The 57,671-nt window shown below is 33.4% G+C and carries 54 protein-coding genes, 5 tRNA genes and 1 pseudogene (1 of these 60 running past the window's edge); 43 read left to right on the top strand and 17 right to left on the bottom strand.

Going from position 1 to position 57,671, the window contains the following annotated elements; genetic code table 11:
- From tuf to BKH42_RS05315, 5 genes are all read right to left on the bottom strand, one after another.
- Window positions 1-181: the beginning of an elongation factor Tu gene (gene tuf, locus BKH42_RS05335; protein ID WP_095295590.1), read on the bottom strand. The gene continues 1,019 nt to the left of window position 1, outside the view; the window shows 181 of its 1,200 coding nt (coding positions 1-181); its start codon is at window positions 179-181; its stop codon lies off the left edge, out of view.
- A gap of 104 nt (window positions 182-285) precedes the next feature.
- Window positions 286-360 (bottom strand) — tRNA-Thr (locus BKH42_RS05330).
- Between the two features lie 55 nt (window positions 361-415).
- A tRNA-Gly gene (locus BKH42_RS05325) sits at window positions 416-492 on the bottom strand.
- Between the two features lie 34 nt (window positions 493-526).
- A tRNA-Tyr gene (locus BKH42_RS05320) sits at window positions 527-611 on the bottom strand.
- 70 nt (window positions 612-681) lie between these two features.
- Window positions 682-757, bottom strand: a tRNA-Thr gene (locus tag BKH42_RS05315).
- A 232-nt stretch (window positions 758-989) separates the two neighbouring features.
- Between BKH42_RS05315 and BKH42_RS05310 the strand changes: the two genes are divergently transcribed.
- The 3 genes from BKH42_RS05310 (at window position 990) to BKH42_RS05300 (ending at window position 4,710) form a co-directional block, all read left to right on the top strand.
- A complete protein-coding gene (locus tag BKH42_RS05310) occupies window positions 990-2,387 on the top strand; it encodes a mannose-1-phosphate guanylyltransferase/mannose-6-phosphate isomerase (protein WP_095295589.1) in 1,398 nt (465 codons plus the stop codon).
- 206 nt (window positions 2,388-2,593) lie between these two features.
- Window positions 2,594-3,706 (top strand): GDP-mannose 4,6-dehydratase, encoded by a 1,113-nt coding sequence (gene gmd, locus BKH42_RS05305; RefSeq protein ID WP_095295588.1) that lies wholly within the window; start codon window positions 2,594-2,596, stop codon window positions 3,704-3,706.
- A 44-nt stretch (window positions 3,707-3,750) separates the two neighbouring features.
- Window positions 3,751-4,710, top strand: coding sequence for a GDP-L-fucose synthase (locus BKH42_RS05300; RefSeq protein WP_095295587.1), 960 nt, complete (start codon window positions 3,751-3,753; stop codon window positions 4,708-4,710).
- Window positions 4,711-4,779: 69 nt separating this feature from the next.
- Here BKH42_RS05300 and BKH42_RS05295 read toward each other — a convergent pair whose 3' ends face one another.
- From BKH42_RS05295 to BKH42_RS05285, 3 genes are all read right to left on the bottom strand, one after another.
- Window positions 4,780-6,003: a hypothetical protein gene (locus BKH42_RS05295; protein ID WP_095295586.1), complete on the bottom strand. Its 1,224-nt coding sequence runs from the start codon at window positions 6,001-6,003 to the stop codon at window positions 4,780-4,782.
- A gap of 75 nt (window positions 6,004-6,078) precedes the next feature.
- A complete protein-coding gene (locus tag BKH42_RS05290) occupies window positions 6,079-7,275 on the bottom strand; it encodes a hypothetical protein (RefSeq protein WP_095295585.1) in 1,197 nt (398 codons plus the stop codon).
- A 49-nt stretch (window positions 7,276-7,324) separates the two neighbouring features.
- On the bottom strand, window positions 7,325-8,452 hold the full coding sequence (locus tag BKH42_RS05285) for an outer membrane family protein (RefSeq protein ID WP_095295584.1): 1,128 nt from the start codon (window positions 8,450-8,452) through the stop codon (window positions 7,325-7,327).
- Between the two features lie 173 nt (window positions 8,453-8,625).
- Here BKH42_RS05285 and BKH42_RS05280 point away from each other — a divergent pair, with 173 nt between their 5' ends.
- The 13 genes from BKH42_RS05280 to hemB all read left to right on the top strand — a co-directional run bounded on the left by BKH42_RS05280 (window position 8,626) and on the right by hemB (window position 19,794).
- Complete coding sequence (locus BKH42_RS05280; protein ID WP_095295583.1) at window positions 8,626-9,504, top strand: DnaJ C-terminal domain-containing protein; 879 nt, start codon at window positions 8,626-8,628, stop codon at window positions 9,502-9,504.
- 2 nt (window positions 9,505-9,506) lie between these two features.
- Entirely contained in the window at window positions 9,507-9,869 is a 363-nt protein-coding gene (locus tag BKH42_RS05275; protein WP_095295582.1) for a helix-turn-helix transcriptional regulator, read from the top strand.
- A 13-nt stretch (window positions 9,870-9,882) separates the two neighbouring features.
- A complete protein-coding gene (locus BKH42_RS05270) occupies window positions 9,883-11,061 on the top strand; it encodes a replication-associated recombination protein A (RefSeq protein ID WP_095295581.1) in 1,179 nt (392 codons plus the stop codon).
- A 3-nt stretch (window positions 11,062-11,064) separates the two neighbouring features.
- On the top strand, window positions 11,065-11,985 hold the full coding sequence (locus BKH42_RS05265; protein WP_095295580.1) for a hypothetical protein: 921 nt from the start codon (window positions 11,065-11,067) through the stop codon (window positions 11,983-11,985).
- A 66-nt stretch (window positions 11,986-12,051) separates the two neighbouring features.
- Window positions 12,052-12,567, top strand: a complete 516-nt coding sequence (locus BKH42_RS05260; RefSeq protein WP_095295579.1) for a 3-isopropylmalate dehydratase small subunit — start codon at window positions 12,052-12,054, stop codon at window positions 12,565-12,567.
- The gene (gene leuB / locus BKH42_RS05255) at window positions 12,564-13,637 is read left to right on the top strand and encodes a 3-isopropylmalate dehydrogenase (RefSeq protein ID WP_095295578.1); all 1,074 of its coding nucleotides are present in this window, start codon (window positions 12,564-12,566) and stop codon (window positions 13,635-13,637) included. Before BKH42_RS05260 ends, leuB begins: the two co-directional genes overlap by 4 nt.
- Window positions 13,637-13,888, top strand: a complete 252-nt coding sequence (locus BKH42_RS05250; RefSeq protein ID WP_095295577.1) for a tetratricopeptide repeat protein — start codon at window positions 13,637-13,639, stop codon at window positions 13,886-13,888. Before leuB ends, BKH42_RS05250 begins: the two co-directional genes overlap by 1 nt.
- On the top strand, window positions 13,879-14,145 hold the full coding sequence (locus BKH42_RS05245) for a hypothetical protein (RefSeq protein WP_095295576.1): 267 nt from the start codon (window positions 13,879-13,881) through the stop codon (window positions 14,143-14,145). Before BKH42_RS05250 ends, BKH42_RS05245 begins: the two co-directional genes overlap by 10 nt.
- A gap of 296 nt (window positions 14,146-14,441) precedes the next feature.
- Window positions 14,442-15,122, top strand: coding sequence for a response regulator transcription factor (locus tag BKH42_RS05240; RefSeq protein ID WP_095295575.1), 681 nt, complete (start codon window positions 14,442-14,444; stop codon window positions 15,120-15,122).
- A 1-nt stretch (window position 15,123) separates the two neighbouring features.
- Window positions 15,124-16,380: an ArsS family sensor histidine kinase gene (locus tag BKH42_RS05235; protein WP_095295574.1), complete on the top strand. Its 1,257-nt coding sequence runs from the start codon at window positions 15,124-15,126 to the stop codon at window positions 16,378-16,380.
- Window positions 16,381-16,442: 62 nt separating this feature from the next.
- Entirely contained in the window at window positions 16,443-17,846 is a 1,404-nt protein-coding gene (gene purF / locus BKH42_RS05230; protein ID WP_095295573.1) for an amidophosphoribosyltransferase, read from the top strand.
- Window positions 17,843-18,808 (top strand): TIGR01212 family radical SAM protein, encoded by a 966-nt coding sequence (locus tag BKH42_RS05225; RefSeq protein WP_095295572.1) that lies wholly within the window; start codon window positions 17,843-17,845, stop codon window positions 18,806-18,808. The genes purF and BKH42_RS05225 overlap by 4 nt, the downstream gene beginning before the upstream one ends.
- 11 nt (window positions 18,809-18,819) lie before the next feature.
- Complete coding sequence (gene hemB / locus BKH42_RS05220) at window positions 18,820-19,794, top strand: porphobilinogen synthase (RefSeq protein ID WP_095295571.1); 975 nt, start codon at window positions 18,820-18,822, stop codon at window positions 19,792-19,794.
- Here the strand turns inward: hemB and BKH42_RS05215 are convergent.
- Window positions 19,791-20,417 carry a hypothetical protein gene (locus BKH42_RS05215; protein ID WP_095295570.1) on the bottom strand — a complete coding sequence of 209 codons (627 nt, stop codon included), beginning with the start codon at window positions 20,415-20,417 and terminating at the stop codon, window positions 19,791-19,793. The two genes, hemB and BKH42_RS05215, sit on opposite strands and share 4 nt — an antisense overlap.
- A gap of 126 nt (window positions 20,418-20,543) precedes the next feature.
- Between BKH42_RS05215 and BKH42_RS05210 the strand changes: the two genes are divergently transcribed.
- The 9 genes from BKH42_RS05210 (at window position 20,544) to BKH42_RS05170 (ending at window position 30,014) form a co-directional block, all read left to right on the top strand.
- Window positions 20,544-21,278 carry a YebC/PmpR family DNA-binding transcriptional regulator gene (locus BKH42_RS05210; protein WP_095295569.1) on the top strand — a complete coding sequence of 245 codons (735 nt, stop codon included), beginning with the start codon at window positions 20,544-20,546 and terminating at the stop codon, window positions 21,276-21,278.
- 20 nt (window positions 21,279-21,298) lie between these two features.
- Window positions 21,299-22,366, top strand: a complete 1,068-nt coding sequence (gene wecB, locus BKH42_RS05205) for a UDP-N-acetylglucosamine 2-epimerase (non-hydrolyzing) (RefSeq protein ID WP_095295568.1) — start codon at window positions 21,299-21,301, stop codon at window positions 22,364-22,366.
- A complete protein-coding gene (locus BKH42_RS05200; protein WP_095295567.1) occupies window positions 22,363-23,298 on the top strand; it encodes a Gfo/Idh/MocA family oxidoreductase in 936 nt (311 codons plus the stop codon). The genes wecB and BKH42_RS05200 overlap by 4 nt, the downstream gene beginning before the upstream one ends.
- A complete protein-coding gene (locus BKH42_RS05195; RefSeq protein WP_095295606.1) occupies window positions 23,298-23,864 on the top strand; it encodes an acyltransferase in 567 nt (188 codons plus the stop codon). Before BKH42_RS05200 ends, BKH42_RS05195 begins: the two co-directional genes overlap by 1 nt.
- Window positions 23,861-24,949 (top strand): DegT/DnrJ/EryC1/StrS family aminotransferase, encoded by a 1,089-nt coding sequence (locus BKH42_RS05190; RefSeq protein WP_095295566.1) that lies wholly within the window; start codon window positions 23,861-23,863, stop codon window positions 24,947-24,949. The genes BKH42_RS05195 and BKH42_RS05190 overlap by 4 nt, the downstream gene beginning before the upstream one ends.
- Window positions 24,946-26,238: a nucleotide sugar dehydrogenase gene (locus tag BKH42_RS05185; protein WP_095295565.1), complete on the top strand. Its 1,293-nt coding sequence runs from the start codon at window positions 24,946-24,948 to the stop codon at window positions 26,236-26,238. The genes BKH42_RS05190 and BKH42_RS05185 overlap by 4 nt, the downstream gene beginning before the upstream one ends.
- Before the next feature lie 90 nt (window positions 26,239-26,328).
- Window positions 26,329-26,403: transfer RNA gene (locus BKH42_RS05180), tRNA-Asn, on the top strand.
- Between the two features lie 276 nt (window positions 26,404-26,679).
- Window positions 26,680-28,578 (top strand): DUF1561 family protein, encoded by a 1,899-nt coding sequence (locus BKH42_RS05175; protein WP_095295564.1) that lies wholly within the window; start codon window positions 26,680-26,682, stop codon window positions 28,576-28,578.
- A gap of 299 nt (window positions 28,579-28,877) precedes the next feature.
- Window positions 28,878-30,014, top strand: coding sequence for a type I restriction endonuclease (locus tag BKH42_RS05170; protein ID WP_095295563.1), 1,137 nt, complete (start codon window positions 28,878-28,880; stop codon window positions 30,012-30,014).
- 8 nt (window positions 30,015-30,022) lie between these two features.
- Here the strand turns inward: BKH42_RS05170 and BKH42_RS05165 are convergent, their stop codons facing one another.
- The 3 genes from BKH42_RS05165 to BKH42_RS09765 form a co-directional block, all read right to left on the bottom strand.
- The gene (locus BKH42_RS05165; protein WP_095295562.1) at window positions 30,023-30,253 is read right to left on the bottom strand and encodes a hypothetical protein; all 231 of its coding nucleotides are present in this window, start codon (window positions 30,251-30,253) and stop codon (window positions 30,023-30,025) included.
- 234 nt (window positions 30,254-30,487) lie between these two features.
- Window positions 30,488-31,546 carry a DNA adenine methylase gene (locus BKH42_RS05160; protein WP_095295561.1) on the bottom strand — a complete coding sequence of 353 codons (1,059 nt, stop codon included), beginning with the start codon at window positions 31,544-31,546 and terminating at the stop codon, window positions 30,488-30,490.
- A complete protein-coding gene (locus BKH42_RS09765; protein ID WP_219349835.1) occupies window positions 31,543-31,944 on the bottom strand; it encodes a hypothetical protein in 402 nt (133 codons plus the stop codon). Before BKH42_RS09765 ends, BKH42_RS05160 begins: the two co-directional genes overlap by 4 nt.
- An 840-nt stretch (window positions 31,945-32,784) precedes the next feature.
- Between BKH42_RS09765 and BKH42_RS05150 the strand changes: the two genes are divergently transcribed.
- From BKH42_RS05150 to BKH42_RS05080, 15 genes are all read left to right on the top strand, one after another.
- Entirely contained in the window at window positions 32,785-33,138 is a 354-nt protein-coding gene (locus BKH42_RS05150) for a cupin domain-containing protein (protein WP_095295560.1), read from the top strand.
- A gap of 76 nt (window positions 33,139-33,214) precedes the next feature.
- Window positions 33,215-34,288, top strand: a complete 1,074-nt coding sequence (locus tag BKH42_RS05145) for an NAD(P)-dependent alcohol dehydrogenase (RefSeq protein WP_095295559.1) — start codon at window positions 33,215-33,217, stop codon at window positions 34,286-34,288.
- Between the two features lie 200 nt (window positions 34,289-34,488).
- The gene (locus BKH42_RS05140; RefSeq protein WP_180673990.1) at window positions 34,489-34,731 is read left to right on the top strand and encodes a Flp family type IVb pilin; all 243 of its coding nucleotides are present in this window, start codon (window positions 34,489-34,491) and stop codon (window positions 34,729-34,731) included.
- Between the two features lie 8 nt (window positions 34,732-34,739).
- Entirely contained in the window at window positions 34,740-35,156 is a 417-nt protein-coding gene (locus tag BKH42_RS05135; protein ID WP_180673989.1) for a prepilin peptidase, read from the top strand.
- Between the two features lie 22 nt (window positions 35,157-35,178).
- A complete protein-coding gene (locus BKH42_RS05130) occupies window positions 35,179-36,021 on the top strand; it encodes an SAF domain-containing protein (RefSeq protein ID WP_095295556.1) in 843 nt (280 codons plus the stop codon).
- Window positions 35,999-37,387: a pilus assembly protein N-terminal domain-containing protein gene (locus BKH42_RS05125; protein WP_095295555.1), complete on the top strand. Its 1,389-nt coding sequence runs from the start codon at window positions 35,999-36,001 to the stop codon at window positions 37,385-37,387. Before BKH42_RS05130 ends, BKH42_RS05125 begins: the two co-directional genes overlap by 23 nt.
- Before the next feature lie 8 nt (window positions 37,388-37,395).
- Complete coding sequence (locus BKH42_RS05120; protein WP_095295554.1) at window positions 37,396-38,469, top strand: hypothetical protein; 1,074 nt, start codon at window positions 37,396-37,398, stop codon at window positions 38,467-38,469.
- On the top strand, window positions 38,460-39,776 hold the full coding sequence (locus tag BKH42_RS05115; RefSeq protein WP_219349833.1) for a CpaF family protein: 1,317 nt from the start codon (window positions 38,460-38,462) through the stop codon (window positions 39,774-39,776). Before BKH42_RS05120 ends, BKH42_RS05115 begins: the two co-directional genes overlap by 10 nt.
- Window positions 39,776-40,684, top strand: a complete 909-nt coding sequence (locus tag BKH42_RS05110; RefSeq protein ID WP_180673988.1) for a type II secretion system F family protein — start codon at window positions 39,776-39,778, stop codon at window positions 40,682-40,684. Before BKH42_RS05115 ends, BKH42_RS05110 begins: the two co-directional genes overlap by 1 nt.
- Window positions 40,684-41,529, top strand: a complete 846-nt coding sequence (locus tag BKH42_RS05105; RefSeq protein ID WP_095295552.1) for a type II secretion system F family protein — start codon at window positions 40,684-40,686, stop codon at window positions 41,527-41,529. Before BKH42_RS05110 ends, BKH42_RS05105 begins: the two co-directional genes overlap by 1 nt.
- A complete protein-coding gene (locus BKH42_RS05100) occupies window positions 41,529-42,251 on the top strand; it encodes a CDC27 family protein (protein WP_095295551.1) in 723 nt (240 codons plus the stop codon). The genes BKH42_RS05105 and BKH42_RS05100 overlap by 1 nt, the downstream gene beginning before the upstream one ends.
- Entirely contained in the window at window positions 42,248-42,787 is a 540-nt protein-coding gene (locus tag BKH42_RS05095) for a hypothetical protein (RefSeq protein WP_095295550.1), read from the top strand. The genes BKH42_RS05100 and BKH42_RS05095 overlap by 4 nt, the downstream gene beginning before the upstream one ends.
- Window positions 42,768-43,322: a tight adherence pilus pseudopilin TadF gene (tadF, locus tag BKH42_RS05090; protein WP_180673986.1), complete on the top strand. Its 555-nt coding sequence runs from the start codon at window positions 42,768-42,770 to the stop codon at window positions 43,320-43,322. The genes BKH42_RS05095 and tadF overlap by 20 nt, the downstream gene beginning before the upstream one ends.
- Window position 43,323: 1 nt before the next feature.
- Window positions 43,324-44,988 (top strand): TadE/TadG family type IV pilus assembly protein, encoded by a 1,665-nt coding sequence (locus BKH42_RS05085; protein ID WP_095295548.1) that lies wholly within the window; start codon window positions 43,324-43,326, stop codon window positions 44,986-44,988.
- Between the two features lie 66 nt (window positions 44,989-45,054).
- Window positions 45,055-49,191, top strand: coding sequence for an autotransporter domain-containing protein (locus BKH42_RS05080; protein ID WP_095295547.1), 4,137 nt, complete (start codon window positions 45,055-45,057; stop codon window positions 49,189-49,191).
- 50 nt (window positions 49,192-49,241) lie between these two features.
- Here BKH42_RS05080 and lepA read toward each other — a convergent pair whose 3' ends face one another.
- Window positions 49,242-51,032 carry a translation elongation factor 4 gene (lepA, locus tag BKH42_RS05075; RefSeq protein ID WP_095295604.1) on the bottom strand — a complete coding sequence of 597 codons (1,791 nt, stop codon included), beginning with the start codon at window positions 51,030-51,032 and terminating at the stop codon, window positions 49,242-49,244.
- A gap of 171 nt (window positions 51,033-51,203) precedes the next feature.
- Between lepA and BKH42_RS05070 the strand changes: the two genes are divergently transcribed.
- The 3 genes from BKH42_RS05070 to BKH42_RS05060 all read left to right on the top strand — a co-directional run bounded on the left by BKH42_RS05070 (window position 51,204) and on the right by BKH42_RS05060 (window position 53,286).
- On the top strand, window positions 51,204-51,839 hold the full coding sequence (locus BKH42_RS05070; protein ID WP_095295603.1) for an amino acid ABC transporter permease: 636 nt from the start codon (window positions 51,204-51,206) through the stop codon (window positions 51,837-51,839).
- Between the two features lie 15 nt (window positions 51,840-51,854).
- Window positions 51,855-52,514 (top strand): amino acid ABC transporter permease, encoded by a 660-nt coding sequence (locus BKH42_RS05065; protein ID WP_095295602.1) that lies wholly within the window; start codon window positions 51,855-51,857, stop codon window positions 52,512-52,514.
- 88 nt (window positions 52,515-52,602) lie between these two features.
- On the top strand, window positions 52,603-53,286 hold the full coding sequence (locus BKH42_RS05060; RefSeq protein WP_095295546.1) for an MqnA/MqnD/SBP family protein: 684 nt from the start codon (window positions 52,603-52,605) through the stop codon (window positions 53,284-53,286).
- A 3-nt stretch (window positions 53,287-53,289) separates the two neighbouring features.
- On the opposite strand, the gene BKH42_RS05055 is transcribed toward BKH42_RS05060, so the two are convergent.
- From BKH42_RS05055 to tyrS, 4 genes and pseudogenes are all read right to left on the bottom strand, one after another.
- Window positions 53,290-54,150: a hypothetical protein gene (locus BKH42_RS05055; RefSeq protein WP_095295545.1), complete on the bottom strand. Its 861-nt coding sequence runs from the start codon at window positions 54,148-54,150 to the stop codon at window positions 53,290-53,292.
- A gap of 8 nt (window positions 54,151-54,158) precedes the next feature.
- Complete coding sequence (locus tag BKH42_RS05050) at window positions 54,159-55,379, bottom strand: N-acetylmuramoyl-L-alanine amidase (RefSeq protein ID WP_095295544.1); 1,221 nt, start codon at window positions 55,377-55,379, stop codon at window positions 54,159-54,161.
- A 5-nt stretch (window positions 55,380-55,384) separates the two neighbouring features.
- Window positions 55,385-56,476, bottom strand: a complete 1,092-nt coding sequence (locus BKH42_RS05045) for a nitronate monooxygenase (RefSeq protein ID WP_095295543.1) — start codon at window positions 56,474-56,476, stop codon at window positions 55,385-55,387.
- Window positions 56,477-56,492: 16 nt separating this feature from the next.
- Window positions 56,493-57,542 (bottom strand): annotated as a pseudogene (gene tyrS, locus BKH42_RS05040) (tyrosine--tRNA ligase); the annotation flags it as partial.
- Window positions 57,543-57,671: the final 129 nt, after the last annotated feature.

Here is a 57,671-nt window from a genome sequence, read left to right as displayed (position 1 = left end):
TACCTCTTTCTTTTTCTTCTGGGGCATTGTCTATATTATCATAGTCTTTCATTTCTGCAAGACCTTTTAGAGACAAAACAGCAGAAATAGCGGCACTTAGAGTAGTTTTACCATGATCTACGTGTCCAATTGTCCCAATATTGACATGGGGTTTATTCTTGACAAATTTTTCCTTCGCCATTGTTTTCTCCTAAAATAAATTTGAGTTTTGATTTTAATAAAAGTGTCCTTATAGTAATGTTAAACAATACTTTAAAAATACAAATATCAAAATCCTAGAAAAACTGGAGCCCATAAGCGGAATTGAACCGCCGACCTCTTCCTTACCAAGGAAGTGCTCTACCCCTGAGCTATATGGGCAAGTTTGGAGCTATAAAAACATTTTAGTTTTAAGAAGTTCAGCTCCCAGTTAAAATGGAGCGGGAAACGGGGCTCGAACCCGCGACCCTCAGCTTGGAAGGCTGATGCTCTAGCCAACTGAGCTATTCCCGCATCTTGCAAACTATAAAGCAGCACTAGATACTAGTGGTGGTGAGACGTGGATTCGAACCACGGAAGACATAGTCAGCAGATTTACAGTCTGCCCTCGTTGGCCACTTGAGTATCTCACCCAATAGCTGAATTATAGTTAATTAACACTGGTCAAACACTGAAATCAGAGAATTCTGTTTAAGGTTTGAATGGAGCTGGTTAAGGGACTTGAACCCCCGACCTGCTGCTTACAAGGCAGCTGCTCTACCAACTGAGCTAAACCAGCGACTTAAATTAAACAACTTGCGATTTATTAAAGCAAGGGCGGAATTATATTAAAATTCCACTCGCTTTGTCAAGTGCTTCATAAAAAATGGGGAAATTAGAAAAGAACTTGATTTGATTATTTTGTTGATAAATTTTCCTGAATTTTAATATATAATTCATAGTTATTTAGATTCAAGCTAATGTTTTAGGACATTTGTAATTATAAATTTAAAATTTAGGATACTGTATTTATGACAATAGCAATACTTTGTGGTGGTTCAGGTACTAGGCTTTGGCCTTTATCTCGATCTTTATTACCAAAACAGTTCGCCCCACTCTTAGAGAATGGTTCGTTTTTTATACAAACCCTCCTTAGGAATCGTCCATTTATTAAATCTCACAATGCGCATTTTCAAATTATAGCAAATGAGACAAATTATTTCCTTGCACAAGATCAATCCAAAGAAGCCGATATTGAAATACAAAATTATATTTTAGAAACACTCGGGAAAAACACCGCTCCAGCTCTTTGCTTGAGTGCATTAGATGTAATATCAAAATACGGAGAAGATGAAATTATTTTAGCTCTACCAAGTGATCATCTCATCAAGGATTTCAAAGCCTATCAACAAGCTATAGAAAAAGCGATAGAATATGCTAAAAATGGTTATCTAGTGACATTTGGAATCAAACCCTCAAACCCCCATACTGGTTATGGCTATATAGAGTGTGAGAAAAATAACAATGTCAGAAACTTTACTGAAAAGCCTGATTTAAAACTTGCTCAGAAATATCTTGAAGATGGTAAGCATTTTTGGAATAGTGGAATGTTTTGTTTTAAGGTCTCTGTATTTTTGAATGAACTCCAAAAGTATTCAAAAGAGGTTTATGACTCTTGTGTTATGGCATATGAAAATTCAGATCACAATGAAATATATACTCGCATAAACCCTAAGCTTTCTGAAAATATTCCTGAAATCAGCATTGATTATGCCCTGATGGAAAAAAGTAAAAAAATCAAATGCGTTGTTGGAGATTTTGCTTGGAATGATGTAGGGAGTTTTGAATCTTTAAATGATGAATGGGTAAAAGATTCTCAAGGAAATGCTTCAAGAAATCAAATTATTGCAAAAGATAGCCAAAATAATTTTATTCTTTCAGATAAATTTGTGGCAACTATTGGCTTAAAAGATATAATTGTGGTAGATACAAACGACTCATTGCTTTTAGCAAAAAAAGGGCAGTCTCAAGCCATAAAAGAAATCGTTGCAGAACTCAAAAAAACTCGGCCTGAATTAACTCAAATCCATACCACAGCTTACAGACCTTGGGGAAACTATAGTGTTCTATTAGAGTCATCTTATTATAAAATCAAACAAATTGTTGTCAAACCTAAATGTCGTCTGAGTTTGCAAAAACATTTTCATCGAAATGAACACTGGATTGTGGTGAGCGGAAGTGCGAACGTTAGAAGTGGGGATAAAGAAATTTTTCTTAAAGCAAACGAATCTACCTATATCCCGATGGGGCAATTGCATCGATTAGAAAATAGAGGAAAAATTGATCTTGTTGTTATTGAAGTGCAAGTTGGTGAATATCTGGGTGAAGATGACATTCTGAGAGTTGAAGATGATTTTCAAAGATGCTAAACCTCAACTAGCAATATTATAGTGGGTGCAGGAGTTTTCAAAAATGCTAGGCTTCAATTAGCAATAGTTTAATTTAATACACAGATATTAAAAGATGGTTTTTCAAAGATCTTAAAGTCCAATTATTAAAAGCATAACAAGTTGGAAGTCTCAAATTTTAAAGTTTGTTGTGTTAAAATTACCCAAACAATCTAGCAAGGATATAGATGAAAGTTGCATTAATTACGGGTATAACAGGACAAGATGGGGCATATTTAGCAGAATTTTTGCTTAAGAAAGGTTATTTAGTTCACGGTATTAAACGTAGAAGCTCATTGTTTAATACCGATAGGATAGATCATCTTTATCAAGATCCCCATATTAAAAATCGTGATTTTATCTTGCATTATGGAGATATGACAGATTCAATGAATCTAACTCGCATTATTCAGGAAGTCCAACCTGATGAAATTTATAATTTAGCTGCTATGAGCCACGTAGCGGTTTCATTTGAAACTCCTGAATACACAGCAAATGCAGATGGTATAGGCACTTTAAGAATACTTGAAGCAGTGAGACTTTTAGGTCTAAAAGAAAAAACAAAAATATACCAAGCTTCTACAAGCGAATTATTTGGCAAAGTTCAAGAGATTCCTCAAAAAGAAAGTACACCATTTTATCCACGTTCTCCCTATGCTTGTGCAAAACTATATGCTTATTGGATCACTGTGAATTATCGAGAAGCTTACAACATATTTGCTAGTAATGGCATTTTATTTAATCACGAAAGCCCCATAAGAGGAGAAACTTTTGTAACTCGAAAAATAACTCGAGGAGTAGCAAAAATAGCACTTGGTCTTCAAGATAAACTTTATCTTGGGAATTTATCTGCAAAAAGAGATTGGGGACATGCCAAAGATTATATAAGAATGATGTGGATGATTCTCCAATCCAAAGAAGCTGAGGACTGGGTTATAGCCACAGGTATCACAACCGAAGTTAGAGAATTCGTAAAATTGGCATTTCAAGAAGTTGGTATTGGTATTGAGTTTCAAGGTGAAGGCATCAATGAAAAAGGTTATGTCACAAAATGTGAAGATAAGGATTTTCAACTCCCTATAGGCAAAGAAGTTATAAACGTGGATGAACGCTATTTTCGCCCAACAGAAGTCGAACTTCTCATAGGGGATGCAAGTAAAGCAAAAAGTAAGCTAGGGTGGATTCCAGAATATGAACTAAAAGATCTCATAAAAGATATGATGTACTCAGATGTCAAACTCGTTCAAAAAGACAAGTATCTCCAACAAGGTGGCTATGAAATTTTAAGCTATTTTGAATAATTTGATACTCTAAGCTCTAAAAAATACTTATATCAAGGATAAAAATGGAATTGGATTCTAAAATTTTTGTAGCAGGTCACAATGGACTAGTTGGATCAGCTATCACAAAAACTCTTTTGTCAAAGGGTTATAATAATCTTGTGTTAAAAACACGATCTGATCTTGATCTGATTGATGCAATAAAAGTAGAAGAATTTTTCAAAAAAGAAAAACCTGAATATGTTTTTTTGGCAGCGGCAAAAGTAGGAGGTATCGTTGCAAATAACACTTATCGTGCAGATTTTATCTATCAGAACCTAATGATTCAAAATAACATTCTTTACAGTGCGCATAAGAACAAAGTGAAAAAGCTACTTTTCTTGGGGTCAAGCTGCATTTATCCCAAGAATGCCACCCAGCCCATGAAAGAAGAATATTTACTCACAGATGCACTTGAGTACACAAACGAACCATATGCTATTGCCAAAATTGCTGGACTTAAAATGTGCGAGGCCTTTAACCTGCAGTATGGTTGTAATTTTATTTCCGTAATGCCAACAAACCTTTATGGTCAAAACGATAATTTTGATCTCAATAATTCTCACGTACTCCCTGCCCTGATAAGAAAATTTTATGAAGCCAAGCTGAATCAATCAAATTCGGTAACCGTATGGGGTAGTGGAAAACCTAGGAGGGAATTTTTACATAGTTCTGATATGGCAGAAGCCTGTATTCATATTATGGAAAATATCGATTTTGCCGATCTGATAGACAACTCTAAAGAAATCCGCAATACACATATCAATATAGGATATGGAAATGATGTGAGTATCTCTGAACTAGCAAATTTGATAAAAGATATTGTGGGTTTTGAAGGACAAATAATTTATGATACTTCTAAACCAGATGGAACCTATCAAAAACTTTTAGATACCTCTAAGCTCAATTTAATGGGTTGGAAACCAAAAATAACACTTAAACAAGGAATCAAAGAAGTATACGAGTGGTACATCAATTATAAATAAAAACACAAAGGAAAACAAAAGATAAAATCCTATCAAGCACTCTTATTAGAGGCTTGATAAGTTAAATTACTAAAAAGATAATTTGGCAAATACAACAGCGTTATTTTGTTGAGCGGTTTTTGATTGGAATCCATTACTCACATAACCTCCACCAATCTGGAGAGCTAGGTTATTTTTTGCTTTGAAAACATTCCAAGAAACAATGGCAGAAAACTCGTTGTAATCGCCATTTGCATAAAGTAAATCAAAATTGATAACCTCACTCTCAAACCCGGCAAAAACATACCAACTACTAGCATCTTGACCAAAATAACTATAGGTGCCAGGAGTCAAGTAAGTTACTCCGTAAAATCGACTTCTGTCATTGATGGTATAGATGCCATTTTTTTTGCCCACAGAATACCATCCAGCACCTACTTTAACCATATCTTTAAATCTAACTTCTTCATCTGCCCAGAATAAAAAAGTATCATCGTTGTTCACACCCAATATATTCTGCCACAAAATCCTACCAGAAGTGATAGATTTGATACTAGCGTCATCTCCAAATTCTAGAGCAACCTTTGTACCTGCTTGAATCATAGAATGGGTATTTGTATTAGTCTCATCATTATTATAATAACCATATCCACCGAGCCAATAATGCACAAATGGATCAATTTTCAAGAAACCTAAATCAACATTAATCCCACCAGCAAGTAAATCATTTTTTCCAATATTAAAATGACTGAAGCTAGAAGAGTATCGATCAAAACTATTTATTTCAGAACCAAATCTATTTGGTTGATAACCGTAAGTAGCATAATCATTTACCCAAGTTACCCAAATACCAAAATACTTACTATCCCACTTAGCAGCCACCCCTTGAGTGTGTCCAGCTATCCAGTCGGATTGTAAAAACTCTGTATCAAAACGACCTACAGCTAACTGTATTTCACCATCATATTTCACATACAAATCAGATAGGTCGCCGTATTTTTTGGTATATCTTGCTTCTGCATATGTGTAACCATCTTCATAATTTTTTGGGCTTCCATAAAACCCATATCCACCCCAACCAGCTGCACCGATATGAAGATTTCCAAATCCCACATCTAAACCTAGTTGAGCTGTCAATCCAGAGTAATCAGCATTTTTATATTCACCATTTGAGTAATCAAATGCTTGATTGCCATTTGAAAAACCTTTGTTAAAAGTCGCCCCAATATGACCAAATGGTTTAAAATCGACCGCGTTGGCACTACTTAAAAGAGCTCCTGCTAACACAAATGAACTAAAAACTTTATTCCTCATTTCATATCCTTCAAATCGAATTTTTTATTTTAGAAGACACTACCTAAATCGTCAAGACAAGATCTTTTTTTAGCCCTAGTAAGAAAACTTTCCAAAAAATATCAATGAGCTATTCCCGATAGTATTAGCAACTTTTGAAGAATATGCATACACATATCCAGCACCAGCATTAAATTTCATATTTTTATGTTGCCAAACTTTATAGTCTGCCACTAGTGAATATTCCTGATAGTTTCCAAATGCTACCATTGCATCTAATCTCACCCTATTGACCTCTAAACCACCAAAAATGTAACCTGTCAAAGTATTGTAAGCAAAATAATTTGCTGGAACACCTGGAGAGTTAATACCTCTACCATAAAATCTTGTTCTATCGCTGAAGGTATAAAGAGAGCCTTTTTTGTCCGCTCCTATAACGGCATAAAAACCTGCTCCGAAATTAAACATCTTGTATTTAAGAGCTTCATCAATCCAAATAAGTCCAGATGCATCATCTCCAGCTAGTCCATCTGTATCTCCATATTGAAACATGCCTCTTAGAAGTGTCGTAGAGTAAAAGCCACTACCTATACTTGTAGCATAACCAGCCTTAGCACCGACTTGAACAAGTACGCCCTTTGTTTTTGTTGGTAATTGAGTGTCAATGAGTACAAAAGGAGAAATTCTGAATGCCTTATAAGTATAATCCACTCCAGCGGCAATGACTTCACCACCAACATAGCTATTTTTTTTACCCCCTGTGTTGTAGGCCGCAAGAGAGTTCAGTTCTGTAGCGATTCTGGCACCTTGCTGTCCGCTATATTGGTAACCATTATAAAGCATTGAATCCATAAAAATTCCCCAATAATTCATTCCTTTATCGTGAATTTTTATTGAAGCACCTTGAATATTTCCTGCTATCCAATCAAACTCAGCAAAATCTGTATTGTATCTTCCAAGTGCAAATTTTAATTTATCTGTGTTATACTTGATGAAAGCATCTGAAATGTCACCTGTATTGACATATGGCTTATTTGAACCTGGAGTTAAATCATTGTTAAATACGCTCCATGCTCCAATTGCACCAAGGCCTAAACTCCAATTATTATCTAGTAAAAAATTTGCTCCAGCTCTCGCACTCAATCCAATATAACTACTAGGACTAGACTCAATACCTTGATTATATAGAGCACCTAGATATCCATAAGGATCAACTGTAACTTCTAATGCATTTAACTGACTTGCACCAAAAAAAGCACAAGAAAGTACCGAACCTAAAATAAACTTTTTCATAAAACTCTCCTACAATATTTAAAATATATAGCAATTATAATACACGAAACTAAAATTTATACTGAATAAAGCCCCTGCCCATAATATAGTTTTTACTCTCATTAAAATACCCTATGGCCTCAGTTTGATTAGATACGCCCAATAAACTTATTCCCAAATCAACTCCTTTTAGAGGATTAAAATTGACTTTTGCCTCCCAATTCAGAATATTTTTTCCATTGATAAAAGTCCCCCTCAATGCTCCATAAACTTTTGCATAATCTGTGATATTTGCACTAGCAAATCCATAAAAAGTAGTCGAATTTCCATAGAACATACCAACTGTGCGTTCAAATGGGGTATGTTCTCCAAAAGCATCTATTCTATTCGCACCTTCTCCTCCTCCAACCGTACTAAGCCCAAGACCAACTTGTGTTTTTCCTAATCCTATAAGTCCTTCTAGCCACACCAAACCACTTGATCCTGAAGTTCCATAATATTTTTTATCAGCAACATAAGATAACAAATAGATATGACTGTCAAAATAAATGCCCGATTTGAGTGGTAAATGCAAATCTACATCAATTCCAGGGGAAATAAATACACCAGGTGCAAAATATAGATAAGGTTTGATTTTCACAGGAGCATTAGGAACTTGAATATCTGCTTGAAATAAAATCGACCCAGCCCAATCGTACATTTTTCTAAAACCACTCAAATAATAATTTTCAACATACGCATTCCGAAATGCCCACACAAATCGCAATGAAATATTATCTAGCTTATCATAACTCATACTCAAACCCTCGGTATTATGGGTTATCCATTGTTCGTTTATTTGATATCGACCTATTGTTAATTTGAATTTCTCGTATTGATTGTAAAAATCCCCATAAATTTTCGTGAATACAAATAGTTCCTGTGCTCTATCAAAATCTCCAGTTGCACCCTGATAAAGACGAGGAACAAGCCAAGTCTCAGCTCCAATTTCATAACCCATAAATCTTTGAGTTTTATAAGACAAGGACATATTTATATCCCCATATGTAGGGTCTTTTTTGCTTGATTGCTGAAAAAAAGCTCCTATATGCCCGTTTATAACACCTTTCATCAGAGCATCTTGGGGGCTCTTTGCATTATCTGCAAGTGCAACACCTCCATATATAAACGAACAGCACAAAACAAGCTTCCTTAGCATCTGTATCCTTTTTCAATTCTTCAGCGAGTTCATATATTTAATTTGGCTTATTCTAGCAAAAATAGTTCCAAATAATTTTGATATAGTTTAAATGAATTAAAGTTGATTGACTTATACTAAACTTTTATGATACAATAGAACTTAAGATTTCAAGAAAGATTTTGGAGGATAAAATGAGTAAAAGTCTTTATGCAACACTTGGAGTAAGCGAAAATGCAAGTGCTGATGAGATTAAAAAATCCTATAGAAAATTAGCGAGAAAATATCATCCTGATATCAACAAGGAGAAAGAAGCTGAAGAAAAATTTAAGGAAATCAATGCTGCTTACGAAATTTTGAGTGATGAAAAAAAACGAGCTCAATACGATCAATTTGGAGACAATATATTTGGTGGGCAAAATTTTAGTGATTTTGCACGAAATCAAGGTAGTGAGGGTATCAATCTAGATGATATTCTTTCGCAAATCTTTGGAAGCTCTGGAGGATTTGGATCAGGGGCAAATAGCTTTGGTTTTGGAGGAGGTTTTGGATTTGAAACTGATTTGAATATTCAGGCAAATCTCACAATTCCTTTTTCTACAGCCGTGCTTGGTGGAAAACAACATATAAACATACAAAATGATAGTTTTGATATTAAAATTCCAGCAGGAATAGCAAATAATGAAACCATTCGCATAAAAGGGAAAGGGAAAAATGGAAGAAATGGTAGGGGAGATTTATTGCTAAAAATCTTTATTAGCGAGGATGATCAATATAAGAGAGAAAATGACAATCTTACAAAAACATTTGATTTGCCTTTAAAAACTGCATTATTTGGAGGAAAGATCACCATTCCCACGCTTTATAAAGAAGTGATTTTAAAGATCCCTGCAAACACAAAAAACTCTCAAAGATTTCGGATAAAAGAACTTGGGGTAAAAAATAGAAAATCTGGGCATATGGGAGATTTGTTCTTGAAAGCAAATATAGTTTTACCTCATACAGATTCTCTTTCTGATGAGCTCAAAAAAAATCTGCAAGAATATTTACCAGATGAAAATACAAAAGGATAACAATGTATAGCTATGATGAACCTGTCTATCTTATTAGTGTAGTGGCAAAGATTTTAGAAATCCATCCACAAACACTAAGGCAATACGAAAAAGAAGGACTTATAGAGCCAGGTAGAACCGATGGAAAGATGCGTCTTTATTCTCAAAGAGATATAGATAAAATCAAAACTATTTTAAGACTCACACGAGATATGGGTGTTAATCTTGCTGGGGTTGATATTATTTTAAGACTTAAAGAAAAATTAGACGAATTAGATAACATCAACGAAGAACTCCGTGATAATTTGCAAAAAAAGACTCAAAATTCAGGCACTAGAGTAAGTGTGAAGCAAAGTTCTTATGAATTGATTTTGTTTAAAAAATAAGTCAAGGTTATAATTGAGAAATTTAGCCAATCTTTTTCGTCCCAAAACCTTAGAAGATTTTGTTGGACAAGAGCATATTCTCGGAGACAAATCTCCTCTAAAACACGCTCTTTTATCAGGAAATTTTCCTCATTGTTTTTTTTATGGAACTCCTGGAAGTGGCAAAACAACGTTAGCAAGAGTCATTGCAAATAAGCTAGATAAGCCTTTTTTACAGCTCAATGCAACCGATTTTAAACTTGAAGAATTAAGATCTTCACTTAAACAATACAAAAATACACTTGTGAAACCTCTTGTATTTATTGATGAAGTTCATCGTCTCAATAAAGCACAACAGGAGTTTTTACTCCCCATTATGGAAAATCAAGAGGCTATTATAATGGGTGCGAGTACTGAAAATCCATACTATACTCTTACTAATGCGATAAGATCACGATCTTTATTGTTTGAATTTTTTCCACTAAATAAAACTCAACTCAATAGTATTCTTGAAAAAGTACTTCAGAGTTGTCCTCACATTATCACTCAGGAAGCCAAAGAATACTTAGTGAATTCTAGTGGTGGAGACGCAAGAGCGATGCTTAACCTATTGGATGTAGCGATGGAAGTGGAGGAAATAAATTTACAAACCTTAAAGATGCTTCGTCCTACTAGTCTAAAAGATGGTAGCAGCGAAGATGATACTCACTACAACCTCATCAGTGCAATGATAAAATCTATTCGTGGAAGCGATGAAAATGCCGCTATTTATTACCTTGCTAGACTTATTTGTGCAGGAGAAAATCCTGAATTTATAGCACGAAGGCTCGTAATTTTAGCTAGTGAAGACATCGGAAATGCAAACCCTAATGCACTCAATCTAGCTACATCTACAATGTTAGCAGTTTCCAAAATAGGCTATCCAGAATCAAGAATCATTCTCTCTGAATGTGTTATCTATCTCGCCTGTTCACCTAAATCAAATACCGCATATAATGCAATTAATGAAGCTATTAAGGCTATCAATGATGGAGAAATTTTATCTATTCCTAAAAATATCCTTCCTCATTCTAAAGATTACCTTTATCCTCATCAATATGGTGGCTGGATAAAACAAAAATACCTACAAAAACCACTAGAATTTGTTAGACATACCCAAAAAGGGTTTGAAAAAACACTATTTGAATGGATACAAAAGATCAAGGGCACGTAAATAATGTACTCAAAAAACCACTCTATTTATTTCGTTGCTTTAAATATATTTTTCTTGTATTTGTTTTTATCTATCCGACTTTATGCAAAAGATATCCCCGCCTTAGATGTCGATGCAAATAAAGATGGGTGGAATTTAGAGCTCAAAAAAATATCTTTGAATTTTACTTCAGCATCATTAAAAAATCAGACAATTTACAAAGATTTCTCAAACAATCGTATCAAAGGAGATTCTCAAATCGTTGGACAAGCATTTGGAAATTTCGAGGCCAACTATTACGCAAAGAATTTTGTCATCTTTAACTCACTCATTGCTGAATATGGGCGAAATATCATCTATCCACAAAATTCTGAAAAAATTGATAACAAAACTCTTGATAGAATATTGATAGGCACTGACTACACACAAAGAATTTGGAAAATTGAAAAAATTTTAGGAGGATTTGAGATTGGCCCTTATGTTCAACTAGGATATCAAACTGAATTTACCCCTCAAGCAGGTCTTGATAGAAGAAAGATTTTACGCTTCAACACTGGTTTTAAGATATTTGATGGACAATACATCAAAAATCTGCATTTAAATATTTTTGGAGAAGAAGATTTTACCTATAAAGCCCCCATAGAGAGTTTTGGTATTGAGACTGGTTTGAATGTAGAGCATAAAATTGAAGATAATATCACTTTTGAATATCAGTTTAATTTTCGTAGCTACCTACTCAACAACTATCCCGCTTCGCATAATCCAGAGTATGAGTTAGAGTTGAATGCAAAACTAGATACAAAAGTTTATAAAAATTTTTCAGTAGCCCCCTTTATTAGTTTTTATATGCTCAAGGGAAGGTATTTTAAAGAAGTTGGAACAAATGTGTTCATAGGTGTTTCAATCTCCTATAGTCAAATTTTCATTGATGCTAAACAAAAATAAAGTAGTTTTTAAATCAAACTTGCTAAAATGGAAAAATACGAAATCAAGCTATTTGGAGACCTAAAAATGAAAGATACAAGCAAGAATTTTGGCAAAGCCTGGAAGTTTGGCAAAAATATTGATACAGATATTATTATAGCCGCAAGATATCTCAATACAAGCGATGGCAAAGAGCTTGCAAAGCATATTATGGAGGATTCTAAAGGAGATTTTTACAATATGATTTCAAAAGGAGACTTTATTGTCGCAGATGAAAACTTTGGTTGTGGGAGTAGTAGAGAACACGCACCTTTAGCATTGAAGGAAGCAGGAATTTCTGCGGTTTTAGCCTCATCTTTTGCACGAATTTTTTACCGCAATGCCTTTAATACAGGTCTTTTAATTCTAGAGCTTGAAGGAAGTGATATTGATAAAATTTCAGAAGGCGATGAACTACAGGTTGATCTTGCGGCCAATATCGTCATTAACCACACTAAAAAAGAAAACTATAGTTATGCAAAAATCCCTCCTTTTATGCTTGAATTGCTCAATGCAGGAGGATTGATACCATATGCCCAAAAACAACTCAAGGAACAGATTTGAAACAATACAAAATAGCCCTTATAAAGGGGGATGGAATTGGACCTGAAGTCATTAATGAAGCTAAAAAAGTGCTTGAAACACTTACCGAAAAGCAAGATCTTTCATTTGAGTTCAATGAATATTTAATGGGTGGATGTGCTTATGAAAAATACCAAAATCCATTACCAGAAGAAACAATAGAAGGATGCTTAAAGGCGGATGCTGTTTTGTTTGGGGCTATTGGAGGAAACAAATGGGATAACCTCCCTAGAGAGCTTCGCCCTGAAAGCGGACTTTTAAAATTAAGAAAAAAACTTGAAGTATTTGCAAATATACGCCCTGCAATGGTTTTTGATGAACTTATAGAAGCAAGTACCCTTAAAAGCGAGGTGATTTCAGGGGTGGATTTGGTGGTTGTAAGAGAGCTCATCGGAGGAATTTATTTTGGAGAGCCTAAAGGAAGAGAAAAAGACAAAGCCTACAACACAATGATCTATACCGTAGATGAAATCAAGAGAATTGCCAAAGTTGGATTTGAACTAGCAAGAACTCGAAGAAAAAAATTATGCTCTGTGGATAAAGCGAATGTTTTAGATGTAAGTGCGCTATGGAGAGAGGTCGTCATTGAAGTTGCAAAAGAATATCCAGATGTTGAGCTAACCCATCAATATGTTGATAATGCAAGTATGCAACTTATTTTGAATCCAAAACAGTTTGATATTATTCTAACGAGTAATTTATTTGGCGATATACTCAGCGATGAAGCGAGTATGCTCACGGGCTCTATTGGCCTTTTGCCCTCTAGTAGCATAGGAGAGAAAGCTGCCCTATACGAACCCATTCACGGATCTGCCCCCGATATTGCTGGACTTGGGATTGCTAATCCAATAGCTACAATTTTGAGTGCCTCAATGATGTTAAAAAATACCCTCAAAGAAACATTAGCTGCTGATAAAATCCAAAAAGCTATCTCTAAAGTACTCAAAGAAGGCTACCGAACTAAAGATATTGCCTCTTTTGGTGCCAAAGAAATCTGTAGCACATCCAAAATGGGAACCTTAATTGCAGAATATGTAAAAAGGGAAGAATAATGAATTTTAGAACTATCACACTAGCAAGTATTTATGAACTTCAGGGGTTTAAAAATGAAGCTTTAGAAATCTACAAGGATATTCTCAAAAAAGATCCAAACAACAAAGAAGCTCAAGATGCCTACAATCGCTTGAGTGAAAAACCTAAAACATTTGAAGGAGTGAACCTAAAAGCCAAAGATTTTTTTATCAAAGCCTCCACGCACCAAGAATTGAAGACATTTGAAAGGTGGTTAATGCAATGGAATTAAAAGATATGATTCTTCAAACCCTTACTGAAATAGAAGAAAGTCCGATCAACACAGAACTTCAAAAATCTGAGGTCAAAAATGATGTCTGCATATCTGCAGAGGAGTCAAGCATTTTATATGCTTTACGTGAAAAGGCATTGGTCTTATTTGAAGGCTTGCAATCCACTCAAGATAAAGATCTAGAAGCAAAACTTGATTTGGTTGTGAATTATCTACAATATCAATTATCTATCATCGATCAAAAACTAGGAATTTAATTAGAAAATTATTTACTAAATCAGATTAAAATCACACTGCCTATCAAAAATGAAGGTAGATAACATGAGTTGTCTTTGAGCTGACAGGGAATCAAACCCAATCCCCTAATTCCTTGTTAGTTTGATTATTTTAAAACCCGATAAGGACACCATTTCATTACCCCCTCCCTAATGATGGTGGTCTTTATCTATAAGCTTATTTTTCTAATACGACTTTTCAAACTTCCAACGTTATTTATTTATCAAATTTAAGTATCATACTGCATTGAAATTAAATATTCCTCCAGAGGTTAAGTATGCTAGAAATACTAATGATAGAAGATGATATAGAGCTTGCAGAAATCTTGAGTGAATATCTCAAACAATACGACATTAATGTTACAAATTATGATGAACCATACACAGGTATGAGTGCGGTAGCAACACAGCATTACGACCTGTTGTTGCTGGATTTGACCTTGCCAAATTTAGATGGGCTTGAGGTGTGTAAGAGGGTAGCAAAACAAAAAAATATTCCCATTATAATATCCTCTGCTAGGAGCGATCTTGATGATAAAGTCAAAGCCCTTGAATATGGTGCAGATGATTATATTCCTAAGCCCTATGATCCCAAAGAACTCTTAGCAAGGATTCAGTCTCTTTTGAGACGCTACAACAAAAAGGGAGTCAAGGACGATCAAAAAAATAAAGATTTAACCTTTAGAATTGACAAAGATAGCAGGGAAGTTTATTTTAGAGAGAAGAAACTTGAACTCACTAGAGCAGAATACGAAATACTTACTTTATTGATAAGCAAAAAAGGGCATGTATTTTCTCGTGAAGCTATTGCTATAGAATCAGAATCTATCAACCCTGAGAGTTCTAACAAAAGTATTGATGTAATTATCGGTCGCTTGAGGGCAAAAATAGAAGAAGATCCAAAGAAACCTAAACATATCATTTCAGTTCGGGGCGTGGGTTACAAACTAGAATCTTAAGATGATAAAGAGTTCTATATTTTTCAAAATAACTATTTTGTTTCTTTTTGCTTTGTTTAGTTTTTTTGCCTTTTCATTTTATTTTGTAAAATCTCAAATTGATCGTGAAGAGCAAATATCTCAAATCAAGTATAGTCAATTCACTACAACCATAAACCAAATTATGGCAAACAATGGTAGTATTGAACTGATAGAGCGCTATCTTAAAGAACTTGGATTTGAAGTAACTTCTGAACCAGGCATCAAAAAAGCACTACTTAACTACAACAAACTTCCCACGAATTTTAATGGTGTGTTTGCCAAAACCATTAAATTAAATAATGAGGTTTTTATTCTTTTGGAAACTCACAACCAAGCAACACTGTATAAAGATACCTTTAGTGTATCCTATCACAGTTACTATCTGATTGCTTTTGCTGGAATGCTACTTATATTTTTGTTCATACTTGTTATCAAAAGTTTATTGCCTCTAAAAAGTTTGCGTAGGCAAATTCGCTACTTTTCAAATGGAAAACTCAACATTAATTGTAAAACAGACCAACAAGACGAAATTGGGGAACTTGCCAATGAATTTGATAATGCTATTAAAAAAATTGTAGCACTCAATGAATCTCGTACGCTTTTTTTAAGATCAATTATGCACGAACTCAAAACCCCCATCACAAAGGGTAGAATCATAGCTGAAATGGTAGAAAACCCTTTACAAAAGGAACGATTGACTTCCGCTTTTGGACGTCTAAACACTCTTATTAATCAGTTTGCAAAAATTGAACAACTCTCATCAAAAAGCTACAATCTAAATAAGAGAGAGTTTTTAGTAGATGAACTTATTGAATACACTAAAAAAATGTTACTTATTGATAAAATAAGTATTGATCCTATTGTCCTGCTATCTCCAAATGACCTCATCAAAGCAGATTTTGATCTCTTTGCAATGTCTGTAAAAAACCTCTTAGACAATGCAATAAAATATGGATCTGATGGAAAAGTAACGGTTACTACAGACAAATACAATCTCATCATTGCCAATAAAGGCGAACCCTTAAAAATGGATTTTAAAGAATATTTTAAACCTTACTTTAAGGATTTTTCAAAGAATTCTCACGGTTTTGGACTAGGTATGTATATCATTAAAAATACATTGGATGCACAAGGTTTTAATCTCTCCTATGAATACAAAGAAGACACAAACTATTTTATCATCAATGGATGTGTTGTTGAAAACTACTGTGTGATTCCAAAAAATACAAAAGCATAAGTAATTATGAATTTATTATCAACATTATGGAATAATACAAGACACACACTAAAGGGATAGCAATGAAAGAATGGAATGAAGAATGTGCGGTGGTTGGTGTATATAACGCTCATAATGCTTCTATGCTAAGCTATTACTCTCTCTTTTCTATGCAACACAGAGGACAAGAGGCCAGTGGCATTAGTGCGTCAAATGGGAAAAAAATCTCTACCTATAAAAACAATGGACTCGTAACCAAAGTCTTCAACAAAACAATACTTGAAAAACTCCAGGGAAAATCAAGCATTGGTCATAATCGCTACTCTACCGCTGGGGAAGATTCTATAAATGATTGTCAACCTATTTTTGCAAAATATGGACTAGGGGAAATAGCCATTGCACATAATGGAAACCTTACCAATGCCAAAGAGATAAGAAAATCTCTGATCTCAGAAGGGGCAATCTTCCAAAGTCACCTTGACACAGAAAATCTTGTCCATCTCATTGCTAGAAGTCAAAAAAATCATCTTGTTGATAGAATCAAAGATGCAATTGTAAAAATAAAGGGTGCTTATGCTTTGGTATTTCTATCACGGACAAAAATGTTTGTAGTTCGAGATAAATATGGACTAAGGCCTCTAAGTTTAGGGAAAGTCAAAAATTTTGATGGCACAATAGGCTATATTGTTGCTAGCGAAAGCTGTGCTTTTGATCTCATAGATGCTGAATACGTTAGGGATGTAGAACCTGGAGAGATGCTCGTTTTTGAAGGTGCTTATACTGATGGTAATGTCACAGTACAATCAATAAAAATCTTTCCTCCTACCCTTAGTCCGTGTGTATTTGAATACGTGTATTTTGCAAGACCTGATAGCAAGGTATTTGGTAAAAATGTCTATGAAATTCGCAAACAAATGGGTGTTGAACTTGCAAAAGAACATAAAATCCAAGCAGATATGGTTATACCCGTACCAGATAGTGGAGTTGCTGCAGCCATAGGGTATTGCAGAGAAAGCGGTATTCCATTTGAACTTGGAATCATTAGGAACCACTATGTAGGAAGAACTTTTATTGAGCCCACACAATCAATGCGTGAACTTAAAGTAAAACTAAAACTAAATCCGATAGCAGAACTTATAGCAGGAAAAGATCTTATAGTCATTGATGATTCTATTGTTAGGGGAACTACAAGCAAACAAATCATTAAGATTCTCAAACAAGCTGGAGCAAGAAAAATACATTTATTTATTAGCTCTCCACCAACCATTTCTCCTTGCTTTTATGGTGTGGATACGCCTGATAAATCACAACTTATCTGTGCAAATCATAGCCTTGAAGAAGTCAGAGATTTTATTGGTGCGGATTCACTTTTTTTCCTCTCTCTTGATGGATTAAAAAGAAGCATTCATTCTAAAAAAAATGAAGCATTCTGTCAGGCTTGTTTTGATGGTCATTATATTGAAGAACTTACAGGGAGAGAAGATTGAAAAAAATACTCACGATCGGGAGATATTTCAAGTCAAAATTTGGGCAAAGGGTGAGAAAAATTCCTATTTCTCTAGAAGGTTTTACTTGTCCAAATATCGATGGAACTCTAGCAAAAGGTGGTTGCATATATTGCAGAAATGAAAGTTTTTCTCCTTCTATTGTTAAAATTTCTTCGGATAAATCACCCATCACGATGAATTTTAAAATGGCAACCAACCCGCTTTTAGACAAACAGCTCACTCAACTAACAGAACAATTCAAATGGCACTCAGAATTCCATAAAGATAAATTTGAGATCAGAAAGTATCTTATTTATTTTCAGTCCTATACCAATACATATGCTCCTTTTGATACTCTCAAGCAACTATATGAAAGAGCACTTTCTTTTCCTAGTGTTGTAGGCATGAGTATTGGAACAAGAGTAGATTGCGTAGAGGATAAATTGCTTGACTTGCTTGCTGAATATGTAAAAAATGGTAAAGAGATATGGCTAGAGTATGGTATTCAATCTGTGTATGATGAAACTCTCAAAGCGACCAATAGAGGACATCTAACAGATGGGATGAAAGAGTTATTTATAAAAACAAGAGATCGTGGTATCAAGGTTTGTGCTCATCTCATATATGGACTTCCAAATGAAACTTCAGAAATGATGCTGCATTCTTTAAAAACCGTTTTAGAGTGGGGTATTGATGGCATAAAAATCCATCCCCTGTATGTAGTAGAAGATACCCATTTAGCCAAGATATACCAATCGGGAAAATATACACCTATTGAACTTGAACATTACGCTGATTTAATTGTGCATTCTTTGCAAATTATCCCTACAGATGTGGTTGTCCAAAGAATCAGTGCTGGAGCCCACGATGAAACGCTTATAGCCCCTAAGTGGTGTTTTGATAAAAACATTCAAATGAGATACCTCCGAGATAGGCTAAAAGCAGTGGGTATAGAATATTAAAGGAAGTTAAAATGTTTAGAAGATTAAGACGCTTGAGATTAAAAGAAGGATTAAGAGAGTTAATAAAAGAGAATAGACTTGATATAAGAGATTTTATCTATCCTCTTTTTGTGGTTGAAGGTGAAAAAATAAAAAATGAAATCTCTTCTATGCCAAATGTTTATCAAATGAGCTGTGATAACATTCTTGAAGAATGTGAAGAGTTGTTAAAACTAGGTATTTATCATATTCTTTTATTTGGAATTCCTAATCACAAAGACGCTTGCGGGAGTGAGGCTTTAAGCGATCAAGGTATTGTGGCAAAAACCATTCGTGCTATCAAGTCAAAATATGAACAAATGATTATCACAGCTGATTTATGTTTTTGCGAATATACAGATCACGGGCATTGTGGCATTATTGATCCTCATCTTAAGACGGTGGATAATGATGCTACGTTGGAAATTCTAGTTCAACAAGCCATAGTTCTTTGTAATAGTGGGGCTGACATCATTGCTCCAAGCACAATGATGGATGGAATGGTTCTTCATATCCGTGAAGGTCTAGATAAAACAGGATTTTCACATATTCCTATTATGAGCTATTCTACAAAGTTTGCAAGTGCTTATTATGGTCCTTTCAGAGATGTAGCACAATCTGCTCCAAGCTTTGGGGATAGAAAAAGCTATCAAGAAGATCCTGCCAACAGGAGAGAGGCTATTCTTGAAAGCTTGAATGATGAAGCTGAAGGAGCAGATATTTTAATGGTAAAACCCGCTTTGGCCTATCTGGATATTATTAGGGATGTAAGAGAAAGAACCCTCTTGCCTCTAGCTATTTATAATGTAAGCGGGGAATATGCCGTATTAAAAGCCGCACAAAAAGCAGGGGTTATTGACTATGAAAGAACAATGATAGAAACAATGCTCGCTTTTAAACGTGCGGGGGCAGATATCATCATCTCTTATCATACTAAAGAGGTTGCAAATTATCTCAATAGAAACTAAAGATTAAACAGATACATATAAGAAATTCCATAATAAATATTCTTGAAACGCCTCGTTACAAGAATATTTTTATACATATCGTTATTGTACCTACCCATTGAATAAACCGGAACTCCAGCATTTAACTCTAAACGGTGTTTAGAGTTGATAGTAATATTCAAGCCTAAAATCCCAAATATCTCATTAGCGATAATATATTCAGCAGATCTTTTGTAATAGGCATTAAAATAACTAGCTCCTACCACAAAGCCAAAGTTAAATTTTTCACTTTCATAATAATTGAATAAATACTGTACTCCAACCTGCGTCCCCACCCCCGAATACAAATCAAATGAATCAGATTTATTTAGTAATTTGATATTTGTATATCCTATCCCTAGAAATCCCAAAATAGCATTTCTTTTGGTCACAAAATACTCTATCCCTAACCTACCGCCTATATATCCTTCATAGCCATAACGTTTCGTATCTATCGTCTTTGTACCATCTGCATATTTTGAATCATAAATGCTATCTGTCCCTCTTGTGTCTATCCCTAACAACAAATTCATACTATTATCAGCCCCATATCCAGTGGAAATAGCAAAAAATACGACAAACAAAACTTGCTTGAATATCTTCATATGTTTCCTTAACTTTATATTGCTTTTATTATAACAAAAAGACCCACTATTAGATTAGAATTTTTAAAAGCAAAAATTAGATGTGCTTTTGAATTTGATATAATTAGCCAAAAAATAGGAGACTATATGGGAAGAGCGTTTGAATATCGTCGTGCAGCAAAAGAAAAACGGTGGGACAAAATGAGTAGGGTTTTTCCTAAACTTGCCAAAACAATCACCGTAGCAGCAAAAGAAGGTGGAAGCGATCCAGAGATGAATGCCAAGCTAAGAACTGCGATAATCAATGCCAAAGCTCAAAATATGCCAAAAGACAATATTGATGCTGCAATAAAAAGAGCTAGTGGCAAAGATGGCATATTCTCTGAAGTCACTTATGAGGGGAAGGCAAGTTATGGAGTATTGATCTTTATTGAATGTACAACCGATAACACAACCCGAACAATTGCCAATATTAAAAGCTATTTCAACAAAACTCCTGGTGCTAGCATATTGACTAATGGTTCTTTGGAATTCATGTTTTCGCGAAAAAGTGTATTTGAGTTTGATAAAAAAAGTATTGATAATCTCAAAATAGGATTGGAAGATTTAGAGCTAAGTTTGATAGATTACGGATTAGAAGAACTTGAAAGTATTCAAACAGATGAAGGTGAAATATTGATTGCTTATGCTGATTATGTAGATTTTGGGAGATTGAACGAAGGTTTTGAGCTTTTGAAAATCCCTATCAAAAAAGCTTCCTTAAAAAGAGTAGCAAATACTCCTATCAATCTTGATGCTGAACAATTAAGTGAAATTGAAAAACTACTTGATAAAATTGAAGAAGACGATGATGTCCAAGCTGTCTATACGAATATCAACTAAATATTTAGTATAATCTTTATATGAGAATACTGACAATACTTGGGGCAAGACCGCAATTCATAAAAGCTTCTGTTCAAAGCAAAGCATTCAAGAAGTATCCACAGATTGAAGAAATCATCGTTCATACAGGTCAACATTATGATTTCAAAATGAGTGAAATTTTTTTTTCAGATTTAAACATTCCCAAACCAAAGTTTTTCCTCGAAGCTGGAGGAACAACTCACTCAAAAATGACTGGAAAAATAATGGAGGGTATCGAAAAAATAATCTTCAAAACAAAACCTGATAGAGTGCTAGTGTATGGAGATACTAACTCTACCCTTGCAGGAGCACTTAGTGGTGCTAAATTAAATATCCCTATCATTCATATTGAAGCAGGATTGCGGAGTTTTAATCTCAAAATGCCCGAAGAAATCAATCGTATCCTTACAGATAGAATTTCAAGCCTACTTTTTTGTCCCACTCAAAACGCATATGAAAACCTCAAAAAAGAAGGATTCTTAAACTTTCCGTGCAAAATCCATGTCAGTGGAGATGTGATGTTTGATTGCGTAAAGCAATATTCACAATATGCAAAAAAACCAAATATCCCTATATCCAGTAATTTTACTCTAGCTAGTATTCACAGAGCTGAAAATACTGATGATATAGATAAATTAAAATCTATTTTTGAAGCCATTGAATTCATTGCAAAAAAACATCAGGTTATTCTTCCTCTCCATCCAAGAGTAGCAAAAATACTCTCTGATCAAAAAATAAAATTTTCAAACATCACCATCACGGAACCTTTGGGTTATCTTGAAATGATTTGGTTACTTCAAAATTCTAAATGTGTTCTCACAGATAGTGGAGGTTTGCAAAAAGAAGCATATTTCTTTTGCAAACCCTCTCTTATATTGCGTAATGAAAGTGAATGGATAGAACTCACGCAAAATAATTGTAATATACTAGTAGGAGCAGATAAAGAAAGAATTATCGACTCTTTTGCTAACATATCCAAACTATTTAATAGTCCCTTTCCTAAACATTTATTTGGTAATGGATTTGCGAGCGAACTGATAGCAGAAAATATTTTGGAGCAAATATGAAATTCGGAATCATAGGAGTGGGCGGATATGTCGCCCCTCGTCATCTTAAAGCTATCAAAGATACAGGAAATACACTGATGTGTGCCTTAGATCCTAGAGATTCTGTAGGCATTTTGGATAGTTATTTTCCACAAGCTGATTTTTTCACAGAGTTTGAGCGTTTTGATCGCCATATTGATAAACTCAAGAGAAAAAATGAAGGGCTTGATTATATCTGTATTTGTTCTCCGAACTATCTACATGATAGTCACATTCGTTTTGCTCTTAGAAGCTCGAGCAATGCCATTTGTGAAAAACCCTTGGTTTTAAATACTTGGAATATTGATGGTCTTGAAGAATTAGAAAAAGAGAGCGGAAAGAAAGTCTATAATATCCTTCAACTAAGGTTACATCCTAGTATCATTGCCTTAAAAGAAAAAATTCAAAAAGAACTTCATCAAAATCCAGATAAAATTTATGACATCACTCTTACCTATATCACTAGCAGGGGAAAATGGTATTTTGCATCCTGGAAGGGAGATGTGAGTAAAAGTGGAGGAATCGCTACCAATATTGGTGTGCATTTCTTTGATATGGTTTCTTATGTATTTGGAAATCCTCAAAAAAATATCGTTCATATTTCGAGACCTGATTGTATGAGTGGGTATTTAGAACTAAAAAATGCTCGTGTTAAATGGTTTTTATCTATCAATCAAGATCATTTGGAAAAAAAAGACAAAAGAACTCACCGCTCTATGCTTATTAATAATCAGGAAATTGAATTTAGCGAGGGTTTCACCGATCTGCATACATTGAGCTATAAGCATATTTTAAATGGCAAAGGTTTTGCACTAGAAGATGCAAGGAGATCCATACAAATTGTTCATGATATTAGAAATACCAATCCTATAGGAACTATAGGCGAGTATCATCCACTATGCAAAATCATATAATGAATCATTTTATACATCCTAGTAGCTTTATAGATGAAAATGTTCAGATTGGGAAAAACTCTAAGATATGGCATTTTTGCCATATCTTAAATGGTTCAATTATAGGTGAAAATTGCTCTTTTGGGCAAAATTGTGTCATCGGACCAAATGTAATCATAGGCAATGACTGTAAAATCCAAAACAATGTCAGTATCTATGAAGGTGTACAATGCGAAGAAAAGGTATTTTTAGGGCCTTCGGTTGTTTTTACAAATGTTTATAATCCTAGAGCCTTTATCAATCGTAAAAATGAATTTAAAAAAACCCTCCTAAAAAAAGGATGTTCAATTGGAGCTAATGCTACTATTGTGTGTGGAGTGAAGATTGGCGAATATGCTTTTATAGGAGCAGGGGCACTTATCAGAGAAGATGTGAAGGCGTTTGCCCTAATGGTCGGAGTTCCTGCTAGACAGATTGGTTGGGTAGATAAGGGTGGGAAAAAAATGATTTTTGTAAATGACACTGCCATAGATAGCTATGATGGAAGTTCATATATACTCAAGAACAACGAGGTATTCCAAAAATGAAAATTGACTTTGCCAATTTAACTTTAGCACACAATGAATATGCCGAAGAAATCAATGCAGCGATACAAAAAGTCATTCATAAATCTGATTTTATTATGGGCGAAGAAGTTGAACTTCTTGAAAATGAACTCAAAAACTTCGTTCAATCAAAACACGTCATTACTTGCTCAAGTGGAACTTCTGCACTATTGCTTGCACTTAAGGCAGCTGGGATTAAAAACAATGATGAAGTCATCACTACTCCATTTAGCTTTGTTGCTGCAGCAGAGATGATTGCACTTTTGGGAGCAAAACCTGTATTTGTGGATATAGATCCCTTCACTTATCAAATAAATCCATCACTTGTTCCAAGTGCTATAACCCATAAAACCAAGGCTATTATATGCGTGAGTCTTTTTGGTCATGCTTGTGAAATTGACACCATCAACGAAATTGCAAAAAAATATAATCTGATTGTCATAGAAGATGGAGCACAGAGTTTTGGATCAATTTACAAAGATAAAAAAAGTTGTAATCTCACCCCAATAGCTACAACAAGCTTCTTCCCAGCTAAGCCTCTAGGATGTTATGGGGATGGCGGAGCAGTATTTTGTAACGATGAGAATATTGCCAAAAAAATTAAAAGTCTCAGGGTTCATGGACAAACAAAACGTTATGAACACTCTTTCATAGGAATAGGTGCAAGACTTGATACGATTCAAGCTTCCATTTTGAGGGTAAAACTCAAACACTATCCCATTCAGATTGATAAAAGAGTAAAGGTTGCTAGACTTTATGAAAAATATCTCAAAAACAAATCCATACAGCTTCCCACTATAGCAGATCATATTCAAAGTGTTTATGCACAATACAGTATCTTATCCACTCATAGAGATTTATTAGAACAAAAACTCAAACACAAAAATATACCTTATAGTATTCATTATCCTTTGCCCCTACATCTTCAGCCTTGTTTTTCTTATCTGGGTTATCAAAAAGGAGACTTTCATATTGCAGAAAAAATATGTCAACAAATCTTAAGTTTACCCATGAATCCATATCTGACCGAAGATGAAATCAAATATATAGCAGGAGCAATTACTTGAAATCAAAATCAAATAAAACAATAGCAATTATCGGTCTAGGATATGTTGGACTTCCTCTTGCTATTGAATTTGGAAAACTTTATCCAACGATCGGTTTTGATATAGATGCAAGAAGAATAGAAGAGCTCTGTGAGCATAAAGATAAAAATGAGCAAGTTTTATCATCAGATTTTACGGCCTCTATTCATTTATCTTTTAGTAATAATCCAATCAAGATAAAAAAAGCAAATATCTACATCATAACTGTCCCAACGCCTGTGGATGAATATAAAACTCCAGACATATCAGCACTTTTAATGGCTTCAAAAATAGTTGGGAGAGGATTAAAGAAAGGGGATATTGTTATTTATGAATCTACTACCTACCCCACATGTACTGAAAATGAATGTGTTCCTGTTTTGGAAGATACAAGCAAACTTATTTACAATCAAGATTTTTTTGTAGGTTACTCACCTGAACGCATCAATCCTGGTGATAAACAACATGCCCTCACAAATATTAAAAAAATTACTTCTGGAAGTACGGAAAAAATTGCCAAAGAAATAGATTCTCTTTATTCTTCTATCATTAAAGCAGGAACTCATCTAGCCCCTTCCATACAAGTAGCCGAAGCAGCAAAGGCGATAGAAAATGCCCAAAGAGATCTCAATATAGCCTTTGTAAATGAACTTGCTATCATATTTGATAAGCTTGGAATCAATACTTATGAAGTGCTAGAGGCTGCAAGCAGCAAATGGAATTTTCTAAAATTCACACCTGGTCTTGTAGGAGGTCATTGCATTGGTGTGGATCCATATTATCTCACTTATATTGCTTCAAAGATGGGTTATCACCCCAAAATCATCTCTGCAGGAAGACAAATCAATGATACAATGCCCACTTTTATTGCTCAAAAAATGATCAAATTATTGGCAAAAAATGGCCTAGAGATATTAGGGGCTAGAATTCTCTTGTTAGGCATTACATTCAAAGAAAACTGCAAAGACATTCGAAATTCAAAAGTTCCTCAAGTAGCAAAAGAATTGCTAGATTTTGGTTGTGACGTTGATATATGTGACCCTTTGGCTGATGAATCTGAAGTTCTCAAGGTATATGGGATTGATATTTTTAATCTATCTCAATCTATTAAAAATGCTCAAGAAAAAAAATACGATGGGATGATTTTATGCGTTTCTCATCAAGAATTTAAAAACCTCTCTCTCTCGTTATTTACACACAAAAATAGTGTGATATATGATTTGAAAGGATTTTTAAACACTGCATCAACACAAACAATCACAAAACTTTGATAAAGATTTTCTTCTAGAGGACTTGACTTATATAGTAAAATACTTTATAATCACGACTCTGAAAAATTTAGTGCAAACTTTTCATGATATTCCAGATTAGCTCAGCGGTAGAGTAGGCGGCTGTTAACCGCTTGGTCGTAGGTTCGAATCCTACATCTGGAGCCATAGTTCGGTCATTCACTAGTTAAATCCTTCGTAACATTCTTATAAAATACCTTGCTGGTAACAAATCACGCTATCGACTTTTCCTTTCAATAAATTCTGTTTTTAGATCTCATTGCCATTTTTATTTATTATAATAATTTCAAAATACGATTCAATGTGCTTCAAACAGAAAAAATAAGTCTATAGAAATAATTATTTTTATTAATTTAAAATTAATATCTAATTATTATCAAAAATATTATATTATACAAATAAATATAAATAAGGAAAAATTAAATGAATAAAAATAAAAAAATAATTTTAACTATATTGACGTTTATATGCTTTTTATGCAATCTTTCATCTGCTCAAGGTATTGAACCCATCTCAATAATTCAAAAACCTACAGATAAACCCAAAGACAAACCAATTATGTTAAACACTTCAGGAGCGAAAACTTGCTATATCCCTACCTTTAGACCTGATGGGGGTTATATTGCAATATTAAACTGCGATGATCAAGGAAACAAACCAGCTAGATATGACGTATTCCAACGAATCAGCTACAATATCAACAACGTTTGGGTATGCCTAACAGCTCCTGAAGATGTAACAAATGGTAAAGTGACATGGGATTACATTTATTTATCCCCTTGTAGCATCAATGATAAAAATCAACGTTGGATTTTCAAGGATAATGCTTTTTACACTGGAGATGGTCAATTTCGCATCAAAAATACTGATTGGCTCTACATCACTAAAGACAAAACAGACAAAAATAACCACACGCTTGATTCTTCAATGAAGGATTGGATTAATACAATAGCCACACCTGGCAATCTAAGTATGATAACATCCATAGCTTGGGATTTAGTGACACCAAGTTCTATGAATCGCTACTACATAGGAGATAATCAATCTTGGGATTATTACGTTAACCTTTATTATAATCCTGAGAATGGTCACATTGCTACTTATGATAGTGGTAGCGGGAGTCTTTACTGCATGTATTCAGAGATCAACGGCTATGATTGGAATTGGGTGAGCTGGAAAGAATGCGCAGACGCCTTAACAAAAAAAGATAATCCTGCTTATTGGGATGTTTCTTTTACAAATAAAGGGGGAGGTATCATAAAAGATTATCAAGGCAATCTTTTGCGCGTTACAAGATATGGAAGCAATTGGGGTGTCCCCTATACAGCAAAACCTAGTTTTTTAAAAAATGATACCAATCATAGTCCAACTTCTCTCTTTGTTGTGAGTAAAGATTTACAAGATTGGGTCTTATATACCAATGGAAATTTAGGAGAGACATTAGAGTACTGCCCTGCCCCAGGAGGAAAAAAGAATCTTTTAGAGAAAAAAATAAAACGTTCTTTGCCTCCAAGTTTTGTGCTTAATGATGCATGGATAAAAAGATTATGGGAAATAGCAACAAGTGCAGATGGATCTGAAGAAGCCATATTTATATGTGGTTTTTGTTTGCTTCATAGCTATCAGATGATAGCTGAATTACAAGAATATCATATTCAAGGACCACTAGGTGCTGGAGGATATTTTTTTGATACAGCACAAGACGTGAATGCATTCATATCATTTAGCAATAGATTTCCTTTATTAAGAGAACGACTTGAGGCATTATTTCATATTGAGGAAATGCCTCTACTTCCTGGGGAAAGCAGACAAACAAGAACGCGACGTTTAGCATGGATGGCCTCTACTTTGATGCTCCCTCAATATAACTGGTCACCCTCATCTATAAGAACAACCGATCAAGAAATACGCAACCTTATTCAAGAGCTTTTTGATGCTCCAATAGGAACCCTTTGGCTTGGATTATCAGAACTCACAAATCAACATGGTCTTGGTACGCAATATCACGCACAACCATTATTGCGTTATGGAAATGGAATTGTTATCTTACCCACAAATGTACCAGGATTTTCCCTAGAGCAATATCAAACTTTTATAGATCCATATACAAATGTGCAAGAAGTTTTTCACGCTCTTTCAGATCTTCGAACTTTACTAACTTTTACCGCTGTAGAGATAGGAAATCTTTATGAAAACCCAGTTACACGAGGAATTTCTCAAAGAAATTGCACAGGATCAGGCGAGGATCGAAGAGGAAGTCGAATGTTCCCTAGTAGTTCGCTTATAAATCAATGCACTGGAGGAAGATGTGCGTTGCAATAATCAATAGGGCAAATGTGATCATAATGCTGTTTATGATCACTTAAACTCACAAAAATAACACCACAAGTAAATATAATCAAATAAATAACTTCAATAAATTCTACTCCTAAACCAAATCTTTTAATTTTTCAATCTTTCTTATAAATAAAATAATTATCAACTATTCATAATCAATATTAAGAATATCTTAAGGGGGGGGGGGCATATAATAGCCAAACACTTTTTCACAATGATTTTTTCGATTTTCTAATACAAAATAAAAAATCATAGTATCTCAAAAATTACAAAAAGGTGTTTTTATGCAGGAAAACGAAGATTTTATGAATCAAATCAAAAGATTCAGAAAAAATAGAGTATTACAAGAAGGAATCAGAGAGCTTATAAAAAACGAGGAAGAGACGAAGCTAAAACTTGTCAATCCATTTTTAAAAATACTAGGCTATGATGTCGAAGAAGTAGGAGTTTTGGTATCTGAAGGTATCGCTGATTTTAGAAACAAAAAAGGTAAAAAAGTAGATTACATAGCCTACAAAGAAAATAAACCCATTATGCTCATAGAAGCAAAATACCATAAGAAAGATTTACAACATTCCACTGAACAGCTTGAATTTTATTTTGACACCAAGGTGAAGGATGGATGCCATTTGGCAATGCTAACTAATGGTATTGAATATAGATTTTTTTCTGATTTAGATAATATAAATAAAATAGATGAAGAACCATTTTTTATTTTTGATTTTAGAGATTTTAAGGAAAAAGATTTAGAAATACTTCAAAAATTTACCTACAATCAAATTGATGTGGCCCAGATACAAGAACTAGGAAAAAGACTAAAAAACTATGGTCAGGTTTTAGAAATACTCACACAAGAGATGGAAAATCCGAGCACTGATCTTGTAAGGTTTTTTGCCACAAAGGTCTCAAAAGCCCAAAGAACTACTGCAAGTATCATAGAAGAGTTTAGCAAATATCTCAAAGAAGCTTTTAATGAAGTGAGTCATTCAAAACATAAAACTCTACCAACAGAAAATGTTATTTCTCAAAAAACACCCACAGTGCCTACTCAACCAAAAATAACTCATTCATACACAGAAGATGATCATTTGAAAAATATTCCAGAAAATACTATAAGACTCTATGAAATAATTAAGAAAGAAATTTTAAAATTAGAAGGTATTTCTCTAGAACCCAAAAAACAATCTATATCTTTTATTGTCGGAAAGAAAAGTATTGTTAGTTTTGTTATTTTACAAGGTAAAATAAAGGTCTATTTTAATTTAAAATATTCAGAAATAAATGATTACAAAAACAGGATCAGAGACGTGAGCAAGATTGCTACTTGGGGAGTTGGAGATTGTGAATTTATTTATGAAAATATTGAAGACATAGTTTATATGATTCCTTTCATCAAACAGTCCTATAACAAAAATAGATAAGATATTGCTTATGACCACTTGTTGCATATTTGGCATTGTGGAATGACATTGCCAATCACAAAACCTTTTTTTACATCTATGCGTCCTTGTCTTAATTCTACCATGACATTATGTCTCAAAAAATGATACTCGTTTTCTTTTGAACCACACGTAACGCACCTATAGTCGTGTTCCTTTTTGATTTTTTCAAACTCCTCTGCACTAATAAATCCTAGTTTGTTATCAGATTTTGTATCCATAAAATACATTCCTAATTCAATTTCAATTCTCATTCTAAATTTTAATCTAAAAGAATTGGATTATACCAATAAAATCTCAACTTATAAATATTTATTTTTTAAATACTTCTCTATGATAAAAAAATAATCTACTCTATTTTTGTTTGAAATACCAATTAATATACATAATTTTATTATCATTGTAAATTCATTTCATTTCATTTCAATTCACTGTGCTTTGGCATTTAAACCACCCTAATCTTTCCTCAAAATATGTAAATACTCAATCGTAGAATTCTGCTTATGTGTTCGTGAAGAATCAGCTTTGAACCGTTGATAGGGTTGTGAAACCATCGTATATTTCCCATATCTTTCGAAGATAGTTTCTATCTGTTTTAAATCTAGCAAACCCTCATCATTGTAACTCAGAAAAACATAATTGAATTTCGCATTCTTAATCAATTCTTCTAAAGCATTAGCCACTTGAGTCTTTTTGCAAAAGGAACTTTTTTTATAAGATCTAAGTCCCGTCTTTCCTTTAGGAATAAAATCATCATACAAAGCGATGGTATTAAGCAAATGATAATTCGCCCCATACTCTCTAGCATTATAAGGAGGATCCAGATATAAAATATCGCCTTTGATCTTTTTTATCAACTCATTACAATCTTCATTAAACACTAAAGCAGAAGTATCTGTGATCTCAAATACAGCAGGAGATAAAAAGATATTTTTTAAAGCTGACTTTTTGAAATATTTCAGATAGGCTCCATAAACTGAGGCGGTATTAGCAACCTTATCTGCACTTTCTAATAATGAAGCAAGAAGATGATAATAATCTTGTGTGCCTATGAGATTGTTATTTTTCCAATCAATGATCTTAGAAATGATTGCATCAATTTTTGCACCATTATAATCAGTGAAATACTGACGTGAATAAGTATCTAAAACTTGTTTTTGATATTGAGTTCTTTTAAATCTCTGCTCTTTTAAGCAGTAGTTTTGATATATTTTTCCTTCAATAGGCGGAGTGAGTTCATCACATTGCAACTCAAAAAACATATCTTTAAGATTGTCACTGATTTTTTGATTGGCAATATAGTTTTGATTCAATACAAAACTATAATACTCTTTGTCATTTGCTAAAACTTGCTTGACTTTATTTTTAAAATATCTCCCAACCACCCCTGTTCCTGCAAACATATCACAAAATATGCATTCATTCAATGATTTATAATCATCTTCTTGCAATACACGATATATGTGTGTGTATAAAAACTCACGAAGTTTAAATTTTGAACCGATATAATTCATAGCTTGGCAAATAAAACTACAAATGCTTGAGTTTTATATGTTCTCTCTCCTGTATTTTTATGTTTGAAAGCAAAGGTTATCTCCAAAAGCTCATCTAAATCCATTCTCTTAATGCTATTTTTTATAACTATAGCAGAAATATCCTCATCTAGATAGACTATACATAATCTAGGACTACTTCCAAAACGACCCTCATCTTGTTGTTCGTAAAGATATTTAGCGACAAGTCCTAGATTTTTAAAAGCTTTAATTTTCCAATTATCTCTAAAGTCTTTTTTAAATTTATCACTCACACTTCGTGATACTTTTTGATCAAAGGAAATTCCATTAATAAAAAAATCTACTCCCCCAATATGAGATAAGGTAGGGATAATATTTTTATTTTTTTCAAAAATCAAGCTTTCAGGGAAATCATTTCTTTCTGTATTAATTTCTTTAGCCCTCCTGTATCTAACTGCAACATTTCTTGCCTCCTCATCTTTATAAAAATGCTAGAAATATCTTGCGAATTAATCCTATGCACAAAATCTTGAAAAGCACCTTATAAAAAGGTTATTTAATTTCACTAAATCCAAACTCTTCGATTCATTCAAAAGAATTTCTATTGTATATTCACTCTGATCCTCTTTGAAATTTTTTTATTTCTTTGAAGATCTTTCTTATACTTGGAAGTGCTACTTCATAATTCCGCTTTTGAACAATTAAATTATAAATTTCTTCAGATTTTAAATTCTTTAATGAAAAAAAGGAATCCAAATTATTTTTCTTTGAAATCTCTTTGAAAAAACCAATTGCATTTTCTTTGTTTCCAAAAATCTTTTTAACGAGATTAAAATCTATTCTGCTCTTTATGTCAAACACTTCCACCATTTTCCCTATTACAAAAAATACTTTTAAGGAAAATTATACCATCTTTATTTTCCTCCCTATGACCATCAAAGACTATCTAAGCCTAACACTTCATAGAAATAAAACCCTAATACAGTATTTTGAAATAATCAAAGCCAATAAATAAGCGATTAAAACCTCATCTTAGAAAACCATAAAGCACTTGATGAAATAGAGACAAAAATGCGATACCATCAAAAACTTATCAAACAAGCAAAAAATCTCAAAAACATCCTCATAAAAGTTTCAACTAAAATAATCATATATTTTTGAAATTTTCATCATTTGTTCTTGAGTGATAGCAACTAGCAGGTTTTATAATTTCCCATATCGAAAATAAAGGATAAGAAATGGAAAATAACAATCAAATCATTCACCAAAAAGAGGAATCAAAATCTTTTGATGGGGATGAAAAATACTTTAGTAGAAATGTGAAAGTTAATATGCTTTTTGAAGCCACACCCTCTATGTGTTTTAGTGGAGCTTTGGTCAGTTTTGAAAAAGGAGCTAGAACTGCTTGGCACACTCACCCAAAAGGTCAGCGTCTTATCGTTACTGAAGGAGTGGGCTATACGCAAGAGTGGGGCAAACCCATTCAAATTTTTCAAAAAAGTGACACTATTATTTGCTCACCAAATATAAAACATTGGCAAGAAGCAAGCAAATATCTTGGTGTGCTATACTTCACTCACAAGTCAAGATAAAGATGGAAAAACGCAACTTGGTTGGGAAAAGTTACCAATGAGGAATATAATCAAATTACAAAAAAGGAGATTAAAAATGGAAACAAAATTTAACACAAATGAAAGAATACCCGCAAAAGGGTATGCCGTTCGATCCAAAGATGGGAAGTTTGAACCCTTTAGTTTTACCCGCCATCCTATGGGTAAAAATGATATCATCATTGATATTCTTTATGCAGGAATCTGTCATAGCGATATTCACAGTGCTAGGAGCGAATGGGCTAAAGGTATTTATCCGATGGTTCCAGGACATGAGATTGCTGGAAAAGTAATAGCTGTAGGTAATGAAGTCAGTAAGTTCAAGGTCGGGGATTATGCAGGAGTTGGCTGTATGGTAAATTCGTGCGGAGAATGTGAGGCCTGTAAAAGAAGTCAAGAGCAGTTCTGCGAACGAGGTCAATGTGTTTTCACATACAACAATCTAGACTGTTTTCATAACAACGAACCAACCTATGGCGGATATTCAAACAATATCGTCTTATCTGAAAAATTTGCCATCAAAGTACCTAAAAATGCACAAATAGAAAAAGTAGCTCCACTTTTATGTGCAGGAATCACAACCTATTCTCCACTCAAATTTTCTGACATCAAAGAAGGTTCTGTGGTTGGGGTTGCTGGTTTTGGAGGATTAGGGAGTATGGCAGTAAAATACGCAGTGAAGATGGGGGCAAAAGTAAGTGTTTTTGCAAGAAATGACAATAAAAAACAAGAAGCCCTTAAAATGGGGGTTACTCATCTCTATACATCTTTGGAAAATGTAAAAGAAAAATTTGATTTCATCATTTCCACAATTCCCACAAAATATGACATTGTGCCTTATCTTAAACTTCTTAAATATGGCGGAGAACTTGCAATTGTCGGATTACCCCCTGCAGATGTGATCCCGAAAGTGAGTGTATCTGAGCTCGTTTATAATGGCGGACGTAAAGTTTATGGCTCAATCATTGGTGGTATCAAAGAAACTCAAGAAATGCTTGATTTTTCTATCAAACATGAAATCTATCCAGAAATAGAATTAATAAAATCCAATGAAAAAGAAATAGATAAAGCCTATGAAAATCTTACTACAGGTAAAGCAAAATTTCGCTACGTCATTGATATGAAAAAATAATCCTTCCATCCATAATAAGGGCTAATAAGCCCTTCAAAAATTTAAATATTAATCTAGTTTTCTCAAATTAAAAAGTCAAATACTCATTCATTTTTGGATTCCAAAATCTCATAAAATATTAATTATGATAATCTTTATTATTTTTTAAGAATGATTATTATAGTATTCAACTCACAAAATTTTAAATGAAAAGGAAATATATGTTTAAAAAATTATTACATATTTTTAGCCATATGCAGATATTCATCATGCAAAAAGCATTTTTTAAATCCCAAAAAGGCGTGACAGCAATTGAATACGCTCTTATAGCGGTGGCTATTTCTTCAATGCTTTTTATTGTGCTTGGTAGTGGCGGTGAAGATGGTCTTATTTCAAAAATAAAAGAATCTTTTCGTTCTATTCAAGATGGCCTGAGCATCAGTAAATCTCAAGGTGGAAAATAAATACAGAAGTGTTTTTATTTATCTTATGGATCTTGATTTCAATATGGATTTCTTATACAGATGTTTTTTTTAGAATTATTAGCAATATTCAAATTTTATTTATCATAGCTTTAAGTACTGTATCATCATTCCAATTACATTTGGAAATAAATCTCTTGATGGCAGCTTTAATCTTATTTATAGGGATCATCATTTGGAGATTTGGATTTTTGGGTGCAGGAGATATAAAACTTATATGTGCACTAAGCTTGATTATTCCTTATGATTTGATAGGCTTGTTTTTGTTTCTAACCTCCATTGTCGGAGCTATAATCGGTATATTCATTTATATTTGTGCGAATTTTATAAAAATAGAAAAAAGCGTTCCTTATGGAGTGGCAATTATGGGTAGCTTTTTAATCCTATTTTTGCCTCATCTGTATTAATAAAATATTTTAGGGGTTTAAAATGAATAAAAAGATAATAATTATCATATCTATTCTAATTTTAATTGTTTCTATAATGGGATTATTGACATCTCAAGAAAATTCTTCAAATAAAAACTCCCAACCATTGCCCGTTATTAAAAAACTAACTTATTCTTTTTTAGTCACTTCAAGAGACTTGCATAAGGGAGAAATTATAGATGCAAGCGATGTTAATATCCAAACCATTGAAGATGATGAAGGTATGAATTGGGATGAACGCATTGTCAATAAAAATAAAGATTTCATCACCAACTCTATTGTCTTGAGAGATCTAAAAAAAGGCGATTATATTTCAAGTGAAGATGTCGCACGTCCTGGGAGCGAAACATATCATCAGCTCAAAGCCAATCCTAAAAAGGGATTATTTTCTTTTAGTTTTGAACTCAACAAACGAGAATATTTGATTCTCTCAAAGCTAAAGCCCAACGAAGTTGTAGATATCTATTTTAAATATGAAACTAGAAATAAAAAAAGTATTCCTGTTTTGCCAAAAAGAAATCCAAATCAATCATATTCTAGTGAAGGAAATGCAAATAGTAGCAATCTAGCATTAATGTTTTCAAATAAAAGAGTGTTATTTTTAGAGAAAATTCCTCCTATTTCCGAAGAACACCCAAACAAATCAAAACCCATCGCAAACCTCCAAGTTGAACTTTCTGAAGAAGAAATAAAACAGATTTATACCATCGAAGATCTAGGAATTTTCGTGATTTTTCCTGCAAGCAAAAAACAAAAAGAAGGCATCTCGACAGCAAATGTATTAACAAAAGATTTTATCAAAGAACTAAAAGGAGGGATTGATGCAAAAAGTGATTCTTACTAGGATTGTCTTTTTATGGATAGTTATTATGTGTTTTGGTCAAAGTGAAGAAATCATAATGCAGAAAGGAAAATCTAGAGTCTTTAGCACAACTTCAGATATTAGTGCGGTCTTCACTTCTGATCCTAAAATCGTTGATTATAAAATCATCAATCACAGAAAAGTTGTGATTTATGCCAACGATAATGGATTTGCGGATGTGAAAATATTTGGCAAAGAACCTTTGGTATCATTGAGTATTTCTGTAGATCCTTATGCAAAAGATCTAGATAAAATTGCCAAACTCATAGAAAGCAAATTACCTGATTCAACGATCAAAATCACAAAGTTAGGAATCCCTGGCGAACAAGGTTATATCATCACTGGAACAGTTCTAGATGAAGGTAGTCGTGACAGTGCTTATAATATGGCCGCTCTCGCACTAGGATTGGAACTAGAGAAAAAAGAAAAAGACGCAGTTTCTGCAGATAGAACATCCCAAAGAACCTCATCAGAAAATGATAAAGAAGATAATTCATTGGATTTTCTCACTCGCTATGAAACTCCTTTTCTCATTGATAAGTTAAAAATTGAACTTCCTAATCAAGTCAATGTTAAACTCATTGTGGCAGATATTGAAAAAAACCTTGTGGCTAAACTCGGCTTAGATTTTAATGCTGGAACTTATGTGATTCCACTCATCACAAATGGCGTATTAGGGCTTTCTCAATTCAATATGCTAGCCATAGTAGATGCATTCAAAGATGAGCAAATGGCAAAAATTCTAGCCGAGCCCAATTTATCAGTTCTAAGTGGTGAAAATGCTCAATTTAGTGTTACTGGACAATACACTCCCATTACAAATTCTGTAACTTACGGAGGTCAGCCTGTAAGTTCGCCTGGAACCGCAAAAGATTATGGTATCTCTCTAACCATACAACCAAAAGTCCAAAGCAATGAAAAAATCACTGTGCGTATTTCTCAAGAAGTGAGCAATATTCAAAGCATTATCGAAAAAAATGGTGCCAGTGCAGCCAATCTTAAAAAACGACGTGCAGAAAGTGTTTTTGAAGTTGGGAATGGTGAAAGTTTTATTATTGGAGGATTGCTTGATGAGCACGATAATGAAAATGTCAGATCGGTACCTTTTTTAGGAGATATACCCTTGATAGGAGCATTGTTTCGCAAAACAAGCATCACAAGATCAAAAACCGAACTCATCATTATTGCCACAGTCACATTAGCACGTCCTGTTAGCAAGGATATTTCTATTAGCACCTATCAGCCTAGAAGCGTTGCAGAATCTTTTTTTAATTTGCCCTTTCATAAGCTTCAAAACGATCAAGGAGAGATAAAAATGTTCTTTCAGAATATCGGCTTTGTGAAGTAGGAGGAAATATGTTCAAACCATTTATGAAACAAAATATTCAAAAAAATAATCAAGATGTTATGCTCATCATCTCTGAAAATTCCCATAATGCAGAGATTGTCTATAAACATTTATGCTTGAAAGGAATTGATAATTCTAAAATAATCTATAAAAATCCTCTAAAAATCACTGCTGATGACATCAAGTATAATATTCAAGCTGTTATTTTAGATGCAGGAAATCTTACAGGCACAATAGAGTATTGCAATTTAATACAAAGGATTTTTCCAAAAACCATTCCTTGTGTGATTTTGGGTGAAAATGATTCAATAAGAATTCACGAAGATTTTTTATCTTCAGGAATTTTTTACCTGAATTGGGAAACCCAACTTGATCAAATATATGAAAAAATATTTAATTTTTCTGAAAATATTCAAAACAAAAAATCAATCAAGATTAGTTTTTTGGGCACAAAAGGCGGTTGCGGAAATTCTTTTTTGAGTTATCAAATCGCTTTGATTATCTATCGAAGATTTCAATCTTTGATTTTGAATGTTCAGGGTTCAGAAAGCTCTTTTAACCTAGATCTTTTATCAGGAAAGGTCTTTGAAAAAGAGTGTATTAATAATGAAGTCTCCTTATACAAAGAATCCAAAGAAGAGGCATACAACTATCACAATCAAAAGCATTTTAAATTCAATTTTATCCTTTATGATCATTCCATTCAAGCAGCACAAAAAGAAATCATTGAAACAATTCTGAATGAATCTGATATTGCCATCCTGACTATCACGGGCGACATTGATTCACTTAGAAAAGCAAAGGAAGTTTTGAGAATCAATGAATTTCTAAAGAGTGTTCATCAAGGAAGCAAGAAAATCTATATTTGTTTCAACCACAATCACTTAAATCCAAAAAATAGTTTTCATATTTCAGATATAGAAGAACTCATACAAACTAAAATTGATGCGATGATTCCTTATCAAAATATAGACAAAGCTTCTCCCTCAACCCTAGCAAAAGCAAAAACACTCCAGGCCTTAGAGATACTAGCAGATAAACTCATTGGAGTTTCTAACACAAAGGCTAAAAAATGGTTCTAGATACACTGCTTACGCAGAAACAAAATATTTCAATTCGCTTCATACGCGAAAAAGTACTTTCAGAAATTGACATAGAAAAAGTAGAACAACTTATTGATAATCACGATATATTTCTGAAGGAAATCTTGAGGGTGATTCAAAAAGTTGCAACACAAAATCAAAAATACCTCTCTAAATATGAACTACAAATGATGGGTGAAATTATTTCTGATGAGATTATGGGATTAGGACCATTGCGTATTTTAATGGAAGATGAAGAAATCAGCGATATTTTAGTCAATGGAGCTGAGAATATCTACATTGAAAAGGGTGGAAAACTACAAAAAACTGATCGGAAATTTATAGATAACAATCAACTCACAGATATTGCAAAAAGATTAGTTGCAAAAATGGGTAGACGTATTGATGATGCACAGCCACTTGTTGATGCAAGGATGCCAGATGGAAGCCGTTTGAATGTCGTTATCAACCCAATAGCATTAGATGGAACTTCTATTTCTATTCGTAAGTTCAATAAAAGCTCTAAAACTCTAGAGGAACTCTCTACTTATGGCTCTATGAGCGAGGAAATAGCGGGAATTTTAATGATCGCTTCAAAATCTAGGTGCAATATCATAGTATCAGGTGGAACAGGATCAGGCAAGACAACCCTACTCAATGCACTATCTCATCATATCTCTGATGATGAAAGAATCATCACTCTTGAAGATGCGGCTGAATTAAAACTTCAACAACCTCATATTGTACGCCTAGAAACAAGGATGGCGGGAGTTGAAAATAGCGGACAAGTCACGATGAGAATGCTAGTTATCAATGCACTAAGGATGCGTCCTGATAGAATTATTGTAGGCGAGTGTCGTGGTGGCGAGGCATTTGAAATGCTTCAGGCTATGAATACTGGACATGATGGATCTATGACCACATTACATGCTAATAGTCCTTTTGATGCCATGTCTAGATTGGAAAATTTAGTGATGATGGCAGGTTTCAATCTGCCTATAGAGGCCATCAGACATAATATCGCTTCAGCTGTAAATATTATCGTTCAAATAGCACGCCTTAATGATGGAAGTAGAAAAGTTATCAAAATATCAGAGCTCACAGGAATTGAAGATGGGCAAATAAAACTCTATGATATTTTTGATTTTAAAGTTGATAAGAAACGCGATAAAAACGGCAAGATTCAAGGACATTATATCTTTAATCATCTACCTAAAAATTCTATTTTAGAAAAAAATGCAATGATGTTTGATATCTATCCTCAGCTTGAAAAAATCATACAAAAATCTCAATCAGGAATAAAATGATGAAACTAGTTTTTCTTCTATGTATTACATGTGCGATCATGCTTATTATCTACGTTATCATTTCTAGCATAAAAATGAAAAATGCAGTAGTTTTTATGGAGATGGTTGATGCACTCTATCCAGATCTAAAAAATCAAAAACATAAACTTTCTTTTAAAAAACTCATTTATCAAAAAATTATTTGGCATTTTAGAAATGTCTATACACAAGAAAATGGAATTTCACTGAAGGGATTCTTGATTATATGTATTTGTTCATTTTTATGTTTATTGTCCAATCATCTATTTTTGCAATTTAATCCCTTTTTGGCAATCATTATTGGAGTTTTCTTTGGGGGACATATTGCCAATATGTTGCATAATAAAGCCATTAAAAAGGATTTTGAAAAAAGCTTTCCTGAAGCTTTGGTTATTATCTCTGGAGCAGTGCAATCAGGAAATAACATCACTTTAGCACTGCAAGATTGTGCCAATTCGATGAATGGGGTATTAGCAAATGAATTTAAAACGATAGTCAAAAGTCTCAATATTGGAGATGATCCAAGCAAAGTTTTTGCCAATTCTTACAAAAGACTTCCTTTTGGAAATTATTATTTCTTTCTCACTTCGCTTTTAGTAAGCATTAAAAGTGGTGCGAAAATCAAAGAGGTGCTCTCTAGGCTTTCATCTAGCACTACCAAAGCAAAATCAATGGAAAAAAAGAAAAATGCCATTACATCTGAAGTAAGAATGAGCTCAAAAATCACTGCTGCAATTCCATTTGCCTTTCTATTTCTGATGAAATTCATTAGTCCTGATAATTTTGAATACATTATGCACGATCCATCAGGTCGTTATATTTTATATTATTTTCTCATAAGTGAGGGTATTGGGATGGCGATTATTTTATTTCTGATGAGGAAAATATAATGAGTGGATTTTATTTATTTTCTTTAATATTTAGTATTTTTACCTTCCTTTACATAATAAACGAAAATGCTAAAATGAAAAAAATCAGCTCATTACTTGATGGAACAGATGAAGTTGATAAAAATGATATTTTTATCAAAAATTCTCAAAAACATAAATCTCAAGAAATACTCGAAAAAACCGACAAGTTGTTGAAAAAAATCCGCCTATATGATGAAAATATTAGCCTGAAGATTTTTTCTAGCTTTGGTGTGTTCTTGTTTATTTATATTTGTAATATTATTTTTACACTCCAAATTTCCCAAGCCCTTCTTGGGATGATGGCTATCCTTATTATATCGGTGAGTTTTTTAGCTCCAAATTATTTACAAAAAATTATCATTGAATCAAGAATACAAAAAATAAGTCGTGATATTCCAATGTTTGTGGATTTATTGGCGATCTGCGTACAATCAGGGATGAATATAGAAGGGGCTATTAAGTTCTTAGAAAATAGTATAGGACAGATCAATAAAGGTTTTGCACCTTTTCTATCCCGCATTGTATTAAAAAGCGAAATAAGTGGTTTAGAGGTAGCGATTGATGAATTACAAAAGGAACTTCCTAGCACTGAAATCAGTATGATGTGCACTACACTCAAACAAAGTCTTAGATATGGAAGCGGGATTTATGAGAGCTTGATGAACCTCTCAATGGAAATAAGAGAGCTTGAATTATTAAAAACTGAAGAGGCGATTGGAAAACTCTCTGCAAAAATGAGTATTCCATTGATTTTATTCTTTATGTTTCCAGTGATCATTATCATTGCCGCACCAGGGGTAATGAAAGTTTTGAAAGGATTTTAATGAAAAATTTATTTATAATAATGGCTATCGTAATTGTATTCATAGGGTGTTCTTCCAAAAATCCCAATTTTTTTACAGATGAAATTTATCAAGAAAAAGTGCTCTTAGCAGCAAAAAACTATAAAGATCTCATCAAGATATACAGGGAAAAATTAGAGAAAAAAGACACTCCCAAAACTCGCCTCAAACTCGCACAATACTACTATGAGGCACAAGATTATCACTCAGTGTTTTATTATCTACACCCTCTAGTGGAAGCAAAAAGCTCTCCTGAGGCTTTACTCTTATATTCTAAAGCCCTAGAAATCATGGGCAATCACAAAGAAGCACTTGAAATGCTTGATATTCTCACAAATATAAATAAAAATATAGCCGAGGCCTACAATCTCAAGGGAATCATTTATGCCTCATTGAAAAAATTTGTTTTAGCAAAACAAAACTTTCTTCAAGCTAAGGAGTTATTTTTAAAAGACTCTATTATCAATACAAATCTAGCAATGATGGCGATTTTAGAGCAAAAATATCCTGAAGCAATCAACTATCTAATGCCTTTATACAAAAGAGGTTATAAAGATAGCAAAATAATCAATAATCTGATATTTGCACTCATTAAAGACAATAAATCAAATATTGCGTTGGAAATTATTCAAAAAGAAAATCTTTCAAAATCTCCTAGAAATTTTGTCCGCAATTTACAAAAAGTCAAAGCAAAAAATCTATGAAAAAATATCATTTATCTGCAAACTTCATAAGATCTCAAAAAGGAATCGCTACACTAGAATTTGCAATCTTGTTTTTACCCTTTTTTTTATTCATAATGAGCTTATTAGAAATAATGATTTTGATTTATCAAATAGCTATTATTGATTATATCACTACAAGTGCAGGAGAATATGCTGCGGCGACTAATCCAACGCAAGGATATGAAAAAAAATTTCAAGAGTATATTGACACACACAAAAACAATCTATTATTATTCACTGATGTAAAAAATTCACTCAAACCCTCCTTAAAATTTTGTCGCTCAATCACAGAATTGCAAAACAATAATTGTACTGGCAATGATATGGAAAACAAACTCATTGTCTATACCTTAAATTACAAAATAAATCCAATATTCAAAATACTCAGGATCTTTCAAATGCCAGAAAGTACAGTAAGCAAAGCTGTTTATTACAGCGAAAAAAGCGAATATGACCCAAGTAATGATAAAAATACAAATACTCAAAAGAATAAAAATGAAACCAACAAGAGCTGATTTTATTTATCAAAATACAGGTTCTGTGAGTATTGAGGCTTCAATCATATTTGGATTACTCATTATTTTAATCATACTCATTGGAGATATAGGAAAAGCACTCATCAATCAAGGAAAAATGGATAGGCTCAGTTATTCCCTAGTCTCTATTATCAGAGAAACTAGCTTGCATGGAAATACTCAAGAAATCACCCCTGAAAATGCTTCTAATCTCCATAAGATTCTAAAAAATCTAAGCTCAGATTTTCTAAAAGATTCTGATATATCGCTCAAACTTGAAGTGATGTATTTCTCCACCTTAAATACGCCTAAACCCCAAAAAGTGCTTGTGTATGATTTTGGAGATTCTAATTGTGAAACTCCAAACAAGATTGAAGAAAATACTAACTTAAGTGTCCAAACATCAGAAAAAAAATATCTTACACTTTATCGAGTTACAACTTGCATGAAACAAAAAACTAGCTTTTCACCTATCAAAAATCTTGTAGAAAAAATTATCAAGATTCAATCTTCAAGTATTGCATTAGGAAGATAAAATGAAAAAATTTTTAAATGATGAAAATGGAGTCATAGCACTTATAGTTGCTATTATTGCACCGCTAATCATTGTGCTTTTAGCACTTAGTTTTGATGGAAGTATTTTACTTTTAAAACAAGCTCGTCTTCAAGATGCCTTAAGAGAAGCTTCATTAGGGGCGAATGCGTTATCTGAGGAAGGAGAAAAACGAAAATTTATAGAATCTTATCTAAAGGCTTATTTCAACAAAAATATAGATTTTTCAAATATCTCTACCAAAACCACACAGATAAATACCAAAGACAATAAAGAACAAAGCAATACTGCAGAAATTATCGATTCTTATGCACAAATGTCTGCTCTAACCTACTTTAGCAAAAACCTTACCAAAGAAAAATCCACCACGCTCAAAGCAAAGGTTTCTATAGAACCCGCTAATGGAATTAATCCAAATGTAGATTATGTATTTGCAATGGATTTTTCCAACTCAATGCGAGCAAGTTTTTTTACAAAAACCTCTAAAATAGGATTTTGCAAACTTGATAGTCCTGATTATGATGAGGTTATTTGCAATAAACTCAAGGTTGGTGCAAATCGTGCTGAAGTGATGCAAGTGATAATTTTAAAAATTATTCAAAGCATCAATGCAAACCCTCATCATACTTCTAAGTTTGCTTTTTTGCCTTTTTATGCAGGTTCTCAAATAAAAAAATCCTTTAATTATAATCTAAATATTGGTGGCAAACAAACAGAACAAACCCAAGAGGCTTCTTACTATGTACTTCAAGTTACTTTTAAACCAGAATATGCTCTTTCAGATTACGACTTTTGGTCTGGAGTGATGCCTATTGGATCAGCAGTCATTGACAACCATCGTCTCACCTTTGATACTCCGCCATACTCTACCCACGAAGAACGATCTAATGCTATTGCACTGTTCAGGCGTTTTACTTCCCCAAAACAAAATCTTATCCATACGCACATAGAAGATAATCTTCCAAAAATTATCGATTATGAAGAAACTCTTAGAAATATGTTTGATCCAAAAAAAGTCTTTAGTTTTCGATTTTATGGATCCCAAGATTTTAACAGCTTGATACCAGAAGCTAGAATCAATGGAGTGGCTTATGATTATTATGGTGATAAAAAAAATATATTCAAAGAATCAATGCGAAAACTAGATATGAAATTTTATGAGCAAGGTTTTAAACAAATCACAGATCCTTACAGTGTGGATATTTTAAATCTAAAGCCTTTTGATTCAGAGAATGTAGGTGGAGGTCTCACACTTGTTTCTACGGCAATTCTAAGGGGAGCTGCGATGCTAGGAGAAGGAAAAAACAAACGCCGCGTTTTAGTCGTCATCACTGATGGCATTGATTCTGAAAGTGTTGGAAGTTCCTCTTCTGCTGAGAGTGATTTGCTGTATATGGAAAATAAATTATTCTCTATGGGAATGTGTGAAAAAATCCGTAATGAATATAAAGCCAAAGGTGTAAATGTGGATTTATTTTTTATCAATATTTCTCAAAAAAATGAATCCAAAAACACACTCAAGCAGTGGCAAAAATGTGCTGGTCAAAAAAATGCTGCGGTCGTAGAAAATATAGATGAATTCTTAAAAACATTCAAGCAATTTATTTTTGGAAACCAATTAGGGAGATTTGTCAATGTAGATAAATAAAATTCTAATTGATTTCTAAAAAATTTCAGTTGCAAAAATGCAATCAATACATCAAAAGGATATATTATGAATAAGGCTTTAAGTATTTTTCTATTAGGTGGTATAAGCACTGCTTTGCAAGGAACTCAAAGTGATCTATGTTCTACAAGCGATATTGCACCATCTTGCAAAATCCTTGCGAATGCAGGAGATGGTTATAGTAAAAAAGTTGGTGAAAATATTGAACAGATATTAATAAACAACAACAAATCTGTGGAACTCTCAAACATTGATACTATGATATTTTATTATACCTTGCCTTCTGATGATGGGAGCACTCCTAGCAGTCATCTCACCTTAAGAGGCTCAAAAATCAATCTTCCTGTTGATCAAAATTCACTCAGAAAAAGACAAAATTCAATAGGACCCTACTCTCATCTAAGACTCATAGCAAATAGTCCTGGTGATGGGGAAATCAATGGATTGCGTATTGGTATTGGAGATCAAAGCATTGCTCCATTAAATACAAATTTAAAGAATCAATATCTTCAATCAGGAAGCTTAGAAGTTTCTATGGAACAAAGTGGGGATTTAAAAATACAGGGATCTATTTATATGAGCAATGGTTCAAGTTTGAACGCAAATCTAAAAGGTAAAATCAATTTTAGTGCTAGGATGCAAAATTCAATCACTTACCCCAAAACAAGATATTACACAGGAGATGAAAGTGATGAAAATAGCTTTGCTTATGATTTTTATAATGACACTAGAGATGATTCAAAAGATGACACAACTCCCATCGCTCAAAATCTAAATCTGAATTTCACTTCAAATGGTTTTAATAACTCAGGATGGATATATGTTAGCGGTGCAGCAAGTAATGCCAACATTAATACAGGTGCAGATAATTTTGAAAATGGGGTTTTTGCTCAAAATCCTAACTACATAGAACATCATAGTGCCTCTATGGTTGATGCACTCAATAATGCTCCAGATAAAAACAATCAAGACAAATTATTTACCGAACAATTAAACTGGAAAGAAGGCCGTATTTCTGTTTTTGATTATGCAACACTTAATGTCACAGGAAATTTTATAAATGGAGCTTATGGAAGCATACTTCTTATAGATGGAGGGATTTTAAATATTACAGGAAATTTTATCAATGATGGTTATTTGTTTTCTGGAGCAATCAATCACAAAGATTTTGGCTATATCAATGTATCTGGAACAAGCGAACTAAAATCAAATACTCAAATTGCACTCATCACTAGAACAGATCAACCCATCATAGGCAATAAGGCATACTTAATACTTAGAAGTGAAGGAGGAATCACACTAAATTTTTCCCAAAATCAAAAAAACGATGGCACTTCAGATACTGCCGATAAATGGGACAATAATATCCATTTATTCAATGCTAGTAAAAATAATGGTGTGCTTGTTAATGTTTCAGAGTCTTATCTGAATTCTAATTTAATATTTGACCCCATACTCTCAAGCGATAAAAAAGAATTTTACCTCACTATTAAGCCTACACAACAAGCTAGAGCAAAAAGCGTGGAAGATCTTATTAAAGAAGCCTCTAATGAATTCTTAGAGCAAAACAAATTTCAAGAAAACAAAAAACTCTCTACAATGAAAAAAATAGCCTTACAAAAACTCCTAGAACAACAAACTATTAATGATCAAAAATTGCAAGAATATAAAAATATTGCAAATGCTGATTTTATGAATCAAAAACTCCAAGAAATTCAAAAAAACATTGATGAGCAAAACGAAAATTTAAAAAAACTAAAAGCAGCTTATGAGGCGGCTCAGGCAGAAAAACAAGAGGAGTTAAAAAATATTCCATTTAAAGATCAAGCTCCTATTAGAAAAAAATATAACTCTCATCCAGACATCAAAGCTTATGAAACGTTGCAAAGAAAAATTCAAGATCAACAATACATGCTAGAAGATATTCAAGATGTCCTCTCAAAAAAAGCTAGTCAAGAAGAAAAAATCGCAAAACTGCAAGAAATCAAAAATAAATATGAATCCTCTTCTAGCTACAATCCGAATTTATTAGAGAAAATATATAAAGCGGCTGATTTATACATAACTACACTAGATAATTCAATGAGAGATACCATACAAGGATTAAAATTCTTTTCTACACAAGAACAAATCGATAACCTAAGAATTCAGTACAATGCCAATCAAAACAAACAATACGCAACTTTTGAAGAGTTTTTAAGATCTTACGCAGAAACAAACATAGAAAATATGCTCCAATCATTAGGAAAGAACAAGGATGAATTAAAGCAGATAACAAAAAAATATAACTCCATTATTGATGAAGAATACAATAATTTTGAGGAACTCATCAAAGAATTCAGGATCAAACGCGATCAATACAAAAGTGAAAAAACACAAAAACAAGCTGAACTGAGTGTGAATAAAAGAGCTGCTGAGGCCGATTTTAACGCTATCGTCGATATGATTAAAAACATACCTTCCCCTGAGCTAAAAAACCTACAAGAAGAACTTGCCAAAAAGGAGCAGGAATTAAATATCAGTGCAAATTATCAAGAACTAATAAAAAAACAAAATGAAGTAGAAAAATATTCTGATGAATGGTATGAGGCTTATGACGCACTGAAAGAACTAGCAGAATACAAAGCTATTGAGAAACTTAAAAGTAGCATCAGTAAAGCCAAAAATGAGCAAGCACGCAAAAAATTTACTCCTGAAGATATACTCAATGCAGATGAATCCACCTTAAAAGAATATGCAGACGCACTCAATGGTTGGGCAAAAGAAGGTGAGTCTCATAACAACATCACTCCAGAAAAACTCAGAGAATACGCACAAGCACTTGCAGATGCAAATCTAGCCCTTAATGGAGACTATAAAAAAGGTATCAAATCTGGGGCAACGCTCCTAAATGAGATTCTACAAAAAAAACTATCTAAACTAGGTCAAGAAACTATTGCCAAGCTAGAAGAAATGGTTCTAAAAATTGAAAAAATCCGTGATAAAAAAGAAGAATTTATCAACACGCTATTAGCTGCAAAAAATAAGGATGCAAAAACAAAACGAAAAATGAATATTTTAAATGGTATCAAAAATCTATCTGATGAACTAGCAACTTCAGTGATCGCACATATTAAAGATGAAGATACGCTTGAAAATATTGTGAATGCAGTAGAAGAAAATATCAACAATCTTTCAACTCAAAGCAGAAACAACTCCATTGCTAAAACAGTTAATCTGATATCTTCTACTCTCACACAAAACAGGCTGACCCTCCAAAGCAATCCTTTCAATACTAATAATGCAATCTCTAAGGCCATTTTTGAACTCTCTAAAAAACGATATGCTATGGATGAAAGTATCCAAATAGATGCTTTTGATGCACTTCAAGAAGTTTTTAGTGAAGAAAAACAACAAACAATGGATATTTGGGCATCCGTGATTGGAGGATATGCACAAGCTGATGGTAACTCAATCATTTATGGAGGTAGCGTGGGTTATGATGCCATCATAGGCGAATCCCTGATTATGGGGATTTTTGGAACTTATGCTTATGCTAAAAGCAATAATGAAGGTAATATTACAGCCAAATCCCATAACGCTCAAATCGGGTTATATTCAAGATTTTTCAGTCATTATCACGAAATAGATATAAACATCTCCCATAATGTTGGCTTTGTGAATCAAAATCGAATAATGAAAATTTTAAGCGTTACTTCTACTCAAACTTCAGATTATATCAACCAATCTAGCAATATAGGAATTACCTATGGATACACTTTTGCTATAGGCGAAGATAGTAATTTTTATATCAAGCCATTAGGAGGATTGAATGCGACTTACAATATTTTGGGAAACTATGAAGAAAAGGGATTAAAATTTGAACAAAAAGGTGCTGGACATTTCACTCTCAATACTAATTTTGCACTAGAATTTCGAAAATATTTCAAAAATGGTGGGTATTTTTACCTCATACCAGGAGTGGATTATCTTTCTTATAATAGTCAAAAAAATATCACTTATAAACTAGGAGGAGTAGAAATTATCTCTGAGCTAGAACAAAATAATAAAATCTACTATACAATGATGGCTGGAGGAGAGTTCAAAATAAACAAAAGTCTCTTTGGTTTTGGTTCTTTAGGTGCAAAAATTGCCTCTGGGGAACAATACTACAACGGATCTGCAGGGATTAGATATAAATTTTAGTCCTTAGGCAAACTTTTACAAACCCTCCACTTTGGAGGGTAAAAGCATATTTAATCTATTTTCAATACCGCCAAAAAAGCCTCTTGTGGAAGTTCTACCTTGCCAATGGCTTTCATTCTCTTTTTACCTTCTTTTTGTTTTTCTAAGAGCTTTCGTTTCCTAGTAATATCCCCACCATAACACTTTGCAGTCACATTTTTACCCATTGATTTAACAGTTTCACGAGCAATAACCTTATTTCCAACACTCGCTTGAATAGCAACTTCAAAAAGCTGTCTTGGAATGATTTCTTTCATTGACTCTACTAGTGCCCTACCTTTTTCATAAGATTTGTCCTTATCCACAATCACACTCAGTGCATCTACAACCTCACCTGCAACCCTAATATCCAACTTGACCAAATTGCCTTCTCTAGATTCAATGGGCTCATAATCAAAACTTGCATAACCTTTTGTGCAAGATTTGAGCTTATCGTAAAAATCCATCACAATCTCATTGCTAGGCAAGGCATATACTAGCAAAACTCGCGATTGTGTGAGATATTCCATTTTTTCTTGCACTCCCCTTCGGTTACTTAAAAGAGTGATGATATTGCCCAAATAATCACTTGGAGTGATGATTGATGCCCTAACATATGGCTCCTCTATTTTATCTATTTTTTGCTCAGGAGGAAGCTCACTTGGATTTTGAACAAATACCTTACTTCCGTCTGTAAGAGTAACTTCGTAGATAACAGTTGGAGCAGTAGCGATAAGATCAAGTGAAAATTCTCTCTCTAATCTTTCTTTTACGACCTCCATATGCAATAACCCTAAAAAACCAACCCGAAACCCAAAACCTAACGCAACACTAGTCTCTGGTTCAAAGCTAAGGGCTGAATCATTCATTTTAAGTTTATTGAGTGCATCTCTTAGTTCTTCAAACCTATCTGTATCAATAGGATAAATTCCTGCAAAAACAAACGGTTTAGCAGGAATAAAACCTTCTATGGGTTTAGATACTGGTTTTTTTGCATCTGTGATGGTATCGCCAACTGCCATGTCTGTAACATTTTTCAAACCAAGTGAGATGATTCCAATCTCTCCACAGTTTATTTCTTTTGTAGGTATTTTATGGACTGGATGAGGGTAATATAACCCTAAAACTTCATGTCTCTTCCCTGTACTCATCACAAGAACCTCTTGACCCACTTTAATAGAACCATCTTTTAAACGCACTAAAGCCAAAGCTCCCAAATAATTATCAAACCAAGAATCATAAATCAAAGCTTTTGTAGGGGCATTTTGATCTCCATTTGGTGGAGGAATCTGAACCACAATTCTCTGTAATAATTCTTTGATACCTAGCCCACTTTTGGCACTCACACATAATGCATCTGTGCACTCAATCCCAATAGTTTCTTCAATATCTTCAGCCACAGCTATAGGATCGGCAGCTGGAAGATCAATTTTATTAATAACAGGAATGATTTCAAGATTATTTTCTAGTGCGATATATACATTAGCAATCGTTTGAGCTTCGACACCTTGAGAAGCATCTACTACTAGTAATGCACCCTCACAAGAACCAAGTGATCGTGAGACTTCATAACTAAAATCAACATGACCAGGAGTGTCAATGAGATTCAAAATATACTCTTGTTTATCTAAAACATATTTCAATCTGACAGATTGTGCTTTTATCGTGATGCCACGTTCTTTTTCAATATCCATAGTATCCATGATCTGACTAGTCATCTCTCGTTCGCTCACACCCCCACACTCTTGAATCAATCTATCGGCCAATGTGCTTTTACCATGGTCAATATGAGCAATAATAGAAAAATTTCGTATGTGTTGCATTTGAATCATTTATATCCATTTTTATTTTTATTGTATTGTATCAAATTATTCATTATAAGCTAGTTACACGTTATCGTGGCCATTGTTAAAATCTTAGCACCAAAATGAACTTATCTGTCATTGAAGATACAGTTTCACAAAAAGGAGATCGCATTGCTAGATTGGGATTTTATGATACATTCAATACCAGCATATACAAAAGGTTTATACCTGACTTTACAAATATCATTTTGGGGCATTTTATTTGCTTTGATAGTTGGTTTTATGGTTGCATTAACGCTTTATTATCAAATCAAATATATCAAAACTATTTCAAAAATTTACATTGAAATTTCACGCAACACGCCAATGTTGATTCATCTTTTTTTCTTATATTATGGACTTTCACAAATTGGTTTAAAACTTGAAGCCTATCAATGTGCGATTATCTCTGTGGCTTTTTTAGGTGGGAGCTATATGGCAGAGAGCTTCAGATCTGGCTTGCAAGCTATCAACAAAACACAAATTGATTCAGGAAAAAGTCTAGGATTAGGAAAGTTTAGTTTATTCTATCATGTTATATTGCCCCAGAGTCTTAGCATTTCTATTCCTTATCTTGGGGCTAATACTATTTTTCTACTCAAAGAAACTTCAGTAGTAAGTGCGGTTGCGTTAGTTGATGTGATGTTTGTGACAAGAGATTTTATTGGAACATATTATAAGACAGATGAGGCTTTGTTAATGTTGGTATTAAGCTATCTGATAGTTTTATTACCAATATCTGCATTGTTTGTTTTTCTAGAACATCAATACAAAAAAAGACTTTAAGGCGATAAAATGAGCATGATGTTTCTTTTTGAACCCACAACCATTTTGCGATTCTCGCACGGGATATTTATAACGCTTTATGTATCTGTTATTTCCATCATCATAGCAATTTTGGGAGGAACCTTAATGGGCATAATGATGACTTCTAAATCAATTTTAATAAATTTTCTATGCCGTTTTTATTTAGAAAGTATCCGTATCATACCTATTTTAGCGTGGCTATTTATTGTCTATTTTGGGTTCTCTACCTTCTTTGGAATACACATCAATGCATTAATGGCAAGCATTTTAGTCTTTGGGTTATGGGGAATTGCTGAAATGGGAGATCTCACCCGAGGAGCTTTAACATCCATTGCTTCAGTGCAAACTCAAAGTGCTAAAGCCATTGGTCTAAACAAAATCCAGATCGCCATTTTTGTGATTTTTCCACAAGCATTTCTGCGATTACTTCCTAGCTCCATCAATTTATTCACTCGAATGATAAAAACAACCTCTTTACTTGCCCTCATAGGCGTTATTGATCTGCTCAAAGTAGGCCAACAAATCATTGAAGCGAATATTTTAAAAATTCCTGATGCTAGTTTTTGGGTCTATGGAGCAATTTTTGCGATTTATTTTTTCCTGTGCTATCCTTTGTCTATTTTAAGCAAAAAACTAGAAGCAAAAACACTATGAATATTCAAAAAAATAATTTTGTTTCATTAGATATGATAATTTTTAGGTAGAATAGTTTAGTTTTATTTGAATGAAAAGGTAATTATAAATGCGATTTGGGAAAATAGACTATCTTAATCTTGCTCCATTTGATGTATTTATCAAATCATACCCCACAACTTCTGGATTTAAAAAATTCTTGCAACTACACAAATCTTATCCATCTAGATTAAATAAAGATTTTTTGTTTAAAAGAATTGATGCGGGATTTATATCTTCTATTGCAGGATACCACTCTTGGCGAAAAAATAAAATCACCTCCTCAGGTATTATTGCCAAAGGAAGTGTTTGGAGCGTGATTGTAAAGCCAACCGCACAATCAGAAGATTACCAATCTGCGACTTCAAACGCACTATGCAAAGTCTTAGGATTAAAAGGTGAAGTTCTTATCGGGGATAGAGCTCTATCATATCGGTATCATAATGGAAAACACATTGATATGGGAAAGATATGGTATGAAAAAAAACATTTACCATTTATATTTGGAAGATTTTGTTATAACACTCATGGTGATTTTTATAAAAATCTCTCAGAAAAATTCAACCAAAAAAAGATTAAAATCCCCTATTATATTCTAAATGAGTACTCACAAAAAACTTCTATTCCAAAAAAATATATCTTAGAGTACCTAGAACATATCTATTATAAAATAGAATCAAAAGAGAGATTAGGATTAGAGAGATTTTATAGAGAACTTTTATTCAAAAAAATCAAAAAACCCTCACGGTTTTAGCAATCATTTTACATGAAAGTCTTTAGATAAACTCTTATACATCCATTCACCATACCAACCTAAAAATACTAGTAGATAAAATGCCTCTTTTGCATTGTAATAATCTTGTGCTTGCGAAATGATATTAGAACAAAGTAAGCATATCAAAATCCCTATGATCATAAGCAATATATTTGCATATTCATAATATCCAAAAAGCTCTTTATGCATTAAAAATACTCTTAAAAATAACACTAAACACAAACAAAAGATGAAAAAATCTACATACAAAAATGTATTTGATTTATCATAATATGCCTGAAAACCAGAGGCAAAGAGTGCTATGATACAAATATTGATAGAAGGACAGAAGAAATCAAGATACTTGCCAAATATATTTTTAGTATTAAGACCATAGCCAAAACCAAAAAATATCAGAGGCAAAATCACAAAAAAGATATAAACAAATCCAGAAATAACAATAGATTGAAAATTCTTGATCAGAATCTCACCAAAAGAGAGTCTTTCAAAGCCACTATCAGAGACAAATCCAAGTATAGTAAAATCAAGAGTTTTTTCAGTACTTAAACGAAAAGTCAATAAAAAAATAAATCCTATACAAAAAATCACACTCACAATACGTTGCAATAAGACATCTTTATCCCACCAAGTAGAAGCAATCAAGTAAAAAATGGACATTAAAATACCACAAAAACAAAAAAAGTCTATGATGCTATCATAAGCACGTTCATCATATGTAAGTATTAAAAATAATTGTGAAAAAATACTACTAAATTGAGAAACCAAAAGCGAAAGCACGGTGAAAACAAATAACAAGAAAAATATTGATGAAAAAACAACTTTATACATATTAATCTTGCTCATTTTTTTCCTTAATAATTTTTTGCAAAAAAACCTTCAATCCCATCGGCTATACCCTTTGCTAAAAATCTTTGATAACGTTTATCATCAATGCGTCGTGCCTCTATGGGATTTGAATTATAACCTATCTCAATCAACACAGAAGGCATTAGTGCTCCCGCAAGAACCCAAAAAGGTCCTTCTCTGACTCCTCCATCAACAACTCCTTGATAATTCTTCCTGAGTTCTTTTAAAATCCCAAATTGAATATCAATGGCAAGCTTATTGGAAGCAATAAGGCGATGTGAATTCAAGGAATTCAAAAAAGAAAATCGTGAAAAATAATTCATCACATCCACATCATCTTTATTTTCAAGTTCAGCAACTTTTCTAGCTCTCTCACTTCTTGCCGTGGATAAAAAATAGGTCTCTATGCCCTGTGGAGAATTGCTGGAATTTTTTGTAACAGAATTTGCATGAATGGATACAAAAAGATCTGCATTCTTCGCATTGGCAAAATCCGTACGTTCTTTAAGATTAATATAAATATCTTTATTTCGTGTCATATAGGTGATATAACCTCTTTTTTTCAACTCCTGATCTAAAAACTTTGCCACACTGAGCACAATGTTTTTTTCACAAACTTTTGTAATACCCATTGCACCACAATCTTTCCCACCATGTCCAGGATCAATAACAATTCTGTATTTGGTGATTGTTTTTGGTACATTAGAAATATTTTGCTCTTTAGTGGTGTTAGGAGTTTTAGAATGCGCTTGTGGGGGGGTTTTTATTTCAGAAGTTTGAGATCTCACCTTAGATGTTTCTAAAGTTCTTTTAGATGAATGAGTAGGCACTTTAAGTGGTTTTTTAGATACAGAGGAGTTTTTAGAAACTTCTGGGAGCTTATCAATGACGCTGATATAAAGATGCTTTTGCACAATTCTAGTCTGATAAGAGCTATCTTTATTTGTCTTAACAACAATACGAACAATTTGTGAATTATTTTGAGCGATAGATATTTGAGTTTTGTTAGAAAAATTATAGATCTTCTTTGGAGTGACCAAAATTGCCTCAATATCTAGAAAACTTCTAAAATCCTTGAGTGTGTGTTCTTTGATAACTAATTTAGAAATATCTTGATCAAAAGTTATGCGAACACTACTTGTTCCAAAAGGAATAATCTGAAGTATTTTAGGCTCTGAGGCCAATAAGAATCCCAATAAACATAAAATGCCAATCAGGACTCTCACACCCTCTACTCCTGTGTTAGCTCTTGCATGAGTTCTTTCACACTTATTATTTTATCAACACGATAACCATTAGCACCACTAAAATAAAGCCCCTCTTGTTTATCCCCTAAATGTCCTTTTCCTAGACTATCTGCAATACAATAACCGACCGCTTTTGCTTCTACTCCACGATGGCAGGGCGATACACAATTGCTCACACATCTCACTTTAGGAGCATTCCCTTCTTGAAGTCTTTGCAATACTCCAACATTAATCGCTCTAGCAGGATAACCGACAGGTGATTTAACGAGTTTGATATCATCTTTTTTAACCTGTGGTAAAATTTCAGCATAAGCTTTAGCATCACATTCTCTAGTACCTAAAAATCTAGTTCCCATCTGAACCCCACTAGCACCTAATGCGATCATTCTATCAATATCGGCTCTATCCCATATTCCTCCTGCAGCTATCACAGGAATCTCTCCCCATTGTTTTGCTTCATTAACGATATGAGGAACTAAATTCTCAAGCTGAAACTCTTCTTTAAAACAATCCTCATATTTAAAACCTTGATGCCCTCCACTGAGGGGACCTTCAACTATAATTGCATCAGGAACTCGTTGATAACGTTCTTCCCATCTTTTACATAAAATTCTCAATGCTTTCACTGAAGATACAATAGGCACAAGTGCTACTTCTGGAAAATTCTTTGTAAATTCGGGCATATTTGTAGGAAGTCCTGCACCTGTTACAATTATATTTGCACCTGCCTCACAAGCATCACGGACAACTCTCCCATACTCATTAATAGCATAAAGAATATTTGCTCCCAAAGCATTGTTTTGGCATATTTTTCTGGCATTTTTAAATATCTCATTCAAGGCACACTTAGAATAAAAATTGATTGCCTCAAAGGGCTTAGAATGCACTATTTTCTCAACAAACTGCATTTTTTTATAATAGCCCGTCCCAACAGCACTAATAATTCCTAGTGCACCCTCTTTAGATACATTTCCTGCCAACTCATCCCAACTAATACCAACTCCCATACCTCCCTGAAATATGGGATATTTAATAGTATGTTTTCCGATTTTTAAAGACCCTAGTGTCGTTTTCATTAATCCTTTCCCCTAGTTATATAATCACTGCTTTAATAAATTTTCTCTTACCTATTTGAACAATATAATCTCCACTCTCAAACCTATAGTCTTGATCTATAATTTTATCTTTATTTATTTTAAGAGCCCCTCCTTGAATATCACGTCTTGCTTGAGATGTTGAAGATGAAAGATTTGCTAATTTAAGCAATTCGCAAATCCAAATACCCTTTTCAAACTTCATTTCTAATATATCACTAGGCATTTCATCTTTTGTAAATACACTATCAAATTCATTTTTTGCTTTCATAGAACACTCTAAACCATGATATTTTTGCACAATTTCTAAAGCCAATTCTTCCTTGGCTTTTTTAGGATGGAAACTCCCAGAAACAACAGCATTCTTTAAATCATTCAATTCCTTGATGGTTTTTGTGCTTAAAAGCTCGTAATATTTCCACATCAGCTCATCTGAAATGCTCATTATTTTAGCATACATTGAGTTAGGATTTTCTGTAACCCCAATATAATTTCCTAAACTTTTACTCATCTTATTCACGCCATCAAGGCCTTCAAGCAAGGGGACAGTGAGGACTGATTGTTCTTTATTGATTCCAAATGCCCTTTGAAGTGTCCTACCTACAAGCAAATTGAATTTCTGATCATTTCCTCCAAGCTCAATATCACACTTCAATGCTACCGAGTCATAGCCCTGAAGAAGAGGGTACATAAATTCAATGATGCTAATAGGTCGTCCCTCTTTGTATCTTTTTTCAAAATCATCTCTCTCTAGCATTCTAGCCACAGAAAATTTTGATGTCAAATTAACGAGTCCCGATACTCCTAATTCGTTAATCCATTTGGAGTTAAAACAAATTTCTGTGTGTTTTGGATCAAGTATTTTAAAAACTTGCTCTTTATAGGTAACAGCATTTTGCTCTACTTGTTCTTTGCTGAGTTGTTTTCTGGTTTCATTTTTACCACTAGGATCGCCGATAGTGGCGGTAAAAAATCCCTTTTTAAACTTCCCAACCCCCCCCCCTTTTTTTAATGTTTCTATGTTTTTTATTAATACCTTATTCCCCAGGGGGAAAATAGGGGGGGGTGGGGCTAAAACCCCCTTTTTCGTAAATATTTTTTTTCTTTTTTAAAAATTTTTTTTCAAAAAAATGATATTTTTTCAACCTTTTAAAATAACCCAACCTCTTGCAATTCC

Source organism: Helicobacter sp. 13S00482-2 (genome assembly GCF_002272795.1).
Classification (GTDB): domain Bacteria; phylum Campylobacterota; class Campylobacteria; order Campylobacterales; family Helicobacteraceae; genus Helicobacter_J.
Note: the sequence above shows the minus strand (reverse complement) of the source record. Positions and strands in the feature narration are given on the sequence as shown.

Excerpts from the sequence above, each read along its gene's own strand:
- BKH42_RS05310 (WP_095295589.1), top strand. The coding sequence starts at position 990 with ATGACAATAGCAATACTTTGTGGTGGTTCAGGTACTAGGCTTTGGCCT.
- gmd (WP_095295588.1), top strand. The coding sequence starts at position 2,594 with ATGAAAGTTGCATTAATTACGGGTATAACAGGACAAGATGGGGCATAT.
- BKH42_RS05300 (WP_095295587.1), top strand. The coding sequence starts at position 3,751 with ATGGAATTGGATTCTAAAATTTTTGTAGCAGGTCACAATGGACTAGTT.
- BKH42_RS05295 (WP_095295586.1), bottom strand. The coding sequence starts at position 6,003 with ATGAGGAATAAAGTTTTTAGTTCATTTGTGTTAGCAGGAGCTCTTTTA.
- BKH42_RS05290 (WP_095295585.1), bottom strand. The coding sequence starts at position 7,275 with ATGAAAAAGTTTATTTTAGGTTCGGTACTTTCTTGTGCTTTTTTTGGT.
- BKH42_RS05285 (WP_095295584.1), bottom strand. The coding sequence starts at position 8,452 with ATGCTAAGGAAGCTTGTTTTGTGCTGTTCGTTTATATATGGAGGTGTT.
- BKH42_RS05280 (WP_095295583.1), top strand. The coding sequence starts at position 8,626 with ATGAGTAAAAGTCTTTATGCAACACTTGGAGTAAGCGAAAATGCAAGT.
- BKH42_RS05275 (WP_095295582.1), top strand. The coding sequence starts at position 9,507 with ATGTATAGCTATGATGAACCTGTCTATCTTATTAGTGTAGTGGCAAAG.
- BKH42_RS05265 (WP_095295580.1), top strand. The coding sequence starts at position 11,065 with ATGTACTCAAAAAACCACTCTATTTATTTCGTTGCTTTAAATATATTT.
- BKH42_RS05260 (WP_095295579.1), top strand. The coding sequence starts at position 12,052 with ATGAAAGATACAAGCAAGAATTTTGGCAAAGCCTGGAAGTTTGGCAAA.
- BKH42_RS05250 (WP_095295577.1), top strand. The coding sequence starts at position 13,637 with ATGAATTTTAGAACTATCACACTAGCAAGTATTTATGAACTTCAGGGG.
- BKH42_RS05245 (WP_095295576.1), top strand. The coding sequence starts at position 13,879 with ATGGAATTAAAAGATATGATTCTTCAAACCCTTACTGAAATAGAAGAA.
- BKH42_RS05240 (WP_095295575.1), top strand. The coding sequence starts at position 14,442 with ATGCTAGAAATACTAATGATAGAAGATGATATAGAGCTTGCAGAAATC.
- BKH42_RS05235 (WP_095295574.1), top strand. The coding sequence starts at position 15,124 with ATGATAAAGAGTTCTATATTTTTCAAAATAACTATTTTGTTTCTTTTT.
- purF (WP_095295573.1), top strand. The coding sequence starts at position 16,443 with ATGAAAGAATGGAATGAAGAATGTGCGGTGGTTGGTGTATATAACGCT.
- hemB (WP_095295571.1), top strand. The coding sequence starts at position 18,820 with ATGTTTAGAAGATTAAGACGCTTGAGATTAAAAGAAGGATTAAGAGAG.
- BKH42_RS05215 (WP_095295570.1), bottom strand. The coding sequence starts at position 20,417 with ATGAAGATATTCAAGCAAGTTTTGTTTGTCGTATTTTTTGCTATTTCC.
- BKH42_RS05210 (WP_095295569.1), top strand. The coding sequence starts at position 20,544 with ATGGGAAGAGCGTTTGAATATCGTCGTGCAGCAAAAGAAAAACGGTGG.
- wecB (WP_095295568.1), top strand. The coding sequence starts at position 21,299 with ATGAGAATACTGACAATACTTGGGGCAAGACCGCAATTCATAAAAGCT.
- BKH42_RS05200 (WP_095295567.1), top strand. The coding sequence starts at position 22,363 with ATGAAATTCGGAATCATAGGAGTGGGCGGATATGTCGCCCCTCGTCAT.
- BKH42_RS05195 (WP_095295606.1), top strand. The coding sequence starts at position 23,298 with ATGAATCATTTTATACATCCTAGTAGCTTTATAGATGAAAATGTTCAG.
- BKH42_RS05190 (WP_095295566.1), top strand. The coding sequence starts at position 23,861 with ATGAAAATTGACTTTGCCAATTTAACTTTAGCACACAATGAATATGCC.
- BKH42_RS05175 (WP_095295564.1), top strand. The coding sequence starts at position 26,680 with ATGAATAAAAATAAAAAAATAATTTTAACTATATTGACGTTTATATGC.
- BKH42_RS05170 (WP_095295563.1), top strand. The coding sequence starts at position 28,878 with ATGCAGGAAAACGAAGATTTTATGAATCAAATCAAAAGATTCAGAAAA.
- BKH42_RS05165 (WP_095295562.1), bottom strand. The coding sequence starts at position 30,253 with ATGGATACAAAATCTGATAACAAACTAGGATTTATTAGTGCAGAGGAG.
- BKH42_RS05160 (WP_095295561.1), bottom strand. The coding sequence starts at position 31,546 with ATGAATTATATCGGTTCAAAATTTAAACTTCGTGAGTTTTTATACACA.
- BKH42_RS05150 (WP_095295560.1), top strand. The coding sequence starts at position 32,785 with ATGGAAAATAACAATCAAATCATTCACCAAAAAGAGGAATCAAAATCT.
- BKH42_RS05145 (WP_095295559.1), top strand. The coding sequence starts at position 33,215 with ATGGAAACAAAATTTAACACAAATGAAAGAATACCCGCAAAAGGGTAT.
- BKH42_RS05140 (WP_180673990.1), top strand. The coding sequence starts at position 34,489 with ATGTTTAAAAAATTATTACATATTTTTAGCCATATGCAGATATTCATC.
- BKH42_RS05130 (WP_095295556.1), top strand. The coding sequence starts at position 35,179 with ATGAATAAAAAGATAATAATTATCATATCTATTCTAATTTTAATTGTT.
- BKH42_RS05125 (WP_095295555.1), top strand. The coding sequence starts at position 35,999 with ATGCAAAAAGTGATTCTTACTAGGATTGTCTTTTTATGGATAGTTATT.
- BKH42_RS05120 (WP_095295554.1), top strand. The coding sequence starts at position 37,396 with ATGTTCAAACCATTTATGAAACAAAATATTCAAAAAAATAATCAAGAT.
- BKH42_RS05115 (WP_219349833.1), top strand. The coding sequence starts at position 38,460 with ATGGTTCTAGATACACTGCTTACGCAGAAACAAAATATTTCAATTCGC.
- BKH42_RS05110 (WP_180673988.1), top strand. The coding sequence starts at position 39,776 with ATGAAACTAGTTTTTCTTCTATGTATTACATGTGCGATCATGCTTATT.
- BKH42_RS05105 (WP_095295552.1), top strand. The coding sequence starts at position 40,684 with ATGAGTGGATTTTATTTATTTTCTTTAATATTTAGTATTTTTACCTTC.
- BKH42_RS05100 (WP_095295551.1), top strand. The coding sequence starts at position 41,529 with ATGAAAAATTTATTTATAATAATGGCTATCGTAATTGTATTCATAGGG.
- BKH42_RS05095 (WP_095295550.1), top strand. The coding sequence starts at position 42,248 with ATGAAAAAATATCATTTATCTGCAAACTTCATAAGATCTCAAAAAGGA.
- tadF (WP_180673986.1), top strand. The coding sequence starts at position 42,768 with ATGAAACCAACAAGAGCTGATTTTATTTATCAAAATACAGGTTCTGTG.
- BKH42_RS05085 (WP_095295548.1), top strand. The coding sequence starts at position 43,324 with ATGAAAAAATTTTTAAATGATGAAAATGGAGTCATAGCACTTATAGTT.
- BKH42_RS05080 (WP_095295547.1), top strand. The coding sequence starts at position 45,055 with ATGAATAAGGCTTTAAGTATTTTTCTATTAGGTGGTATAAGCACTGCT.
- lepA (WP_095295604.1), bottom strand. The coding sequence starts at position 51,032 with ATGCAACACATACGAAATTTTTCTATTATTGCTCATATTGACCATGGT.
- BKH42_RS05070 (WP_095295603.1), top strand. The coding sequence starts at position 51,204 with ATGATACATTCAATACCAGCATATACAAAAGGTTTATACCTGACTTTA.
- BKH42_RS05065 (WP_095295602.1), top strand. The coding sequence starts at position 51,855 with ATGATGTTTCTTTTTGAACCCACAACCATTTTGCGATTCTCGCACGGG.
- BKH42_RS05060 (WP_095295546.1), top strand. The coding sequence starts at position 52,603 with ATGCGATTTGGGAAAATAGACTATCTTAATCTTGCTCCATTTGATGTA.
- BKH42_RS05055 (WP_095295545.1), bottom strand. The coding sequence starts at position 54,150 with ATGAGCAAGATTAATATGTATAAAGTTGTTTTTTCATCAATATTTTTC.
- BKH42_RS05045 (WP_095295543.1), bottom strand. The coding sequence starts at position 56,476 with ATGAAAACGACACTAGGGTCTTTAAAAATCGGAAAACATACTATTAAA.